The following is a 57,671-nucleotide window of genomic DNA, read 5'->3' on the forward strand; positions in this document are numbered from 1 at the left end:
GCAGTTGCAGCGAGTGCGTGGGCTATGTCGGCGTATGCGGCCGCTCCGAACCCCATCGATTTGAAGGTCCAACTCGCCGGTAAGGTCCCGCCGCCGGATGTCTTTGAAGTAAAGCCCAAGGGCAACTGGGATGGCAAGAACGTAAAGATGACCGTGCCAGACGGTTGGGGTGGCCAGGTGACGGGTATCGTCGCGGAATTCCAGTGGGATGTGAAAAGTTCCTATGGACCGGTCCATATTGAACTTCGGTCTCCGTTGCAGGGCAAAGATGTGTCGGCAAAAAACCGTGGGGTGCTCGTGCACGAAAGTGGTGATGATTTTGTCGAGCTTGACGGCAATTCCACCAAAGCGACGGGGGGGTGGATCGGTTGGGGTAGGTTGAATAGCGGCAACCGAGTGGAAGCCGTGAAGGCCGATTCGGCCGCAAAAGGCGACTGGGTCGGTGTCCGATTGAGCCTGAATGCTCCGAACGGCGTCCCGCGCAGCGGTACCTACACTGGCACGATGACTGCGGTCTTCGAGACCGGGGTCGAGGATTAAGATTGTGCTTTCGCCCGTGCATGTGTGGTGCTCCGCGCCAGTGCACGACGACGGATTCGTCCCTATAAGTCGGGGCGAGTCCGTCTTTTCGCAGGCGCGGGTTCAATGGCCATTGTGTGCCGACATGACGCAGGCCCGTCCAAAAAACCGGCGCCGCTTTTCATTATTTAATAATCTCCAGATTTAACAACCCACTTCAGCGTGCTCTGGCCTTCCAAATCAGATTTCTCTGATTCGTTTCGGTCATTCAATTTCTCATAATTGCCTCAGTCGACACCGACCACATCCCGTCGGCGTTGCGCTTTCTGGCCGTCCACACCGATAAATTGCCGCGCGTCCGCTGCGGTGGTTTTGCTCGCGTGGCTCTGGAGCGCGTTTCGCCCGTACGGTGCGTCCGGTTCCGATTGTCCCGCGCATCCACCGGGTTATCCATTTAACCGAATTTAAAGAATGTTGGAGCAGCTATGCCGAAAATGAGCAAGATCAGCTTCGCTATTTTTCTTGCCATTGGCGCGCTGTGCCAACAGGCCGCGTTCGCGCGTGCGGAGGTTGCCGGCTCGGGGGCGGACCTGTTCGAGCAGGCGGAGCAGCTTCCGGCGGATTTTCTCGAGCAACTGTTCGATTCGCCGCTGATCGTGCGCATTGATTTCGATGGCCATTCGGCAGGCGAGGGCACGATCACGTTGAGTCGCGATGGAAAGGTCCAGTTGGTGGCGCTCTCTGATGAGCAGCACGGCGGCATCGACCAGGGCGATCGCGCGCTGATCGAAAAATTCCTCCGTGAGCCGCGTGCGCTCGGCGCCTGCGAGACCAACTGCGACGGCGTGCTCGCGCTTCACTACAACCTCCAGGACTCCGTTTTATCGATCGTGACGCGCCGCGCGGAACAGGATGGTGAGCAGAAGAAATATCATCCGCTGCCGGCCAGTGGAAGCACCGGCCTGATTACGTACAACTACCTGAATCTGACGGGTGGCCAGGGCCGTGAAATCGGTGGACGGTATGCGTTCGACGCCATCGGCAGCGTGGGAAACTGGTCGATCACGAGCGGATTGCAGGCGACGCAGAACCGCGGCATGCGGCGAGCCAGCGAGATTGAATACTCGGTGCCCCGGCTGTACGCGCAGCGCGAGTTCGAGGGCAAATTTGCCCGCGCGGGCTTCTTTACGCCGGACCTGGCAACGGGTATTCGGCCTCCGCGCATGCCAGGTGGTGGGGCGGCGACGACGCTTGGGGTGATGTTCGGCACGTCCGAAGCACGCGAGGTTGAAGGGGCGCGCCCGAGCCTCTATCCCGTTTATGTGACCGCGAATCGCCAGGGCATGGTGGAAATCTACCGCAATGGCGCATTGATCCACAGCCAATCGGTGCAACCGGGGCTGCAGGTGGTCGATACGCGCCCGCTGCCCAGCGGCATTTATGAAGTGGAGATCCGGCTTGTCGAGGATGGTCAGGTTGCCTCCACGCAGAATGAGCTCATCTACAAGCCCGCAGCGTGGAGCGATCCGACACAACGGTGGAAGTACGCATTTTTTGCAGGACAGGAACGCAACCTGATCGGCGAGGATCGCTCGCACGCGTTCACCGCGGGTGGCGCGATCAACTACCTAGCCCATCCGCGGGTCGTGCTCGGTGCGTCGGCGCAGCATGTGGCCGACGCCAACGTATTCGGCGCGTCGCTTGACTGGCAGTTTACCGACCGTGCGCGAACCTACTGGAATGTGTACCACTCGTCGAAGCACGGAGTGGGCGGCGATGTGCAGATCCTGATGCCGTACCGGGACGGGAGCGTATCGCTGAGCCACAGCCAGCGCTGGCAACGCAACGACCGGCGCCAACGGAATGCGCGCGCGAGCGTGCGCAGCGGCAAGGTGCATGACTCGGCGATCACGTGGAGCCATCGCTTCACGCCGCAAACGAGCATCATGTCGCGCGCTTCATACGCCAGCGGCGCGACGAGCGGCCTCGGTGTCGACTTGTCGGTTTCGCATCGACATAGCCTGTTCGGCAACGATCTCACCTGGCGTTTGTCCGGCTTCGATCGTCCCACCGGGACGTTGGCGAGAACCCGCAACCGAGGCGTCGATCTTGGCTTGAGTATTGCGCTCGGCAAGGAAAAGCGCAGTTACAACGTGAACCTCGGAACGCGAAGCGGCTCGGATGGCCAGCGTGATCAGTATGCGTCGCTGGGCGTACGGCAGGAGCTGGACACTGGCTTCTTCAAGTCGGTTGGAGCAAACGGAACCGTCGACCGGTACGGCTTGAGCATGGGTGCCACCACGCAGTTCGAACATTCGGTGGCGCGCGGCGATGCGTTCCTCCAGCGCTCGTCCAAGGAAGGTGGCATTGCCGGCGGGATGAACCTGTTCAGTACCGTTGGCACGAACGGCAAGTCCGCTGCCGTATCCGGCAAAAGCAATGCCTTCAACGGCGAGTCCGCGGTGATTGTGGACCTGGCATCCGATTTCGAGGGCGTGAAGGTGCGTGCGCAGGACACCGCGGGGGGCAGCATTGAGCTGCGCCCGGGTCGCAATCTGGTTCCCGTGTCGGCTTATCGCGCAGGTCGACTCCAGTATTTCTTCGATCGATCGCAGGCACCGGCGGCGACGCTGCAGCCGAGCACGACTCATTACCACCTGAACAAGGGCGGCGTCGGGTACGAGAAGGTGCACGTCATGAAGACGATGACGGTGATCGGCCGACTGGTCGACCATGCAGGCAACCCGGTGCGGGCCGCTCATCTGTCCAGCCCCGCGGGCCGGTCGGTCACCGAGGCCGACGGATTTTTCGCGCTCGAGGTGAGTCATGCGAAGCCGGTCGTCAAGGTCGAGAAAGGGGGCAAGCCGCTCTGCACGCTTCACCTGAAGCCGCAGGACCATCAAATGGAAGGTGACTCTCTGATTGTTGGGGAGCTGCAATGTGAACAGGAGCAGACCAATGCCGATTCAGCGGAGAACCATGATGAACAGGGGTAATCAGAAGGGTAGCGCCAACCGCGGCGTGGGCGCATCAACCGCCCGAGCGCTCATCGTGCTCATGCGATGCCTGGCCGGTTCGGCTTTGGTGCTAGCCGGCGCAACCGTCGCGCGTGCCGCCGATGTGTCGATCGAGGCTGAATATCTGCCCGGTGCGCAGACCCAAGGCGAAAACGGCTTTCGCAATATCACGAGGCCGGCAGGCTTTTGTGCGGCCGATCCGGGTGGCTGTGCAGGCGTGACGACTGTCGATCTGCCGGTGGGCGATGTGAGTTACGGTGCGCTCGATAGCGGTGCGACTGGGCAGGATGGCGTCTATCTTCGGGCGCCGGCCAATCCGATTCGTGTCGAACTCAGGGACGAACGCACGAACCGGGTCACTGCGGTCACGTTCCGGGTCGTGGGCATGTTCGGGCAATACACGCTCCGGCCCGATGTGTACCAGCTGACCGGTACGCCGGCAGGAAGCGCCGAAACGGCGCATGCGGCCCTTTGGAATGGAGGTGGCTGGCTACAGCCGCCGGCAGGATGTACGGCGCTCTCCGTCCAGCCTATGGCCACGGCAAATGCCTACCGGTTCGGCTGGCGTTTGCCCCGCGACGGTGGGGGCTGTTTCAAGACCCCTCGCCAGCCGCTTCCCGCGGGCGCAGTCGTCCTCGATGGAAGTTCACTTGCCGTGGCCTACGAACTCGTCGCGCCGGATCCCGTATCGCTGCCCAATGGCACTTACCAAGGGGTGCACACCTTCACGGTTGGGCCAGGCAAGGATTTCGACTTCGGCGCGCACGCTCACGTGGCGCGATCGAGCGTTGATGTCGCGTTCGTGTTGAAGGTGCGCCACAAATTCATGATCACGGACTCGGGCGCCGGTAACGATGTCAAGCTCGCCCCTGCTCAGGGCTGGTTGAACTGGATAGCGGAAGGCAAGCCCTCTACCAGGATCGAGCGTGACGTCGCGTACGGGCTGTCCACGGGCGAGCCGTTGCGGGTGAGCCTGCGGTGCGAGGACGGTGAAGACGCAGCCGGCCGCTGCGTCATGCGCAACACCCATGGCTCGGTCGTACCGGTCGATCTTGCGTTGACGGTGGCCGGTGCGACCACTGACCGTCAAGCGCCGTTTAGTCGGATTCCACTGACCACGCGGGCGCCCGCCGCGCTCGATGTCGACCGGTATCTGGACAACGCCGTGGCAACCGCCCATGTTGCCATTGACGGTCAGGGAGTCTCGGAGATGGGCCGGCATCCGGGGACGACCTATACGGGAAGGGCCTCCGTTGTATTTGATGCGATCGCCGAGTGACGCGGCGGACGCGGCCGCGGCCGGCGCTTTCAGATTATTCCGATATTCGCCGCAACCTGGCGTGCGGAAAATGGAATCTCTGACATGCAGCCGGTCCACGCAAGCGCTGCATATTTTTGAACTGGCACACATGCAATGAGCGAAAGACGGGCCCCGGCAGCATCGGGCGAGATCGCATTCAGTGCCGATAAAAGGAGTGTCGAATGAAAGTCAATCTCGCGAAGTGTATGTTTGCTGGCCTACTGGCCATGTGCTCTCTTTCGGCCCACGCGGGCGCGCCGTCGATCAACATTGGCCCCATGTTCGAGTACATGGGCGGAACGCAGTCGTCGATCCTCAAGCGGATCCGGAACAAGGGGGATGCGACTGCATTCGTACGGGTCGAGGTGAGCGAGGTGGTGTTCAAGGATGACGGCAAGCAGGAAGAGGTGCCGCTCGACCCCGCGCTGTTGACCCAACGAGACGGTCAAGGGCTGATCGCGAGCCCCTCTCGCCTGATCGTGCCGGCCGAGGGTGCCCAATCGGTGCGTCTGCTGTATCGCGGCAAGCGCGACGCGGAGCGCTACTATCGCGTGCGCTTTGTACCGGTGGTGCCGAAGTCGAAAGACGACTTTGTGCTGAGCAACGATGAAATCGAGCAATACAAGGAATCGCTGTCCGCAGGCATCAACGTCCTGACCGGATACGGGGCCATGGTGATCGTGCGTCCGGGCGACGAGCGCTATCAGACGGAGTTCAAGGTGGCCGCTGGCAAGAGCATCGTCGAGAACAACGGAAGTTCGATGGTGACGCTCGAGGCCTATCGCGTGTGCAAGGAGAAGAACGGTGCATGCGGTGAACCGACGGCGTACTACATCCGCCCAGGGAAAACGAAGGAGCTGCCGTGCGAAGCCGGCTCGCGGTGCGAGTTCGAACTGCGCGAAGGCGAAAAGCGAACGAGGATGCATGTCGAGGCCGGGCAAGCCGCGTCAGCGTCGTGAAGATGATCTGCCTCCGCTGACGTATCCCACCGCAAAGTTGGTGGCACGGTTGCAGTGACCTGGGCCTGCCGGCCAACTTGCGAGCGGTTTCTCCGAGCGGTAGGTCAGTTGGTCGGCAACCGTCGCGCGCTCCAAGAAGAGCGGTCCGGCTGGCCTCTATGAGTACTCCTTCGGCGGCAAGGACGTCGGCACTGAGCCTGTCGAGGTTGTGACGAAGGACCAGGCGGCGAGCGGCAAGCCGATCGAGCGGATGATCACGCCCGGGGAGGCGAGCGACAAAATCAAGGCCGCCCCGGTGACGGGTGAGTACACGGGCACGGTGCCCCTGGTGCTTGAGACTGAAGTCGAGTAAGGAGTAGTCGGTGAAAAAGCTTGCTTTGGCAATCGCTGCGAGTGCATGTGCAATGTCGGCGTATGCGGGAAAACCGGAGGCGGTCGATTTAAAGGTACGGCTCGCAGGGAAGGTGCCGCCCCAGGGTGTCTTTGAAGTAACGCCAATCGGTTGGGCAAGTGGCCACGAGGCCAAGTTTGACAACATTCAGGTTGGGTGGCGTGGCACTGAGAAGACCGAAACAATGACATTAAAGATAAAAAGTAGTTATGGCGCTATTCATGTGAAGTTGACATTGACTTCAGGTGGGGAGTCAATGACGACGGGTAACTGGTATCTCCTGGGTGAAGATCGAATCTCGAAGATCGGTGTGCTGCGGCGGGTGTTAACCCCCGAGAAGGGGTTTCTGGAACCGATAGATGAGGAGAAAGTGGAGGTCGCAAGTAAAGACGTTGCGGCAAAAGGCGGTGAAATAGAATTGGTTCTGGGAATCTATTCTAACAAGGATATCCCCATGAAAAGAGGCATGACATATACAGGCGTTGTGTCTGCGGTCTTTGAGACGGCCCTCGATGAGTAAGGGGCTTGTATTTGCTATTGGCCGGAGTGGCTCCTGACGGTAGTCCACGTAGTGGTACCTACACTGGCACGATGACGCGGTTTTCGATACAGGGTTCTAGGCTTAAGGTAGTGCTTTCGCACGTGCGTGGTGGATCGTCCCCGCACGCGCACGGAGACGATTCGCCTCTGGAAATAGGGGCGAACCTTTCCTTGCGAAAGGCGCTGGTTCAAATGGCCATTGCGCGCCGACATTGCATTGAGTTGAATGGTCCAAAGAATTTACTGCAAGTCTCAATTATTCAGCATGATGAAAAAGCTCGTTTTGGCAATTTCTGCCGGCGCATGCGCAATGTTGGCGTATGCGGAAAATCCGAAGTCGATCGATTTAAACGTCCAGCTCGCCGGTGAAGTGCCGTCGCAGGATGTCTTTGAGGTCGCATCGATCGACTGGAAGTCTGGCGACGAAATTAAACTCGTTCCTCCCGAGGGCTGGGATTGGAAATATAATACTGCCATGGGAACTATCAAGTGGAAAGTGAAAAGTTCCCATGGGAGTGTTCGCATGACCTTGCGGGCTGGACATCCCGTTCCAAATGGTTATGGAATAATGCCCGATATTACGGATCCAAAGGGGGAGGCTATGAGCTACTTTCTACGTTTCGAAGGTCTTAATAATGCTCCAAGCGTGGACATCCCCCTTGAGGTTGCGACGGCCGAAGAGGCCGCGACAGGCAAAGAATTGACCGGCTTGTGGATGGCGGGTATGTACGGTGGGAATGCGAAGGATAAGCGTCCTGGCCATTCCTATGCTTCAACCGCGACTGCAGTTTTTGAGACGAATTTCTAGATTAAGCATCGTGCCCCCTGCTGCTGTAGGCGTAAGGTGTGGGCACATCGCGGCCATACTTGGCCACGAGGTGGTACAGGTCGAAAGCGATTTCCGTCTGCGGACACTGTTTCATGACGGTCCTTATCGGCTGATCGGACCTACCCTCGCCGTGGTGTAGCGATGACCTTTATAGGGCTCGAACTCGTCCGTCGCCAGATACCGTATCGTGGACCAGTCGGGCTCGCTCACCCCGCCCGCAGCGCATCTTGTCGGTGCCAAGGTCGTAGACGGCCGCCACCGCCTGTACCCTGGCCGCTTGCAGCAGCGGCGGAGCGCTCTGCCGGTCGTTGGTGATCGAAGCGCCTACTCAACGGTCCGCATCCACAACCCCGGCAACCTCGCCGCGTATTCCAACGCAGTCGCGTCGCGCTATCGCGATGCAGAACACACGTATACTCTTTGGACGCTTTGGCTGCGTGTCAGGGCTTTGACCTCGACGAGTTATCGGTCTGATGCGGCGAGGTCAGCTTGACTAATTCGCGCGCGGTCCAGGTTTCGACGGAGGTCAACGAATGCTTCGTGGGGCGGCAATATGTGAGCAAGATGTCCGAGTCGACGCTCAATCTGACGAGCTTCCGACTGGTGTCCGCATACAGTGGCACCTTCCGGAGCGTCATGCCGAACCACACGGAAAAACTCGATCGCTGAGTCGGGCATCGGTGAAAGACATGCCGCCATGCATTAATGGAATGCACTGGATTCCGGTTGTTTGAGCGACTTCCATGAAAAGTTGGGGCCAAATCATATGACTGAAACCGACTCACGGCCATTGTGCATTGCAAAAATCCATGCGCGAGGCGAGACGTCGAGAAAGCCGGATTGGCGCATGCCGTCACATGGCGGTACGCTCTCGCTCCGTGCTCTATCATGGGAAACATGAATCGCGGTATCTGCATGCTGGACCTTCGTGGAGACATGTTCGAATATTTCCACCTGATCGGTATCTGACTAGAAATTTGTTTGAGAATGACAGACGAACCGAAGGCCGATCCTTCGGGTTGTAACCAAGCATCGGAAGGATAGACCGCTGTTTTTGGGGAAAATATTAATGAATGTATCCACTGATAGTGGCAACGCTCGAGGCGGAATCAATGTCGTCGTGGCCGATGACCATCCGGTGGTTTCTGCCGGCGTTGCCTCGATCCTGGCGGCCGAGATGGATATCAATGTGGTCGGTGTGGCATCGACAATTTCGGAGTTGCTACTGTTGTTGCAACAGCAGCCTTGCCATGTCCTGATCTGCGATTATTCATTCAGTGGCGATCAGGAGCCCGACGGAGTTGCACTGTTCAAGCGGTTGAGGCGTAGCCATCCGAACGTTGCGATTATTGTGCTGACTGCACATCAGGATATCGCGCTGCTCGTCTCTCGCGTCATGAATGCGGGCGTTGCAGGCTTCCTGAGAAAATCAAGCCAGGATTTCGCGCGCCTGGCTGCAATCGTGCGCCGCGTGCATGCCGGGCAAACGTTCGTTGATCCGGCCGTGGCTGTCGACCTGCTCGAGGCCGGACATGCGGCGCAGACTTCGATCGAATCGCTCAGCGAGCGCGAGCTCGAAATATTTCGAATGCTTGGGCGCGGGATGTCGGTTACGGAAATCGCGATGCATACGAATCGCAGCATCAAGACGATCAGCCACCAGAAAATGAGGGCCATGCACAAGCTGGGGGCAAGGTCCGAAGCTGACCTCTATCGCATCTACACGGAACATTTCGGCTCATGAGCCAGTCTCGCGGCAACGCAGAGGGAGCTTCGGATGGGGCCGACGACGGAATCGTAACGGCAACCCCAGCTTACGTGCCGCTCAGGTTGACGTTCTCAAAGCGCCTGCTGATTGTTTCGACCATAACGTTGACGTGCCTTATCCTGGTATGCGCCGGGGGCGTGACCGAACTCCTGATATCTCATCAGCACGAGGAATTTGCGCAGCAATTTTCCGCGCAGAGAGAGGCATTGAAGGAGGAGGTCGACAGGCGCGAGGCCCGCATTCGCCAGTTGGTCGTGACGTACCAGATTGCAAAGGAGTACCTGGAGTCAGGTGACTCGCAAGCGCGGAAGGTTCTGTTGCCCCGACAGAACCAGTTGGCTCAGACAGTGCCCGGATCTGCGGCGACCCGCGCATTCTCGGTCGTGTCGACACTCACTTCACCCTTGGACGCGGCTCGCCAGACAAACTTGATCGATCTGGCAAGATATGCGTCGACATTTTCGCTTTCCCATCAGGACAACTCGCCAGCGCTATCGGAAGGGTTTATCTATACGCCCGATAAGCGATTTCTGGCAACGCTTCCGCCGCTCGCACCGGACCAGATTGCCCGGCTGAACACTGAAAAGGCCGCCGAAGACTTCATCGGGAAACGCATGGAGGCTATCGAAGAGGAGATGCAGCGCGATGCCCGGAACGGAGTACGGGGCAAGGTTGTGTGGGTGACCGGGTCCAAGGATCCGCTCAACGACATGACGACCACGTATTTTGCGACATCCGTCTACGAGGGTGAGCAACGCAAGGCAACGATCGCATTGTCAATTCCGTGTAATCGATTCAATCAGTATTTTCTGCACAACGAAGGCGATCCGCATTTTTTTGTTGTCTCGTGCGCGGTGCAGCGACTATTGGGTATCGACGAAACGAATCCGCAAGAGGCGCATTGGGCGGAAATCATATCGAGAAATCCGTGGGTATACCAGGCGGCGAACGGACGGCCCCAACGCATCTGGCGGGAGGGCAGCTTCTTCGTTATTCAGCGTGTGCCAGGCCCGCAGTGGGTCGCGGTATATGCATATACCTGGAGCGACCTTCTGGGGGCAATCACCCAGCAACTGCTGCTTGTTGTACTCGCGACGCTGAGTGGATGTGGTCTGGTCATCGGAGGCGCGTTCTGGATGAATCGCGAGGTGATTCGGCCGTCCAGCGAGCGGCTGCATAGCCTTTTGGAGGGCGAGGCGTTCAGTCGGTCCATCATCCAGGTCGCGCCAGTGAGCTTGACCGTCGTGGCCAGGAGGAGCGGTGCCATCCTGCTGCAGAACGCGGAAGCGCAAAGCCTTCAGATGGCCTTTGCCAGCCAAGGGGAAAAGGACGCCAGCCCCGACAACGTACTTGCACGTGCCGGCGCACTGGTCAGGTTTCATGCGGGAAGTGCCGAGCGCACCGGCGTGGTAAGCCGGTTTGAGATGGAGCCTGATCTCGAGGTTGCCTACGCGCAGGCCAAGTATCGCGGAGACGACGTTTTCGTGATTGGGATGGTCGATTTGGCGAAGCGAAAGGAAATCGAACGGCGGCTGCGAGAGTCCCGAGCGCGTGCTCAGGCCGAAAGTCACGAGAAGGGAATGTTTTTGGCGACGATGAGCCATGAAATCAGGACACCGTTGCACGGGGCATTAGGGAATCTTGAGTTGCTTTCGCGGATGGGATTGACCGAGGAGCAGCGCTCGCGCTTATTGATCGCGCAGGACTCGTTTGGCTCACTCCTTTCGCTGATCAACGGCGTGCTCGATCTGTCCAGGATTGAGGCAGGCGAGTTCCTGCTACAGGAACAGCCACAACATATTGATCAACTCGTCGAGCAGGCAAGCCGGACGTTTGCGGTGGACGCGCAGAAAAACGGCGTGCGGCTTCTCTGTCTGATCGATCCGGCGCTACGGGGCACGTGGATTTGCGACGGGTACCGGTTCACGCAAATAGTCACCAATCTCATTGGCAACGCCGTCAAGTTTACATCTCACGGGGCGATCACGGTTTCACTCGGCTCGACCGAGGGCGGCCAGGTGCGGCTTCGCGTTGCTGACTCCGGTAGGGGTATTCCCGAGGACGAGATTGAAAAGGTTTTCATGCCTTACGTCCAAGGCTCGGCCGGGCCGAAAAGTTCGCGAGCGGGTACCGGGCTCGGCCTGTCTCTTTGCCAGAAAATCGCCGAACGAATGGGTGGCAATATCACCGTCGAGAGCGAGGTTGGCGTCGGATCGATTTTCACCGTCGTGCTGCCACTTCGTCACGATTCGGCGGCGCGAATCAACGGCAATGCCGGCCAAGGCATCCATTTCGTCGTGAATTGCGATATTCCCAGTTGGCGTGGGCAACTGGCGGCCCAGCTCAGCGCGTGGTATCCGGCCGCTCGCGTTACGAGTGGTCAGGAGGACGGACGGGAGGAAGCGCCTGCTTCCACGGTTTTCATCGACGCGCGCGACTGGCTCGAACATGACGGTTCTCCCGAAACGACTGGCGCTTACCGTCGCATTACGATCGGCCTGGACGGGCCGCTTGTCCCGATCTCCGCAGGCCATGCCGTCGTCATTAGCGCCTACAGTGGCCAGTTGCTTCTCGACGCGATCGAAATGGTCCTTTCTGGAGCGGACGATGATGGCCGCGCGGGTAGCACTGACAGTTCCGGCGAGATCACAGGCGGTGCGTGGAGTGAGGCCAGCGTTCTGGTGGTTGAGGACGACCGAGTCAGTGCGCAGTTGATGTGCGATCAATTGCGAATGCTCGGGATCGGACATGTGGACGTCGTCGGTAGCGCGGAGGATGGCATTCGACGTTGCCAGTCCCGGATCTACGATCTCGTCGTCACCGATTCCAATTTGCCGGGCAAGGGCGGAGCGGAGCTGTTGTCCGACTTGCGAGCAGCGGGGATATCGTGGCCGGTCGTTTTGTGTACTGCCGATGCGACACTCGCGGGAGTGGCAAACACCCCGTTCGACGCGCTCATCACAAAACCGTCGACTTTGAGCGACCTTTCTCTCGTGCTGCAAAACGTGCTCGGGCCTGGCGACGTTCAGCAACTGCCACGGGCTACACCGGGTGTCAGCCGGCTTCTGTCGTTGTTCATCGAATCGTGGATTTCCGACAAAGAAGCACTCCGGTTGATGGTGCAGGCGGGTCACGTATCCGAGGTGCTGGAACGATTGCACCGGATCCAGGGCGCCCTGATGATTCTCGATAGGGGCGAACTGGTAAGTCACTTGGAAGAGTGGTCCGCGAAGATAGCGGAATCCAAATGTGTCGAGGAAGCAGATCGCCAATCGTTTGTCGATGCGGTGGAGTCTTGGCTGGCGCTGCATGTTACAGCCCAAAAGTATTCCTGAAAGGTGACGCCAACGGTCGAGATACACGCTCAACAGCCTTCAAGGGTCCCACGCCGGTGGAGTTGGCCCTGTAATACCGGACACGGCATTACGCTAAGGTTACCGAATCCATCGAACGCCGGGACTCGCGAGGCGAGCGGTATTTCAGCGCGCTATGGGGATGCTTCTCGTGGCGATGCTCGAACGCGATGGCCAAGTTGCGTGTAGCAGTCGCTGCGTCCGGCTTCGGCATGACGGCGACGTAGTTGCGTTTCGTCGTCTTCACGAAGCGCTCGGCCATTCCATCCCATTGCTTTGTGGGCTGGACACCAGTGCGGTCAATGGCTTCAGGCCGATGGCCACTGCGAACCGGCGCGTGTCGTCGGCCATGTAGCTTGCCGTTGTCGCTCAGCCACTCGATTTCGGATGGCTTATACAGTTCGTCGCCGAACCGATTTTCCACGGCAGCGAGCACCACGTCTCGCACGATGTCGCCGCTATGGCTTGCCGTCGTGGCTGCCCAACTCATCGCCTCACGATCACATCAATCCAGTGCGAACGTTACGCACAGCGGCTCGCCGTTGTCGCCGCCGAATTCGAAGCCGCCCGAGCACCATCGGTGATTGCTGCGCGCGACGGCCACCTTGCCGTCTGAAAAATTAGATATGCCTGATCCACGGTTCCAAAAGTGGATCGTGAAGGTGCGCGTTATTTTCACCTGCCGATAAGCGTCCCCGATATAAATTCGATTTTTTAATAAATCGACTCGCCTTTAGGTGGTCCCCCAGCGATCGAATAGGAAATGGCCTATGTTTTCGTCGAAAAATAGGACATCGAGCGACTTTTTTGCGTCGCTTCCTATATTTCATCGCACTGGGTGGGGCCGATAATTCGATGGACTTGGAGTCGGATCGTCATTGTGTCCATGAGCGTAAAGCAATGGGCGCGAGCATGAAGCACGGCGGGTCTCATGGCCATTACCCGAATCGATGTGGCGCGGGATTTCGGTCGGCTGTTCGTTCGATAACAATGGTCCTCCACTGATGGATGGACGCTATTTTGTGTAGAGATAGAGAGCGTTTTATGAATAAGTCGTACAAGGTGGTTTGGAATGCATCCAGCGGCACATGGACCGCGGCTTCTGAAATTGCGAAATCTCGTGCCGGCGGAAAATCGTCGAAAAAATCGCTGATGAAGCTCAAGCGGATTCATGGTGTTTCTGCTGGGGAGATGATCTATCGTCCAATTCTGGATGCGGCCGAAAGTGTGCGCATGACAGCGCGTGAAAATACCGTTGGGCTGCGCAAGGCACCTGTCGTGTTGGCACTCTCTATCGGCGCCGGAATGGTCGGGTCTGCCGTCGCTGAAACGCACATCGGGGCAGCCGATGGTGGGAGTGCTTACTGTGTTTCGGGTGATAGTGCGGAATTGGGGAAGTGCGGTTCGAGCAGCGATGCAATGGTCCATTCCGAGGATGGCGTACGCCAGCTCTCTGTATATAGCAGCAGGGCAAGCGGAGGCGATCAAGCTGACGCTGGCGCTGTAAAGAACATGGCATTGTCGTCAGATAGCGTTTCAACGCCGGAGATCGGGGTGCTTGCAGCGAGTGCCGCGGATGCGGGGGCGACGAAATTTGAACAGGTGAATGTCGGGAGTGTTTCAGGTATTCCCGCCGCCGATATGCTGAGCATAAATGGAAATCGGTCGGCTCTTAATTATGGCGATAACGGGATCGCTATTGGTTCTAACGCAGCTATCTATCACTCGGCTAGTGCTTCTGCACCTAACGGCGAAGGCGCGATTGCCATTGGTGCCAATTCGAATGCCGAAGCAGGAGCTGGGAGATTGGCGATTGGTTACGGTGCCTTGGTAACCTCGGCCGACACGGACGGCGGTGTAGCGATCGGTTCCCATGCGAAGGTCGATAGCGCCCGGAGCAGTGTGGCACTCGGTAAAAACTCGGTGGCGAATCGCGCCAATACCGTCTCGGTGGGGAATACCGGCAGCGAGCGGCAGATCGTAAACGTTGCGGCGGGTACGCAAGGCACTGACGCCGGGAACATTACGCAGCTTAACGGCGTAGCTATGGCGCTGGGCGGCGGTGCGGGCATCGGCGCCGACGGCAGCGTGACGGCACCGACGTACACGCTGGACAGCGGCAAGACCATTGCGAAAAACGTTGGCGACGCGTTGTCGAACCTCGACGGCCGCGTGACGACGAACGCGACGAACGTCGAGAAACTTCAAGGCAACTTTGCTGATACTGGCCTGCTGGACGCGAAAACGGGCAAAGTCACTGCGGCGGTGACATCGGGCCAGATGAATGCCGCGATTGCGAAGGCTAGTAGTGACCGGCTTGATGCTGGTCGGGTCACGATCGGGAAGGATGCGTACGCAACCAGTAACAATGTCGCGGTAGGCGAGGGCGCGAAGGCGGATACTGGGGGAGCGGGAGCGGGCGTGATTGCTATTGGCGCTAACGCAGCAGCCGGTCGGCCGGGGTATTCGGGGGCTATTGCGATTGGCGACGGCGCACGCGCGGTCGATGGCTCGCAAGGCGGCTGGATGCGTGCAGTAGCAGTCGGAGCAGGCGCGCAGGCGCAAGGGGTCTCTGTTGCCATTGGACCCGATGCTCAGTCCAGCCCTGGTAATGGGGTCGCGTTAGGGGACCAAGCCAGTGTAGGCGCGAATGCCACGTGGGCAGTGGCGCTTGGCACTGGCTCGGCAGCCGATCGAGCCGATACGGTTTCGGTGGGGAACGCCAAATCCCAGCGTCAGATCGTGAACGTTGCAGCGGGTACGCAGGACACCGACGTCGTGAACGTGACGCAGTTGAAGGGCGTAGCGACGGCGCTGGGTGGTGGTGCGGGCATCGGCGCCGATGGCAGCGTGACGGCACCGACGTATCACGTCGGCGACAAGACCTACGGTAATGTGGGTGACGCGATCACGGCGGCGGCGGAAACCGGCGGCGGTACGAATCCGAACGAGGTTGCATACGACGATGCGACGAAGAGCACGATCACGCTGGCCGGCGAGCAAGGCACGACGCTGAAGAACGTTGCAGCGGGCGCGGTGAATGCGACGAGCATGGAAGCGATGAACGGTTCGCAGCTGTACGGCGCGTCGCAGAGCGTGGCGGGTGCGCTGGGTGGCGGTTCGACGGTGGACGCAGTAGGCAAGCTGACAGCACCGGCGTACACGCTGGATGGCGGCAAGACCACCGCGCACAACGTTGGTGACGCGGTGTCGAACCTGGACGGCCGTGTGACGACGAACGCGACGAACGTCGAGGAACTGCAAGACAATCTTGCCGAATCCGGTCTGTGGGACAAGGACAAGAACCACGTAATCGCGGCGGTGACGTACGACCGCAAGGCAGATGGCACGGCGGATCGCGGCTCGGTGACGCTTGGCGGTGCGGGCGCAGCAGCGCCGGTGGCGTTGAAGAACGTTGCAGTCGGTACGGTTGACACTGACGCAGCGAACGTGAGCCAGTTGAAAGGCGTTACTACGGCGCTGGGTGGCGGTGCAGGCATCGGCGCCAATGGCAGCGTGACGGCGCCGAAGTACCACGTTGGTGACAAGACCTACGGTAACGTGGGCGACGCGATCACGGCGGCGGCGGAAACCGGCGGCGGTGGCGGTACGGATCCGAACGCGGTTGCATACGACGATGCGGCGAAGAGCACGGTCACGTTGGCTGGCGAGCAAGGCACGACGCTGAAGAACGTCGCGGCCGGCGCGGTGAACGCGACGAGCCTGGAAGCGATGAATGGTTCGCAGCTGTACGGCACGTCGCAAAGCGTGGCGAGTGTGCTGGGCGGCGGTTCGACGGCGGACGCAGCCGGGAAGCTGACGGCACCGGCCTACACGCTGGACGGCGGCAAGACGACCGCGCAAAACGTTGGCGACGCGGTGTCGAACCTGGACGGCCGTGTGACGACGAACGCGACGACCGTCGAGAAACTGCAAGGCGATATAGCCGAATCCGGTCTGATGGACAAGGACACGGGCAAGGCGATTGCAGCGCTGACGTATGACCGCAAGGAAGACGGCACGGCGGATCGCGGCTCGGTGACGCTTGGCGGTGCGGGCGCGGCAGCGCCGGTGGCGTTGAAGAACGTTGCAGTCGGTACGACTGACACCGATGCAGTAAACGTGAGCCAGTTGAAAGGCGTTACCACGGTACTGGGCGGTGGCGCAGGCATCGGCGCCGATGGCAGCGTGACGGCACCGAAATACCACGTCGGTGACAAGACCTACGGCAACGTCGGTGACGCGATCACGGCCGCGGCGGAAACCGGCGGCGGTGGCGGTACGAATCCGAACGCTGTCTCATATGACGACAAGACCAAAGGCGCGATTACGCTGGCTGGCGAGAAAGGCACGACGTTGAAGAACGTCACAGCCGGCGTGGACGCGACCGACGCAGTGAACGTCGGCCAATTGTCGGATGCAACGAAGTCGATCCGCGATTCGCTCTCGGACGGCAGCCTGTCGATGCGCTACATCAAGGTCAAGGCAACGGGGCAAGCCGCAAACGCGATGGGAACCAATACCGTCGCGATCGGCGCGGGCGCAAACGCGACCGGAAATGGCTCGCTGGCCTTGGGTACGGGTTCGCGCGCGAACGGGCTCAACTCGGTCGCGATCGGTCTCAATTCGGTTGCTACGGAGGCGAACCAGGTATCGGTTGGCGACGTCGGTCGCGAACGTCGCATTTCGAATGTAGCCGACGGTACGGAAGATACCGACGCAGTCAACGTGAATCAATTGACCGAAGCGATCGAAAAGATGTCCGACCGGACCGACAAGCTGTCGTCGGAGCTCAGGTCGCGGCATGGCTCGCTGACGGCTAACGTCCTTGCAGCCAAGACAGACTTGGCATCGGCCGACCCATCGAAATTCTTGCAAGTTGCCGGTGCGGGAGCGGACGGTAGTCAGGAGAATACCGCGAACATCGTCGGCGGCGATCCGGCGAGCGACACTGCCGCCGCGATCGGTGTAGGTTCCATTGCCTCGGGCGCGAATGCGGTCGCCCTCGGCGTGCGTAGCTACGCGTACTCGGATGGCGCAGTGGCCATCGGTAACATGGCCCAAACGGGTGCCGGCCAAGCCAATTCGGTGGCCATCGGGTCAAATGTGACGACCAACGGGGAAAGCGCGCTTGCCGTGGGTTCGCAGGCGCGGGCGAACGGTGACAACGCGATCGCACTCGGCAATAACGGCGTGGCGGCAATCGGCGCGAATTCCATTGCGCTCGGTAACAAGGCCAGCTCCGCAGCAGGTGCGACCAATGGCATTGCGCTGGGCGCGTCCGCGAGTGTTGCACGCAACGTGGCCGACTCGATGGCGCTGGGCGCAAATGCCAGCGTCGAAAAAGGCGCGAATAGTGCGGTCGCACTGGGTACCGGTTCCAAGGCGACGCGCGCCAATACCGTTTCGGTGGGTAATGCCGGAAGCGAGCGCCAGATGGTGAACGTCGCGGCGGGTACGCAAGGCACCGACGCGGTGAACGTGACGCAGCTGAGCGGCGTGACAACGGCGCTGGGTGGCGGTGCGGGCATTGGCGCCGATGGCAGCGTGACGGCGCCGAAGTACCACGTCGGCGACAAAACCTACGGTAACGTCGGTGACGCAATTACGGCTGCGGCGGCAAGCGGCGGTGGTGGCGGTACGAATCCGAACGCAGTTGCATACGACGATGCGACGAAGAGCACGATCACGCTGGCTGGCGAGCAAGGCACGACGCTGAAGAACGTTGCTGCCGGCGCCGTGAATGCGACGAGCATGGAAGCGATGAACGGTTCGCAGCTGTACGGCACGTCGCAAAGCGTGGCGAGTGTGCTGGGCGGCGGTTCGACGGTGGACGCAGCAGGCAAGCTGACGGCGCCGGCGTATACGCTGGACGGCGGCAAGACCACCACGCACAACGTTGGCGACGCATTCTCGAACCTGGACGGCCGCGTGACGACGAACGCGACGAACGTCGAGAAACTGCAAGGCGATATTGCCGAGTCCGGTTTGATCGACAAGGACACGGGCAAGGCGATCGCGGCGCTGACGTACGACCGCAAGGCAGACGGCACGACGGATCGCGGTTCGTTGACGCTTGGCGGTGCGGGCGCAGTAGCGCCGGTGGCGTTGAAGAACGTTGCAGGCGGGATTTCGGATACCGACGCAGTGAACGTAGGCCAGATGAAGGGCATCACCACGGCATTGGGTGGTGATGCGGGTATCGGCGCCGACGGCAGCGTGAAGGCACCGACGTATCACATCGGTGACAAGACCTACGCTAACGTGGGTGACGCGCTTGCAGCCGCGGCAGCAAGCGGTGGCGGTGGTACGGATTCGAATGCGGTTGTGTACGACGATGCAGCCAAGAGCGCAGTCACGCTGTCTGGCGAGAAAGGTACGACGCTGAAGAAAGTTGCAGCGGGCGCGGTGAGTGCGGATAGCACGGAAGCGGTGAACGGTTCGCAGCTGTATGGCGCCGCGCAAAGTGTGGCGAGCGCGCTGGGTGGTGGGTCGAAGGTAGACGAAACCGGTAAGGTGATGGCACCGACGTATAAGCTGGACGGCGACAAGACCAGTGCGAATAACGTTGGCGAAGCCGTGTCGAATCTCGACGGCCGTGTGACGACGAACGCGACGAACGTCGAGAAACTGCAAGGCGATTTTGCTGAGTCGGGTCTGGTGGACAAGAACACGCGCAAGGTGCTTGCGGCGGTGACGTACGACCGTAACGACGGCACGGCGCATGGCAACTCGGTGACGCTGGGCGGCGCGGACGCGGCAGCGCCGGTTGCGTTGAAGAACGTTGCAGATGGCGCGGTGGCCAAAACGAGCACGGATGCGCTGAACGGCTCGCAGCTGTACGGCGCGTCGCAGAGTGTGGCGAGTGCGCTGGGCGGTGATTCGATTGTGGACGCAGGCGGTACGGTGAGGGCGCCGACGTACACGCTGGACGGCGGCAGGACCACGGCGAAAAACGTTGGCGAAGCGGTGTCGAACCTGGACGGCCGTGTGACGACGAACGCGACGAACGTCGGGAAACTGCAAGACAATCTTGCCGAATCTGGTCTGTTCGACAAGGACAAGAACCAGGCAATTGCGGCGCTGACGTACGACCGCAAGGAAGACGGCACGGTGGATCGCGGTTCGGTAACGCTTGGCGGTGCGGGCGCAGCAGCGCCGGTGGCGTTGAAGAACGTCGCAATGGGCATCGGCGACACCGATGCGGCGAACGTGCGTCAGGTGAAAGACATTACCACGGCGCTGGGCGGTGACGCGGGCATCGGCGCCGATGGCAGCGTGACGGCACCGAAGTATCGCATCGGCGACAAAACCTACGGCAACGTTGGCGACGCGCTCGCAGCCGCGGCAGCGAGCGGAGGCGGCGGTACGGATTCGAACGCGGTCTTGTACGACGATGCAGCCAAGACCGCGGTCACGCTGTCCGGCGAGAAAGGCACGACGTTGAAGAACGTTGCCGCCGGCGCGGTGAACGCGACGAGCATGGAAGCGATGAACGGTTCGCAGCTGTACGGTACGTCGCAAAGTGTGGCGAGTGCGCTGGGCGGTGGTTCGACGGTGGACGCGGCCGGCAAGGTGACGGCGCCTGCGATCCGTGTCGGCAGCAAGACCTACGGTAACGTCAGTGACGCGATTGCGGCCGCGGCAGCCAGCGGCGGCGGTGGTGGTAAAGGCTCGAGCTTCGTCACGATCGATGGTATGGGTTCGGACGGTAGTCGGTTCAATACCGCGAGCATCGCGACGGGCGATCCGGAGAGTACGACAGCCGCCGCGATCGGCGTGGACGCTCATGCGGCCGGGGCGAACGCGATTGCGCTCGGCCTGAACACCGGGGCGCTGTCGAACGAATCGGTTGCGATCGGCAATATGGCGCAGACGGGCTCGGATCAAGCGTACTCGGTGGCCATCGGTTCATGGGTGACGACCAATGGCGCGGGAGCGCTGGCGATCGGCTCGAACGCGAAGGCAAACGGCGAGAACGCGGTTGCGCTCGGCAATAGCGGCATCAAGGCAATCGGTGAAAGCTCGATCGCGATCGGCAATGCAGCGGAAGCCGCGGTAGGCGCGACCAATGGCATTGCAATGGGTACGAGTGCGAGCGTTGCACCGAACCTGACTAATGCGATGGCGCTGGGTGCCAATACGAGCGTGGAAGGCGCGGCGAATGGTGCCGTGGCGCTGGGCGCAGGCGCCAAGGCGACGCGCGCCAATACCGTTTCGGTGGGTAATGCCGGAAGCGAGCGCCAGATCGTGAACGTCGCGGCGGGTACGCAAGGCACCGACGCGGTGAACGTGACGCAGCTCAGTGGCGTAACGACGGCGCTGGGTGGCGGTGCGGGCATTGGCGCCGATGGCAGCGTGACGGCACCGAAGTACCACGTCGGCGACAAGACCTACGGTAACGTGGGTGATGCGATTACGGCCGCGGTTGAGATTGGTAGCAGCAAGGATCCGAACGCGGTTGCATATGACGATGCGGCGAAGAGTACAGTCACGCTGGCTGGCGAGAAAGGCACGACGCTGAAGAACGTTGCGGCCGGCGCGGTGAATGCGACGAGCATGGAAGCGGTGAACGGCTCGCAGCTGTACGGCGCGTCGCAGAGCGTGGCAAGCGCACTGGGGGGCGGTTCGGCGGTGGACGCAGCAGGCAAGCTGACAGCACCGTCGTATACGCTGGACGGCGGCAAGACGACTGTGCACAACGTTGGCGACGCGGTGTCGAACCTGGACGGCCGTGTGACGACGAATGCGACGGACGTCGAGAAGCTGCAGGACGACATTGCCGAGTCCGGTCTGGTGGACGAGGACACGGGCAAGGTGATCGCGGCGGTGACGTACGACCGTAAGGAGGACGGCACTGCAGATCGTGGCTCGGTGACGCTTGGCGGTGCGGGTGCAAAGGACCCGGTGGCGTTGAAAAACGTCGCAGCCGGTGCGGTAAACGCGACGAGCACGGAAGCGGTGAATGGCTCGCAGTTGTACGGCGCGTCGCAGAGCGTGGCAAGCGCACTGGGTGGCGGTTCGACGGTGGACGCAGCAGGCAAGCTGACGGCACCGGCGTATACGCTGGACGGCGGCAAGACGACCGCGAACAACGTTGGCGACGCGGTGTCGAACCTGGACGGCCGAGTGACGACGAACGCGACGAACGTCGAGAAGCTGCAAGACGATATTGCGGAGTCCGGTCTGATCGACAAGGACACGGGCAAGGTGATCGCGGCGGTGACGTACGACCACAAGGAAGACGGCACGGCGGATCGCGGCTCGGTGACGCTCGGCGGCGCGGGCGCAGCAGCGCCGGTGGCGTTGAAGAACGTCGCGGCTGGCGCGGTGAATGCGACGAGCACGGAAGCGGTGAACGGCTCGCAGTTGTACGGCACGTCGCAGAGCGTGGCAAGCGCGCTGGGTGGTGGTTCGACGGTGGACGCGGCGGGCAAGGTGACGACACCGAAGTACCACGTTGGCGACAAGACGTACGGTAACGTGGGTGACGCGATCGTCGCCGCAGCCGAAATGGGTAGCGGTACGGATCCGAACGCGGTTGCATACGACGATGAAGCCAAGCGTGCGGTCACGCTGGCTGGCGAGCAAGGCACGACGCTGAAGAACGTTGCAGCGGGCACCGTGAATGCAACGAGCATGGAAGCGGTGAACGGCTCGCAGCTGTACGGCGCGTCGCAGAGCGTGGCAAGCGCGCTGGGCGGCGGTTCGACGGTAGACGCAGCAGGCAAGCTGACGGCACCGGCGTACACGCTGGACGGCGGCAAGACGACGGCGAAAAACGTTGGTGACGCAGTGTCGAACCTGGACGGCCGTGTGACGACGAATGCGACGAACGTTGAGAAGCTGCGAGACGATATTGCCGAATCCGGCCTGGTGGACAAGGACACGGGCAAGGTGATCGCGGCGGTGACGTACGACCGCAAGGAAGACGGCACGGCGGACCGCGGCTCGGTGACGTTGGGCGGTGCGGGCGCAGCAGCGCCGGTGGCGTTGAAGAACGTCGCAGCAGGCGTGGATGATAGCGACGCGGTGAACGTCGGCCAGTTGAACACCGGGTTGTCCGATATGAAGCGCGAACTGGCTGAAGGCAACATCGATCTGAAGTACATCAAGGTCCGGGCCAGCGACGCACCCGCGACCGCTACTGGCGCTCAGTCTGTCGCGATCGGTTCAAAGGCCTTGGCAGGCGGTTCGAATACATTGGCGCTGGGTGCCGGTGCGCGTGCGCTCGCGAGCGGATCGGTTGCGCTGGGTTCCAACTCCGTTGCGAACGAGGCGATGACGGTGTCCGTCGGTGATGACGGGACCGAACGCAAGATCGTCCACGTGAGAGCGGGGGACGTCACAGCCAGGAGTACGGATGCGATCAATGGATCGCAGTTGTTCGAGGCGCTGGGCAAACTGAAATCCCGTGTCGCAGCTGAGCAGTCGCACCTGTTGTCTCGGGTCAATGCGCTTGCGGATTCGGACGAGTCGAATTCCCTGGTCGCGGTCGACGGTATGGGGGGGACGAACTCGGCGAGTATCAGCGGGGGCGATCCGGAGAGCACGACGGCCGCCGCGATCGGCGTAGAGGCTCATGCGGCAGGGGCAAACGCGATCGCGCTCGGGCTGAACACTGGGGCGCTGTCGGACGAATCGGTTGCGATCGGCAATATGGCGCAAACAGGCGCGGACCAATCGTACTCGGTGGCCATCGGTTCGAAGGTGACGACCAATGGCGCGGGAGCGCTGGCGATCGGTTCGAACGCGAAGGCGAACGGCGAGAACGCGGTCGCGGTCGGCAATAACGGCATCAAGGCGATCGGTGAAAGCTCGATCGCGATTGGCAATGCCGCTGAAGCCGCAGTGGGCGCGACCAATGGCATTGCGCTGGGCGCGGGTGCGAGCGTTGCGCCGAACGTGACCAATGCGATGGCGCTGGGTGCCAATACGAGCGTGGAAGGCACGGCGAACGGTGCCGTGGCGCTGGGCGCAGGCGCCACGGCGACGCGTGCGAATACCATTTCGGTGGGTAGCGCCGGAAGCGAGCGCCAGATCGTGAACGTTGCGGCGGGTACACAAGGCACCGACGCGGTGAACGTGGCGCAGCTCAGTGACGTAACGACCGCGCTGGGCGGCGGTGCGGGCATCGGCGCCGATGGCAGCGTGACGGCACCGAAGTATCACGTCGGCGACAAGACCTACGGTAACGTCGGCGACGCGATCGCGGCTGCAGCGGCAAGTGGCGGCAGTGGCGGTATGGATCCGAACGCGGTTGCGTACGACGATGCAGCGAAGAGCACGGTCACGCTGGCTGGCGAGAAAGGCACGACGCTGAAGAACGTTGCGGCCGGCGCGGTGAATGCGACGAGCACGGAAGCGGTGAACGGCTCGCAACTGTATGGTGCGTCGCAGAGCATGGCCACAGCGCTCGGCGGCGGCTCGCAGGCAGGCGCCGACGGCACGATCTCCGCGCCCAGCTACTCGCTCGCGGGCGGCACGACGACGGTGAACAGTGTCGGTGCGGCGATCGGCAATCTCGACGGGCGGGTGACGGCCAACACGGGCGACATCTCGACCCTGAAGGATACGATCGCGAACAGCGGTCTGATCGATCCGGAAACCGGGCACGCGGTTGCAGCGGTGCGCTACGATCGCAACGAAGACGGTTCGGCGAATCGTGCATCGGTCACGCTCGGGGATGCCGGTACAGCGGTTGGCCTGCACAACGTGGCGGCCGGAGCGGTAAGCGCGACGAGCACCGATGCGGTGAACGGCTCGCAAATGCACGGCATGGCCACAAGCGTCGCGAATGCGATCGGAGGCGACACGACTGTCGATGAAAACGGGCACGTTGCCGTCAATTCGATCGAAGTGGGCGGTCACAAGTACGCGACCGTCTCACAGGCGGTGCAGGCGGCTGCGGCGTATGGCGCCACCGATTCGCTGGCGGTGCGCTACGACGTCGACTCGCACGGCAAGCCGAACTACGGTTCGGTGACGCTCGGCGGGCCCGCGGCGGCGCCGGTGATGCTGACCAACGTTGCCGACGGCAAGAGCCAGTACGACGCAGTGAACTACGGCCAGTTGTCGTCGCTGAAGAGCGACTTCGAAAATCGCCTCGGCACGATGGACGATCGCGTCAGCAAGATCGAAACTACAGGCGGCTCGGGCGGTGAATCGCGCCGTACGGTCGGCAACGACCTGATCAGCGGTTCGGGCGAAGCGGGCCAGGCGGTGATGGCGGCCCAATCCGGCAACGGCAGCAACAACGTTGCGATGGGTTCGGGCTCGACGATTAACGACGATGTTGGCAACGCCACGGTAGTCGGCGCGAACGCGACGGTGCGCGCCGCGGGCGGCACGGCGATTGGTGCGGGTGCTGATGCACACGCAGCTAATAGCACGGCGATCGGCCAGGACTCGTCGGCTCGCGGCGAGAACAGTACGGTGATCGGTCAGGGTGCGAAGGCCCGGGGCGACAACAGCGTTGCGATTGGTGCGGGCTCCGTCGCGAACGAGGACAACACGGTCTCGTTCGGTGACGGCTCTGACCAGGGCAAGCGCCGGATCGTCAATATCGCGGATGGCGTGAATGCGTCGGATGCGGCGACCAAGGGCCAGCTCGACCGGGCGGTTGGCGGGCTGCAAGGTCAGATCAACGGCGTATCGCGTAATGCCTATTCGGGCATCGCGGCGGCAACCGCGTTGACGATGATCCCGGGTGTCGATCCTGGCAAGACGCTGTCGTTCGGTATCGGCAGTGCGAGCTACAAGGGCTATCAGGCGGTCGCGTTCGGCGGGGAGGCCCGCATCAACAAGAACCTGAAGATGAAGGCCGGTGTGGGCTTGTCGAGCGGTGGCAACACCGTTGGCCTGGGGGCATCGTATCAGTGGTAACTGCCTGACTGGCGGAGCGGGGCAACCCGCTCCCGTATTTCCGGACCCGCCTCGCGCGGGTCTTTTTTATGGTGCGCCCGGCATGTGAGGTCGGACGGAATTCGTAGAGGTCAACTGGTGCTTGAGCTTGTTGTTATGCCGCTCCAATTCCTTGAGGTGCTGCGCTTCGGGGGCCGTCCTCCCGGCGAACTTCGTTTTTCAGTTGCGGTAGGTCGCTTCGGAGATCCCGTACTTGCGGCACAGCTCTGCCGGCTTCAGGTCAGTCTCGACTCCGTTCAAGATGCCGATGATTTTTTCTTCAGTGAACCGCGTCCGCGCGAATGGAGAGGCAACCCTTGATTTTGCAACTGGAATAATCTAATTAAGGTGATTTGGCAGTGAGGTGTTGTGGGTTGTCACAGGAGACTTGATCGATTTTAGAACGTTAAAGAAAATTCAGGTTTTCCAAATATAACTAAAACTATGATGGTTCTGTTGCTGGTTTTTCTTGCGATTGTCGGTGCGGCTTTTGTCGCTCTTGGCGTGAACGGGGTAAGGCGTTCGCGAAAATATAGGCCGCAATCGGAAAGTGGTTCGAGGGCCGAGCGTCAAAGTCTTGCGAAGGGAGTTGAGCCGCTCGCGCCGGGGCGTGCGCAGTTCGAGAGCGAGTTGCTTGTGGAGCGTGGACGAGTGGCCGGAACGGCAGTGCCTGACGTCGGAAGTCATCCTGACTGCACGGATAAGCGCACCGCGAGGCGCGGTCCAATGATAAAAGGCGAGCCGAAATCTTTGCTCGTGGGCGCAGCTCCTCATGGACATCGGGCACTTACCGCTGCGCAAGAGTCAGAGTTTTATGATCGATTGTGCACTGCATTGCCGGAGGCGGACATTTTCAAGCAAGTTGCTTTGAAAGAGCTCGTTGATGATGAGCATAATGATAAATTGAATATCAAATCATATAATAAAAAGGTTTTCGATTTCGTGGTTCGTGGAAGCGATGGTGGCTTATTGTATGCTGTTGAGTTGGATGATAGGTCGTGTGCGTGGCAATATACCCGCCGAGATGATTTGTTGAAAGATGACGTTGCACGGGCCATTGGATTGCGCGTGATGCGGTATTGGAGCGTCAAGACTGATTTGACCGTGCTGAGGCGAGATTTTGAGTCGTGCGCGGCTCGCTCATTTGGACGGCGGAATTAACCGGTTATTTCATGGCAACTTGGGGCGTGGTTGATCCCTACAGGTGCGATCGACATCGACTGCTGACAGATATGCCGAGACACGTCATTCAATGATGCAATTCAATGTGGCAGAAGGGGTGCTGGCTTCCAGCCTGCAGGTGCTTCCGACATTCGACCTAATCGGGATCGTTGTTGCGCTTGTACTGGGCGGAATGGCCAAGGGCATCACCGGCATCGGCGTGCCGCTGATCGCGATGCCGATCGTCAGCCAGTTCATGCCGATTCGGGATGCAGTATTGCTGCTGTCCATGCCGATCATTCTCGGCAACATTCCGCAGGCGCTCGAAGGTGGCCAGGTGCTTGCGACGGCGCGGAAGATCGCTGCGCCGATCGCGGGGACGGTGTTAGGTAATATCGCCGGCGTGGCGATCCTGCTTTCGCTGAACTCGGGTCACGCACAGGCAGCCTCTGGCGCAGTACTGATTGTGGTCGCGACACTGATGCTCGCGGCACCGAAGTTCAATTTGGCACCCGCGTGGCGCCAACCTGTTGGTTTCGCGCTCGGCTTCGGTGCGGCAGTGACGGAGAGCATTGCATCGGTTCCCGGCCCGTTGCTCGCCACTTACCTGATTTCGTCCGGCGCGAGCGGCCGGGCGTTTACGAAGCAGATCGCGATCATCCTCGTGGTTTCGGTCGTCACGCTGCTCACTACGTTCAGCGGCGCGGCGCAGGCGAGCGGTGCGGATCTCGCGATCTCGGCGGCCGCCACGCTGCCAGCGATTGCCGGCATGTGGCTGGTTCGTCCGCTGCGGGACAAGATGTCCCCTGAAATTTTCAGGAAGGTCGTCCTGCTGTTCGTGCTCGTCGCAGCGGCGCAAATGATCTGGAAATCCGGCGTGTTTCGACATGGCGGATCACTCGCCACGGGTGCGTGCCTTGTTAAGCCGTGTGATGAGTTGTTCGACTTTGGTGCAAAAGACCGCCAATGCCGCCTCGTGACCCGAGAGGTCACCCAGCCGAAGTTGGCCGGCCAGTTTTTCCCCGTAATCCCCCAAAGCACATGAGCCGAACAATTTGCTTGCGCCAGCTATCCGATGGATGCGGTCGGCGACGGCTACCGCGTTTTTGTCGGCTACTGCTGCCTGAAGGAAAGCAATATCCTTCAAGGTCTCTGTCACGAACCCTTGAATCAATATCGGCGGGTATGCGCCTTCTTCGGGCGAGAGATGCTGGGCCAGACTGCTCGTCGAGTCTGTCCGGGTCGAGCAAGGCGAAATTCCGATCCAATGCGCGAGTTTGTCACGCAGCACGGCCAAGGTTGTCGGTTTGACGAGCAGGCCGTCCATGCCGGCTTCCGCGCATCGGATTGCTTCATCGGGCAACGCGCTTGCAGTCAAGGCAACAATGGGGGTATCCCGTGATCGATGTTCCCGGGAACGGATGCGTTTCGTCAATTCATAGCCGTCCATCTCCGGCATCGCGCAATCGGTGAGTATCAATGCGAAGTCGGAATCGTCCAGTACTCGGAGTGCGTCCATGCCGTTGGATACCGCAACAGCGGTATAACCGAGTCGTTCAAGTTGCGCCTTGATGACCAGGCGATTGACCGGATGGTCGTCGACGACAAGAACTTGAAATCCCGACGTTTGATATTCAACGTGCATGCGCCGGATATCGGTCTCGGCGGATTGAGTTGCACCGACGACATGTAGACAAAGTGCTTCGACCGCAGAGTACATCAACGGATTGTGGCTGAGCCGACACGTGCCGTCAGCCGAGATCTCATAGCCCGTTGGAATCGGGTCGGCCGTTAGTCCGATAGCTGGCTTGTCGTTATCGATTGCCTCGAGTCGACTTTCGTCGACAAAGTGTATGTCCGCCTGTGCGGCGGCTCCCGCGAGGATGATGCCTAGCGGCGTCAGGAATTCGCGTAACGCTGCGGCTAGCGCTGGGTCGGACGACGCGATATGTGCATGTTTTCCCGCTAGCGGCGTGGAACGAGTCTGCAGCTGTACGTCCAGGTCCAGTTCAACCGTGACTCGAGTGCCGAAACCCGGCGTGCTCTCGATGTGAATGGATCCATGCATCAGCTCGACCAAGCGTTTGCAAATGGCCAAACCCAATCCAGTGCCGCCGAAGCGACGTACGATCGAAGTGTCGGCCTGCGTGAAGGGCGCGAACAGGCATTGCAGTTGCGCGGGCGCGATGCCGATGCCCGTGTCATGTACCGTGAAGTGCACACGTTGGCACGCTTCCCGTTGGTCGAAGACTGAGATGCTGATGCCGACCTCGCCGTTTTGCGTGAACTTGATCGCGTTGCTTATCAGATTAATGAGAATCTGGCGAAGGCGCAGACCGTCGACGTTCAATTCGGCGGCAAGTTGGTTACTGACGGAATTGCGAACGATAAGGCCCTTATCGTGAGCCAACGTCGAGGCCATGGCGCTGACGCCGTCCACGAGCGCCCGTAGATCAGTCGGTTCCGTCACGATCTCCAAGTGTCCGGCATCTATCTTCGAGAAATCGAGAACGTCGTCGAGAATCTGCATCAACGTCATCGCAGATTCCCCGATCATGTGAAGCATCCGTTGCTGCTTTGTGCTCAACGATTCGTGGCGCAACAGTTCCAACATCCCTATGATCCCGTTCATCGGCGTGCGGATCTCGTGGCTCATGGTGGCGAGAAATCGCGACTTCGACGCTGCCGCAATTTCAGCCGCTTCTTTCGCACGGGCGAGTTCTTCCCCCTGCGCCTTCGCGTGAGTGACGTCCGACCAGACTCCGCTCCAGAATATCGTGCCGTCTGGCTCCATTTGCGGCGTCGCTTCGGTGTGGATCCATCGCTCGAGGCCATGTGACACACATCGAAAATCGATGGAGATCGGCGTCATGGTAAGCGCCGAGTACTTGACGGCGGATTTAATGAGAGGCCTGTCATCGGGGTGAATTCGCGAGAGCGCCGTAAGCGCATCGGCTTCCATCGTCAGCGCATCCAGATCCCACATGGCACGCGTATTACCACCTACATAGGGAAACCTTAGTGCACCATCCGGTGTACGGCGAAGTTCGAAGACGACCACTGGAAGATGAGACGTCACGCGTCTTAAACGTTGATCCAGAGCACGCGCACGTTGTTCTGCGTCGCGAATGGTCGTCACATCGACCAACGTCACCAGAAGGCCACCTGGCTTTCCGCTTGGCAATTGAAACGGATGCATCCAGTACAACCAGGACCGCAACTTATGGTCGCCGTCCATCAGGTTGACCTCGGCATGATGGGCTCGATTTTGATCTTGGACTTGCTCGCTCATCGTGTGGATCTGCATACTCCATGCGGGCTCCACCGGTAAAGCTTCCAGCGTTGTTCGACCAATCAAGTCCTCACGCTTCACCGAGAATGCAGTTTCATAGGCATGGTTGAGCGCGATATATCGGTTTGCACTATCTTTAGCGACCAGCGGATACGGTAGTGACTCCATTAGCGCTTCACGAAAGCTAAGCTGGTCTGCCAGCTCACGCTCGACCGCCAGCCGCTGACGGACCTCGTGACGAAGCCGGATGTACGCGATGATAATGATCGCCAATATGACCGCAGCGCCTAGTAACGTAAGCTCGAAGGTCCTCCATGGCAGTCCGACTGAATAGCGAGGCCAAAGCCAACGGCTTCGAATCCGTTGCTGCTCCATTTTTGGCATCGCGGCGATCGCGTTATTAATTATAGGTACCAGTCTCTCATAGCGGCGGTTTATTGAAATGGTCAACCGACTCTCGATATTGGCAGGTGATGCAATCTTGAGAGCACCCGGGAAATAGCTCCTGATGTTGAAATCGACGATCGCTGCGTTTCCGAGATACGCGTCGGCACGCCCCTCCGCTACCTCTTGCATCGCGTGATAGGCGTTCGCGGCCACGGCAATATCAGCGTCTGGCAGTTGGCGCAATACTTGAGCGGGAAGCTCGCTTGGATCCGAAATAACGATTCGACGGCCAGCGAGATCGACGATGCCTTGCGGCAGCGCGTGGGGACGGGTAACGATGACGTCGGGAAGGGTAATAAACGGAGTGCTGTAGAGCAAGTCGTCGCCGTGCCCCGTCGGTGCATTGACAGGCGCGGCGGCATCCACTTGACCTGATTGCGCCAGGGACAAGGTTTCTGCCCACGACTTCGTTTTCACCAGTGCGAAGCGGATGCCAAGGGATTTCGAGATATATGCCAGATAGTCGGCGACGATGCCACTCGGGCGACCATTGGCATCAATGTAGGCGATCGGTGCCCAGTCAGGGTCAATGCCAAGTTTGATCGGAGGCAGCGAAGCCAGCCAGCGTCGCTCGTCTGCCGTGAGTGCCAAACCGTGGGCCTCGTCAGGAATCTGCGGCGGCGACACCGGGTTTGTCGGCGAAGGTAGCGTCAACCGAAGCGCTGATGCTTCGATATTTTCAACCGTTGCCGAATCGATCAGACTCATAGTCAGGACGACTATGGCAATGATACTGCTCGACCGGGCACTTATCCAAAAGGTATTCTTCAAAATAACGGATTATGTGGAGTACGTTGTAACGCGCGCCGTATAGAGCATTTCAACTCGCCGTGTACCTCATCGCTTTGGGGCATGGATCCTGAGCCGGGAAAACCGTGACGTCCAATAGCGCTCGCAGTGAGGAGGGTAGTGTCAACCGTTGAGCCCGAGATTGGCGACGTACTCGTAGAGTTCCGCATCGCTTTTGAGGCCAAGCTTGCGCTTTGCCGATATCTTGGCCCAGCTGACCGTTTTGATTGTCCGATGGAGAACCTGGCTGACTTCAGCCGGTGATTTACCGCTGCCGAGAAGGCGTAACACTTCGAGCTCTCGAGGAGTCAAATTAGCAGCACGCCGGCTTTCTGTTTCGGTCAGCCCAAGCTTCGATAGTTCGAGCTGCAGCTTGGCACTGATGTAGACTGCCCCTCTCAGGGCGGCACGGACGGCGGCGAACAGTTCGTTCCTTTCCGCTCCTTTCTCGACGATACCCAGCACACCCTCGTTCAACATCGCGCGTAACAGCCCGGCATTTGCCATGTTTGTGAGCACGATGACCGGTAAGGCCACGTGTTCTCGTCGAATGATCGAAAGCATAGGCAATCCGTCGACACGTCCGGTGTTAGGCATCGAGAAATCCGTAATCACGACATCGCACGCGACGCGGGCCAAGATCGACATCAACTCCCTGGAGTCGCGCGCTTCTCCCACGACCTCGAGGCCATTCTGCTCGATCAGAACGCGGCAGCCGAGCAGCATGATCGGATGGTCGTCTGCGAGTACAACGCGGCATGCCATTCCAGACTCCCCCCTAATTTGTATCGGCCGAGTTTGCCAAATGATATGGGGCCGATGTGCGCCAACCAAAAAGCCAGATTACGCCTGTGCGATTCTCGTAAATATCAGAATTGTCTGATTTCGAAAGTGCGCGTATCAATTTATATTGTTTTTTGATCGCGCCATGCCACGCCGGTACTCCTCTTCAAAGGTGGTGGATTTGTACCGGCGGCGAGTGATCTGAGCGACCTGCCGGGGTCCTGGATTACCCGCTGTCGAAACGCAAGCGTGGTTGCCGTCAGGAAAACCGTAACCGCTCACGCTTTAGGCTTGGTCCTGATATTGGGTTGACGTACATCTGAAAGGTCTTCATTCCGGGCGTACCCGCCTCGTGATGTGGGCGCCCCAAAGCCGTGATGGCAATTCCTATGGGAGAAAAGCAATGCCAGTTGTCACCTTGAAGCTGCTGAAAGGCGCGTTTTCGCAAGAGAAGACGCAGCAGATGATGGATGGTGTTACCGACGCGATTGCGGCAATAGCGGGAGAGTATATTCGTCCGCACACCGTCGTCATTGTGGACGAAGTGTCGGACGGTCTTTACTCGTCGGGAGGCCACAAGGTGACGTTGAAGACGATCGACATGCTACGCATGAGAGGCGCCAAATCGTCGAACTAGGGACCTATCCGTGATTTCGTGGGCGGGCATATCATGAGGTGTAAAAGTCATGGATATGCCGCCAATGAAGAAGAAACAGACGGTGGCGTCCAAGGCAGCGGCCCGTGGGCCGCTGCCTGAATTGCCCAAGCCACTGCTGAACCAGTTGGTCAAGGGGCCGATGACGCCTGCCGAGGTGCCGGACCTGATGCTGGCGTTCAACAAGACAGTCATCGAGCGCGCGATGGGCGCCGAGATGAATCTGCATCTGGGCACCACCGGGGCCAGTCCAAGCCGCCTCGGCAGGCCAGCGAGCGCAACGGCGCCAGCGGCAAAACGGTCATCACCGATCGCGGCCCGGTTCGGGGCGACGTCCCCCGCGATCGCGACGGCAGCTTCGAGCCGATCCTGATTCCCAAGCATGAGCGCCGCTTCACCGGCTGTGACGAACGCATCATCGCGTCGAACAGGGGCGCGTTCTGCACAAGTATTCCAGATCAATCGCGATCCCATTGGGCAAGCATAGCGACTGCCGTGCTTGCGGCGGAGCCGACATCGATGGTGATTCTCCAGGCACCGGCCACGACTCCGTAGGTGCTGCTGCCGGGAGCGTCCAGCTCGCGATGGCTGCCACCATCGTGCTTACTACACTGCTGCGGATGCAAGTCCGGGGCGGATCGGAATCGGCCGACGCCGGACTGCGCTGATTCGTCCTTGGCTGATTTACGGCGGTCGGAACCCACAGCGATACTCGGCACTTCATTCAAATTGACGGCGGGGCGACGCGCCACGTGTCGGCAGAATCGTCGCTCACATACGGATATGCAGGACATTACCGGTCGTTTCGCGCTCCCGCTTACGCCCCCTTTTTCGGATGTGCCGCCGCCGTACGGTCGGTGCCGTAGCATGTGTGAGAAAAGGGGCGGCCCAGGGCCACGCGTGTTCGACTTGTGCTCCCACGGAATCTCGCGTGAGCAAGCAAAAGCGTCCGCGGCGGATTTCGGATCTGGCAACGCTGCATGGCTGCGTCAGCGTCCTGCGTCCCGTTCGTTGCGGCGAACGCTTGCCGTTGGCCTTGCGTTCGCGGCGTCGTGCTGCCTTGCGACACATATGCTCGAAAACGGGCCGGCACATCCGTCTCCAGACACCGTTTACCGGGGCTCCATCTCCGGTGTGTCGACGCGGCAATCGGTACCAGCGCGAGTATCGGCCGCTGATGACGTAGAGGTGGAGGTGGCGCTGGGGCCGTATTCGCGTGCCATGTCACCGCATGAGGCATCGCATCGTGACCCGGTGCGCAACGCTGCCGCCCCGACGGCAGTGACGAAGTCTCACAACCGTGGCGGGCACACCTCGGTGCGAACGATGCGCACGAACGTGCCAGCCAAGGCCGAGCATGGAGTGTCGGTAGAGCGCTTGGCCGAAGGACTTGACATGACCGACGCTGAATTCGCGCACTGGCTGGAAGCGACGCGGGATCATTCCCGCCGTCGAGAGCCCCTCTCCGAACAGGGCGAGTGGTACTTCCACTCCATCAACCACCCGCGCCTGATCCCGTATTGACAGTGGGCGACGCGTTCACGACCCAGCCGAAATCCTCGCGATCCGGAAGCCGTTCCGCCAGTGGGCACCCCATGACGCGTGATCGAATAATGTCATTCGATCGGGCGTGACATGCCATTTGCGCTGAGAACGGCAGGCACGAGCCACGTGCACATACCGGACGGGCTGCGCATGTAGGTTACCAACGCATCTAAGCGCCTTTCTCGCGCCATGGTCTTCGCAATGATGCACGACGAATGTGCTTTTTTCGCGCCGACGATGAGAATTTTCTAGTCCCTTACGGCGATGTCGAGCGTTATTGTTCAGGCATTGGATTTCGCGCGACCGTCGGTGTCACGATCTCCAGCTTGGGATAGCGTACTGTCGCAGTGACTTGATACCTTCTGTCGTGTCGGAGGTGTCGCCACGACAGTTTTTTGATAGCCATGTTTGGAATTTCCATCGATGAGTTTTATTGATCGAGAAAGCTATTCGAGTTCGTTTTCGTCCGGCATGAATGCAGATGATTTTATTTCGGCACGGAAGATAAATATTGTCGTCGCAGACTCCTATCCGATGATAGTGCAGGGCCTGCGTCACATTTTCTCGAGTGTGGAAAGTATGCAAATCGTCGCCGAGGCGCATACGTTGTCCGGCATGGCGTCGATGTTGGGCACTTTCGAATGTGATGTGTTGATTTGCGATTATGCATTTGGCGACGATCCGGAGCCGGACGGGATGCGAATGCTTGAAACCATCCGCAGAAACCATCCGAACGTGAAGATTATCCTGTTGGCCGAGTTGAGGGATGGACTGTCCGTCCAGCGCGTGATGAAAAAGGGCGTATCGGCATTCGTTGTGAAATCGAGTGACGATTCACTTTCCTTGCCGAAAATCGTCGATAAAGTCATGCGCGGGAAAAGGTATGTGGATTCGGACATTGCGGGAGATATGCTGTGCGATTCGGGTCGAGGTGGTGACAGGCAGGCGCGAACCAATTTATTGTCACCGCGCGAGCTTGATGTGGTACGGCTTCTGTCGAGCGGAATGGCAGTCGGGGAAATCGCGGAAAAGCTCAGTCGAAGTCGGAAAACGATCAGTACGCAAAAGGCAAACGCAATGAAGAAGTTCGGCGTGAAGACTAATGTCGATCTGGTAGACGCCGTGCGGGATATGCTTTGGCGAGGCTAGCTGATTTTTTTGACGCGGTTCGACCATTTTCTGACAATGGTTCTTTTCAATGAAAGGGCCGCCCGCGCCACCGTTGAATTACGTTTTCGAGCTCGACGTGATTGAAGATCGCAGGAAATTCCCGCTCTTATGCCCCGCTTTTGTAATGATAGCCGTATTACTTTCCTCATGCGGTGGCGATTCTGGGGTAGGGAGCATCGGGTGGAAGGAAAACCACGGCAACGAGATCGTCGTCAAGATGCGCCGATCGTCCGGCGGGACGCAGCGCTACGGCACCGTGATGGCACGGGACATGTACAACGATGTAGTTGACGGAACGCGATGGGCGACGGTGCCGGTTACTCGCGCGCTGGAAAATCGACGTCCTGAAAAGGCAGTCAACCTGAGCGTCGCGTCGGTCGACGCCTGCAGTTGGACATTTCAGGACGCTATCGACGATCTCATGGGGCAAGGCGTGACGGTTGTCGCTGCCGCCAGCAATGATGTCGTTAGCGAGATCGATGCATCGCCGGGTCGTCGGGATATGATTTCAGTGGCGAAAAGCGACCAGGCCGGTCGTCGCGTGCTCGGCGGCAATACGCATTCACGTGTGACGCTGAGCTCACCGGGGACGAACATCGGGACTCTCTCCCATACCGGTACGCGAGTACCAGCCGATGCGTCCCACGGCGATATGCATGGCACTAGTCTCGCGGCACCCCAGGTGTCGGGCGTGGTATCGCTGATGTTGACGACCAACCCTTGGTTGACCCCCCCTGAGGTCGCGAGCATTTTGAAGCGCACGGCACGTTTTGCGTCAATTGCGCCGGAGACACGATCGCGCAGGGTGATTTCGCCGAGAGGTGGCATACACGATGCAGCAGGCTGCTGTATCGACTGCTGCCGCCGAGCGGAATAGCCCGACCCGCTAATGAAAGGGCCGACTTTCATTTTAGAGGTGGCGCTCGCCACAATCCGATTTTTCGCGCCGGGTGGCCACACTATTCACGCTGTGCGGCCATCAACGTGCTGAGTCTGGCGGTCAACTGCTCGACTTGTGCGAAAAACGCCGCCAGTGCTGCCTCCTGGCCCGTCACGCCATCCTCTCGAAGTCGCTCGGATAATCGCTCGCCGGCATCAGCCAGGACATCCGAGCCGAATAATTTGCTGGCACCGGCGATGCGGTGGATATGCTCGGCCGCCGCCACTGCGTTGCCGCTTTGTATTGCGGCCTGAAGGAAGGCCATATCCTTCGCGGTCTCGGCCAGAAATCCCCGGATCAGCTTGGGCAAGTGCGTGCGTTCTTCAGGCGAGACGGGCGGGGAAAGCCAGCGCATGGCGTCCGTCTGTATCTGGCAAGGCGCCGTCGGCACCCAACGCGCGAGCTGCTCGCGCAGTACCGCCAGCGTGGTGGGTTTGACGAGCAGGCCGTCCATGCCGGCTTCGGCGCACCGAATCGCTTCGTCGGGCAATGCGTTGGCCGTCAACGCAAGAATGGGGATGCGCCGCGATCGGGGCTCCCGGGAGCGGATACGTCTCGCCAGGTCGTAACCATCCATGTCCGGCATCGCGCAATCGCTGAGCACCAGCGCGATACCGGAATCGTCCAGCGCGTGCAGTGCGTCCGTGCCGTTGGAGACCGCAATGGCGGTATAGCCGAGTCGAGCGAGTTGCGCCTCGATGACGAGCCGATTGATCGGATGGTCGTCCACGACGAGGATTCGAATACCCGACGACGGATATTCAACAGATGGAAGACGGGTATCGGTCCCTGCGAAGCGAGGTGCGGCAGTGGCATGAAGGCACAATGCTTCGACCGCGGCGCATGTCAACGGATTGTGGCTGAGCCGACACGTGCCGTCGGGCGAGATCTCGTAGCCCGTCGGGATGGGGTCGTCGGTCAGGCCGATAACGAGCCTGTCGTCCCGGATTTCGAAGAGCCGGCATTCGTCCACAAAGCGTATGTCTGCCCGCGACGTATCGCCGGTCACGACGACGCCGAGCGGCATCAGGACTTCACGCAGCGCGGCCGCGAGCGCTATGTCGGATAAGTCGATAGTGGCCTGCTTGCCTGCGACCGGCGTAGACCGAGCCACAAGATGGACGTTCAGGTCGAATTCGACGATGACGTGCGTACCGACACGCGGCGTGCTGTCAATGCGAATGGAGCCCTGCATCAGTTCGACCAGTCGTTTGCAGATGGCCAGCCCCAGACCGGTGCCGCCGAAGCGGCGCGAGATCGACGTGTCGGCCTGTGTGAAAGGCGCGAACAGACATTGCAGTTGCGCCGGGGTGATGCCGATGCCTGTGTCGTGTACCGTGAAGCGAACGCGCTGGCACGCATTGCGGTAGTCGATAATCTCGACGCGTACGCCGACCTCGCCGCTTTCCGTGAACTTGATTGCGTTGCTCATCAGGTTGAATAGAATCTGGCGAAGACGCAGGCCGTCTATCTCGAGTTCAGCGGCGAGTCGGTGGCTGACGAAATTGCGCACGACGAGGCCCTTGTCGTGGGCGAGCGTGGCGGCTACCGCACTGACGCCGTCCAGGAGCGCGCGCAGGTCGGTCGGTTCGTTCACGATTTCCAACTGTCCTGCATCGATCTTCGAGAAGTCCAGAACGTCGTCGAGAATCTGCATCAACGTCATCGCGGATTCCCCGATCATGTGAAGCATGCGCTGCTGCCTGATGCTCAACGACTCGTGTCGCAACAGCTCGAGCATCCCTATGATCCCGTTCATCGGTGTGCGTATCTCGTGGCTCATGGTGGCGAGAAATCTCGCTTTTGATGCCGCGGCCAATTCGGCCACTTCTTTCGCACGGGCCAGTTCCCTGGCTTGCGCCTTGATGTGAGTGACATCCGACCACACGCCACTCCAGAATATCGTCCCGTCATGCTCGGTTTGGGGTGTCGCTTCCGTGTGAATCCAGCGCTCGCATCCCTGGGAACGGCAGCGAAAATCGATGGAAACCCGCTGCATGGTCCGTGCGGAATGCCTGACAGCCGATTTGATGAGAGGTCGGTCATCGGGATGCACCCGTGAAAGCGCCGTCAGCGCATCGTCTTCCATCGTTTGCGCATCCAGATCCCACATGGCGCGGGTATTGCCTCCGACATAAGGAAAACGGAGCACGCCATCCGGAGTGCGACGCAATTCGAAGACGACTGCCGGAAGATGGGCGGTCACGCGCCTCAATCGTTGATCCAGCGCGCGTGCACGCTGTTCTGCATCACGAATCGTGGTGACATCCACCAACGTGACGAGCAGCCCGCCCGGCTTCCCACTCGGCAATTGAAAGGGATGCATCCAGTACAGCCAGGACCGCTGCTTCTGGTCGCGATCCATCAGATTGACCTCGGCGTGATGAGGTTGTTGCTGATCCTGAACTCGTTCGCTCATCGCGTGGATGCTCCGATTCCATTGGGGATCCAGCGGCGACGCGTCGAGCGTCGTTTTACCGATCAGCTCGTCGCGCTTCACCGAGAATGCAGTTTCATAAGCGTGATTGAGCGCGATATATCGGTTCGCGCTATCTTTCGCGACCAATGGGTATGGAAGGGATTCCATCAGCGCTTCGCGGAAGCTGAGCTGATCGGCCAGTTCACGCTCAACTGCCAATCGCCGGCGAACCTCGCGGCGCAGCCGGACGTATGCAGTGGTAATGGTTGCCAATACGATCGCGGTGCCGAGCAACACAAGCTCGAACGTTTTCCATGGCAGGCCTGCCGAATATCGAGGCCACAGCCATCGGCTTCGAATGCGTTGTTGTTCCCTCTTGGGGATAGCTGCAAGCGCACAGTTGATCAGGGGAATCAGTCGTTCGTAGCGGCGGTTGACTGCAATACTCAGCCGGCTGTCGAGATCGGCCGGCGACGCGATCTTGAGAATGCCAGGGAAATAGTTCCGGATGTTGAAATCGACGATCGCCGCGTTTCCGACATAGGCATCGGCACGTCCTTCTGCCACCGCGCTCATCGCTTGATGAGCGCTCGCGGCCATGACGATTTCCGCGTCGGGCATCTGTTGCCGTACCGTGGCGGGAAGCTCGCTGGGATCCGAGACCGCTATCCGGCGGCCGGCTAGATCGACGATTCCTTGCGGCGACACGTGAGGTCGAGTCACGACCACGTCCGGGAGCGTGATGAACGGGACGCTATAGAGCAAGACCCCGTCGCGGGCGACCGGCGTATTGACCGGTATGGCAGCATCCAGTTCACCCGACTGCGCGCGAGACAAGGTTTCCGCCCACGAATTCGTTTTCACGACAGCAAAGCGAATGCCTAGCGATGCCGATATATGGCCCAGATAGTCCGCAGCAATGCCGCTCGGGCGATCGTTTGCGTCAAGGTAGGCAATGGGCGCCCATTCCGGGTCCACGCCCAGTTTGATCGGGGGAAGCGAGGCCAGCCAGCTACGGTCTTCCGGCGTAAGCGTCAAGCGCTCGACCGTGCGATGAGTTTGTATCGGCACCGTCGGTTCCTTCGGCCAGGGCACCGCCGACCGAAGCGTCGATTCTCCGACATTTGCAACCGTTACGGACTCGATCGGGCACGTGCTCAGGACCGCGACGACGACAGCCACGCTCAACCGCAAGCTGACCCACAAGCTGTTCTTCAAAATTGACTTACCGTGCGATTGGATGGCGATGCTGCCGCCGATGCGGCACGCACATTTCAGTTGATGGGGGCGCGAATCGAATCGTTCCGGTGGGCATGACGCCTGAACCGGGGCCGTCTGCCACGTCCGACCGCCGTCGCGGCCGGGCAAGCGGCATCAGCCAATGAGTCCGAGATTGACGACATACTCGTACAGTTCGGCATCGCTTTTGAGGCCGAGCTTGCGCTTTGCCGATGTCTTGGCCCAGCTGACGGTCTTGATGGTCCGATGTAGTATCTGGCCGACTTCCGTCGGCGATTTGCCGCTGGCAAGAAGGCGCAGCACCTCCAACTCGCGGGGCGTCAAATTCGCGGCCCGCTGGCTTTCCATCTCGGTCAGTCCGAGTTTCGTCAATTCGCGCTGCAGTCTGGCACTGATGTAGATCGCGCCTCGCAGCGCAGTGCGAACGGCAGCGAACAGTTCACTTTTTTCCGCTCCCTTTTCCACGATGCCCAGTACGCCTTCGTTCAACATTGCACGCAACAAACCGGCATTCGCCATATTTGTGAGCACGATGACGGGTAAGGCGCCGTGATCCCGTCGAAGGGTCGACAGCATTGCGAGTCCATCGGCGCGTCCGGTGTTGGGCATCGAGAAATCCGTGATGACGATATCGCAGGCGACGTGGGCCAGGATTGACATCAACTCGCTCGAGTCGCGCGCCTCTCCCACGACCTCCATGCCATTCTGCTCAATCAGAAGACGGCAACCGAGCAACATGATGGGATGGTCGTCTGCGAGCACAACGCGCCAAGCCATTTCAGAATCTCCCAAATTAATTTCGGCAAATTTTAGCAAGTGATAGACCGCTTATGCTCATCAAAGAATAAAACCAGAATGCGCCTACGCGCTTGGATTGAAAATAAGCATTGGCTGATATGTAAAATGGACGCTTTGCCTTATAGTCTTATCGGGATTTATCGGGTTTGTATTTGCCTTCTACTAGTAAATTTTTTGGGCGATTTTTTGGTGAGTATGGCGGTAATTAGAATGCTAATCGTTACAGCTCTTTTTTGGGGTGTTTCGGTACCGGGCGACGTTGCAAATGGCATCGAGGATGAAGCCGAGTAGATTCGAGAAGTCGGATGCAAGGAGGAGGAATGAGAAGCGCTTGGGTGGACGGTAAGGCAGTGATTGTGGAGGTGGGTTCCAGTGATTACCGACATATCGAGTCGGCGGCGCGGAAGCTCGGGTATACAGTGCAGGAATTTCTGCTGCTGAGTGCGTCTCTGATTGCTTCTGTCGTGCATGGACAGGGGGCCGCCCAGGATTGAAGCGGTGCGGCGTAATCGGACGGGTCCGGTATCGTGCGGACCACACGGGAGTGGCGTCGCAGCATGGATTCCGCATCGGATGACATGGCACGTCTTCACGTTACGGACGGTGTCGGATATCCTGGCCAGCCCCTTTCGGAAATCACGAGCCACCCGCCAAGCCCGGTGACAGCACCAGGGATCATGACAGCACCAAGGCGAACACCATGCCGAGCTTGGGGGGCAAAGCCCCCAAGTCAGTTACAAAACTTCCGAAGATTGATCGCTGCGTTTATAGGAAAAAGAGGCTTCCTTGCCTTTCGATGTTGGAAGAGTGATCGCAACCACCGGAACTACAATTCCATATTCCTGATAGAAGGTTTTTTGATCGATTTTGGCATTGATTAGGGCCTGATTGTCGCCGGCTATGTAGAAAAACGAATGAATCGGAAGTTTTTTGCCATTGTTTTGCTTCCATGTAGCCACGCGCAACTCGTTTTGGATATCCCACCATGGCGAAAGCATCTTTTGCCTCGCCAGAATGCTTTGATAAAAATGATCTGCGGTGCCTGAGTGTCCTTTGGTGACATCCCAGCCGCATTGATCGCTGTATTTTATCTTTAGCGAATCAAAATGTTTTATCCATTTTTGAGCATCTGTGATTCCCTGCTCGATGCAGGGACGGCTCTCGGTAGGGTAATTGGCGGACGCGCCGCAACCATTCCCAGGGCGCTGGTCGGTGCCTCCATCCATTGAATAAGCACAGAGAACCATGATGCTGTCTTTGCCTTGAAGCGTGCTATATCCGGGGTATAGTATGAATCCATTCTTATAACCAAAAACAAGCTTTGAAAAATTACTGTCGGCTCTGATCCACGAGAAAGAGACGCCGCCACTCGCTTGTGAGGCCGGGCTTGGGTTCCATGGCCGGAATGCGGGACTTTCCACGGTGGCGCGCAACATTACTCCGCTACACAGGAAAGCTGGTCGATACTGGTCGCCGCAGCTTTTGGGAGTTTTGTAATACCAATCGTATAGCTGGCTGATCGCAATAGGTCCGACGTAGTCGATAACTTTTGCTTCTGCCTGGGTGGCGGTGTTTTGTGCGAATGCAGTTTGGCTGAGAAAAAAGATTGCTATTGAAGATAATAAAAGTTTGAATAAATGATTCATGGTGATGCTGTTGGTGGAAATTGGCTGGCGGCACCCTTGTTGCGATTTTTAATCGCCATATTTCTGTTCGATAAATTCCTCCATATCGTTCGGGTGTTTTAGGAGTTGTCGTGTCGACGCTCACCCTGCGGCGCTGACGGCAAACCACGGGGCGCGCGTTGCACAACGCTTGGAAAGAGAGATCGGCGTGCATGCCCGTGAGCATTGATCTTCCACGATGCCTCGGTTGCCAACCACCGAAACACCGACATTCGGTGCTCCAAGGATGCTATGCATCTAATCCGTCATTACGCGGCGCGGAGGGGGCAACGCCAACTGGATATATGTAACCGCCCGACCGGGACGATAAGCGTGTTCGTTTCGAAACGCTGCTAGATAATTCTGGAACTAGAGAAATTTCCGAAATTACAACAGCGCGCCGACTATGTATTGAGGCTGCTCTCCAGATGCCGGTATTCTGCTGCCAACGCAACCGATTTTAAAAATCTTGCGAATTGTTTTGATGGTTTTCGGTTTGTGTTGTAACTATTGGAATTGATTAGTATGCGACGTAAATTTGTTTCAGGCACGGTGTTGCACGTGGGGGCGCGCGAGCTGTATAAGGTTTCCGTCTTTCTCGCGACGGTCGCTGGCGGCGGGTGTGGTGTCCTGTTTTCTTCTGCCGCGTATGCGCATAATCCATACATTGGATATGAAACCCCGGTGGCCAGCAATTGTATAAATAGCGGCGTGCTATTTGAAAATTGCGCTAGATGGGATAATTCAAATTATAGGGGTGTGCGTGGGGCTCATTTTTCCCAGATGGCGGGCCGGTATTTTTCTTATCTTACCTCTGGAAATGGGGCCGACACATATTTGTGGTCGGGAGTATGGGCGGGAAGCAGATCGGCCGGGCTGTTTTATGGTGACGACCCGTTCAAGGCGAATCGGATAATCGTCGATGCCGAAGGCGCGACCATTGCCGGCAGCCGGCTTGTGTTGTCGTCCAGAGCGGGAATCAGCGTATCGGGTTCTAGAATCTCCAACGTCAAGAACGGCGCGCACGCCGGTGATGCAGTCAACGTCAACCAGCTTTCGAGGGTGGCAAACGTGCTTGGCGTGAATATCGACACCAACGGCCACGTAACGACGCCGACATATCGAGTGGGCAGCAAATCTTTCGACAACGTCGCGGATGCGATTGCGGCAGCCGTCGATAGCGGTACGGATCCGAATGCGGTCGTTTATGACGATTCCGCCAAGCGCTCGATCACGCTTGGCGTGAAGGGCACGACACTGAAGAACGTGGCGGCCGGCACGGTCAGTGCGACGAGTATGGAAGCGATAAACGGTTCGCAATTGCACCGTGCGTCACAGAGTGTCGCGACGGCACTGGGGGGCGGTTCGACGGTGGACGCGAGAGGTAACGTGATGGCGCCGAAGTATCGCGTCGGTGACAAAACCTACGGTAACGTCGGCGACGCGATCGCGGCAGCCGCGGACAGTGGCGGCGGTATCGATCCGAACGCGGTGGCGTACGACGATGCCGCGGGCAGCACGATAACGCTGCGTGGCGAGCATGGCACGACATTGAAGAACGTCGCGGCAGGCAGTGCGGATACCGATGCGGTCAATGTGGGGCAATTGACTGCTGCGACGCAGCCGATACGGGATGAGCTGGCTGACGTCAGCCTTGCGATGAAGGCCATCCAGATCAAGCCGCAAGGTGTAGACGCGATTGCGACGGGAACGAATGCCGTTGCGGTTGGCGCCGGTGCAAATGCGATAGCGAACGGCTCGATCGCTTTGGGTGCGGGTTCGCGCGTGACCGGAGTCAATTCGGTTGCGATCGGTATCAACTCGGTCGCACTGGAAGCAAACCAAGTGTCGGTGGGCGACGTGGGGCGCGAGCGCCGCATTTCGAACCTTGCGGCGGGTACGAAAGGTACCGACGCGGTCAACTTGAATCAGCTGACTGATGCGATCGGAAAGGTGTCGAGCCGTACCGACAAGCTCTCGTCCGATCTGGCATCGCGGCGCAGCTTGCTGGCTGCCAATCCCTCTGCCATCGACGAGCAACGTTTGTCGAATTTCGTGCTGATCGACGGCCAGGGCGCTGACGGTAGTCTGCCGAACGCGGCGAGTATCGCCGATGGCGATCCGGTGAGTACGACCTCGGCTGCAATCGGTGTCGGGTCAGTTGCGTCGGGCGCAGACACGATTGCCATTGGCATGCGTACCATCGCGAACTCGGACAACTCCGTGGCGATCGGCAATATGGCGCAAACCGGTGCCGAGCAGCCGTACTCGGTGGCGATCGGCTCGCATGTGACGACGAATGGTGCCAGCGCCCTTGCAATCGGTTCGCAGGCGAGGGCGAACGGCGAGAACGCGATCGCTATCGGCAATAACGATGTGCACGCGATCGGCGAAAGTTCGATTGCGATCGGCAATGGCGCCGAGGCCGTGGTGGGCGCGACGAATGGCATTGCGCTGGGCACGGGGGCGAGCGTTGCCCGGAACGTGACCGACGCGATGGCGCTCGGCGCGAAAGCCTTCGTGGAAAAAGGGGCGAACGGCGCTGTGGCACTGGGGGCGGGTTCCCAGGCGAGTCGAGCCAATACCGTTTCAGTGGGCAATGCCGGAAGCGAGCGCCAGATCGTGAACGTTGCGGCGGGTACGCAGGGTACCGACGCGGTGAACGTGGCGCAGTTGCACGGCGCGGCTACGAGTCTTGCGAACGCGATCGGCGGCGACACGACGGTCGATGGAAGCGGCCACGTGGCCATTCATTCGATTGAAGTGCACGGTCACCAGTACGGGACGGTATCGGAGGCGGTGCAGGCGGCTGCGGCGTATGGCGCCACGGATTCGCTGGCGCTGCGCTACGATCTCGACTCGCACGGCAATCCGAACTATGGCTCGGTGACGCTGGGCGGTCCGTCGGCAGCGCCGGTGATGCTGACCAACGTTGCCGACGGCAAGAGCCGATACGACGCGGTGAACTATGGCCAGTTGTCGTCGCTGCAAAGCGACTTCGAAAACCGAATGGGCGCGATGGACGATCGCGTCAGCAAGATCGAAACCGATGCCGGCGATCCGCGCGGTGATGGTCGGGTCATGACGATGGCCAATCTGCGCCGGGACGTTAGCGACGTCGGGGCCGGCTCAGGCTCCGTTATTGACAGCGATGCCGGCGACACCACGGCAATCGGCGCGAATTCGGCGCAGCAAGCGCTGGGCGCGACAGCGATCGGTGCCGGGGCGGATGCACGTGCAATCAATAGCACGGCGATCGGGCAATCTGCATCCGCTCACGGCGAGAACAGCACCGTGGTCGGACAGGGCGCGACCGCTTGGGGCACTAACAGCGTTGCAATTGGTGCAGGTTCCGTGGCTGACGCGGACAATGCCGTCTCGTTCGGCAACAGCGCCACGGGCATGACGCGTACGCTGACCAACGTGTCGGCCGGTGTCGCACCGACGGACGCCGTCAACGTCCAACAGCTCAACGAATCGATGGGCGGCTTGCGATCGCAGATCGAACACGATCGTGCGGATGCAAATGGAGGCACCGCGTCAGCCGTGGCCATTGCGTCGCTGCCGCAAGCGCCGGCGCCTGGGAAGAGCGTCGTCGCAGTGGGCGGCGGCACGTACGCCGGCCAGTCTGCTCTTGCGGTGGGTTTGTCCACCTACGCTGGGCGCTGGATCATCAAGGCTTCCGGTTCGACGAACACACGAGGAACTGTGGCGGGTGGTGTCGGCGCTGGTTTCGTGTGGTGAGCAACCGGAATGACGCTTTGAGCTGCGTTGCGGGTGGTGCTTAGGACCTACCTCATTGCCAGCGCTGGTCCTGTCGGCAGTACGCGGCAGGACCAGCAGACATCGAGCAACGAGATAGAGGCCACCGACGAGCCGCCGACGTTGGGCAAATATTCTCAGTGACGGCGGCGCCGAACGAGCGTCGGGACTTCAACGATCGATCGCCTGCGAGTACGGACGATATCCGCCGCAACCCCCACAAATTCCACCGCGCGGTTCATGACAGGCCGAGGGCGGTTCCCGTGCGCCGAAGCCGTCGCAAGCGAGAGTCGTGGAAACGCATCATTCACTCCCATAAGCAATGACGCCATCGGGCTGCCCATGTCGTCGGGAAAGTTAACGGCGCCATGGCACCTATTCGACACCGTCTCCGATTATTTGCCATTTCGACATATCCATGTCGCGGAGCGTCCATTCCATTGGCGCCCGGGCGAGATGATGGAGCTCATTCGCTCAATCATATTAAAAGCAAGAGTGCCGATGATGAAAATTCGGCATGTCTCATAAATTTTATCCATTTTAAGAAAAGTGGAAAATGAAACACAAATGGTTTTTTGTCTTGATGATAATAGTGTCTTTCCTCGCTGGAATATCACTCGCCCATGCATACTCGGGCGAAGATGGCTCGGTCGCGCTCGTCGGAGTCGCTGGCAACAAGGTCGCGCAACAGCTCACGGACAATTACAATAATCTGGCTCCAGATTGCGGTAGTGCTACAAACCCGGCGTTTCGCTGTTCCGGAGTAATGCTTCGCGGGACCATGCATTCGTCTCAGTACCACTCATGGAACCCGAGTCCTGCTTCCGTTTCGAGTGGAGGCGTCTCATTCTCCTATCTGAGAAAAGATTCGAAGTTCAGCAAGCTGGCTTACGGGTACGGTAACGGATTAATTTTCGTTCCTTATAGGTATAATATAAAGCCGAATGTCGTCGAGCCTGAGGTTCTGTGCTCATTCCCAATCGACGCCAACACTGAAAATCGAGTGGGCAACGGATGCGGTGCGGATAACTCATTTCCGACTGATAGCGGTCCATGTCAGGCACGAGGCATTTCAACTGCTTCGGAATGGTTTTCACACTATCGCAGCACAAGTGGCAATAAGCACGCCCACCAATGTGGCTTTGACGTACATCATGGCGCCCCAGCGACCGCCGCTATTTTCAAAACCAGCATTGAGGCAATGGCATTGATTGGCGAAGAATCCATGCACGAGCAAAATGAGCTGCGTTTAGCTACATGGGAGCAAGATATCCCTGAGAAGCTGCCAATCATGGCATTTTTCTATCTTGCAGGTCACGCAAATGGACTTAAGGGGGCCCAAGGCGACCAAGTGGATTACCAGCAAGCCTCAAAGCGCATCGTACCCATCATCCGGATAACACTTCCGTCATCGCGGTCAGACGAGGCTACGTTCGTCTATGACAAAAATGATCAGATGGTTGTGCCTCCGCAAATTGCGAATCCGCGGGTTGATCCGATTCTGCTGGTTCCACCGATCCCTCCCGCGTGATATTGAACCGCTCTGGGTTTGTCAGGGGCCGCTGATTCTGGCGTCCACTTCGGGGACCATGCGATGGCCCGCCTTGGAGCCTTTCCAGCGCAACTGGCGAGTCAGCAACTGCGCCTTTGCGAACGGAACTCCATGTATGGTCTATCGATTCGTCAATGACTGACCCTGCCTCGTTTTCACGTACAGCATGTCATGGAGCAGCGCGTAGGGTTTCGTATTCGACGGGAGTGCAGTAGCCGATGGACGTGTGCATGCGCTGTCGATTGTAATAGCCCTCGATCCAGTCGACGATGTCTAGGCACGCCTGCGCGCGGGTCCCGAGCGCGTTTGGTAAATGCGCTCGACCTTCAGGGCTTTAACGAAGTTCTCCATCGGCGCGTTGTCCCACGCGTTGGCACGCCGGCTCATCGAGACCGTCATGCCGAACGCGGCGGCCAGATTGCGATACCCCCAACTGGCATATCGACACTGCAGAGGAACTGACACCGGTCTTCGTGACACTACAGTCGGCGACGACTTTATCTCGTCGCACGCAAAGATACGATTTCGCGACAGTTTTCCGATTCCACTCCGGTGTCGACTGGCGAAGCGATATCGCCACTTCGCAAATGGTGACAACGTCGCTTTGTTCTGCGGCTGTGCCCAGACGCTTCGCGCATTCCTCGATCCCTGCATCACCAGTGTGACAATTGCGTGTCATTGGCGAATTTGTTTTTTTCGCTTGATTGGATCCCTATCACACTGGCTAGAATGCTGCCTGTTTCTGACAAATACGAAACAGTTAGTACACTTTTTGTCAGACTATAGCTAAAAAACAAGGGATCTGGACATGCGAGACAAGGCAGCATCGACGATGCTATCCGAGGAAATCGTCCCACTCGGCGACATCGAGAATCTTGCACGACGCCATTTCGTGATGGGGCTCGGTGCAACGCTTCTGACCGGATGCGGCGGTGACGGAGGTAACGCGGTTGCGGACGGCGAGCGGACATCGGCAAACAACGGCCAAGCGTCCGGCGTGGCCCGGACTTCGGACGGTATCGACGCAGGCGCGACGTCGGCAGGCACTGCCCAAACCCGCGCCTTCGTACATCCTGGCTTGCTGCATACCGAGGCGGATTTCGAACGCATGCGCACTAAGGTCGGCGCGCACGCTTCCCCGTGGATCGACAGCTGGAACCTGCTCGTCGCCAACGGTCACACGCGCCTGACGAACAAGCCGAACCCGCAGGTCGGCATCTATCGCGGCAATGATCCGACGCATGGTCAGAACTACGGCGCCCTCTACCACGACATCGCTGCGGCCTATGGCGACGCGCTGCGCTGGAAGGTCTCGGACGACAAGCGCTATGCCGACAAAGCCGTGGAGTATCTGGACCAATGGGCCTCGACACTGACGACGCTCGGCGGCAGCGACGTGGCGCTCGCCGCCGGCATCTACGGCTACGAGTTCGCCAACGCAGCCGAAATCATGCGCGGCTACAGTGGTTGGAGTCCGGCCGGATTCGCCGCGTTTCAGGCAATGATGCGCAATGTCTTCTACCCGGTCAGCCATGCTTTCCTGACCCGTATCGACACCGCGATGGACACGCACTACTGGGCCAACTGGGGCCTGGCCAACATTGCGTGCGTCCTGGCCATTGGCGTGCTGTGCGACGATGCCGAGCTCGTCAACGAGGCCATCACTCATTTCAAGGCCGGCGGCAGTAACGGCTGTATCCGGCAAGCCGTGTATTACATGCACCCCGGCAACCTCGGGCAGTGGCAGGAAGCCGGCCGGGACCAGGGCCACAGTGTGCTCGGCATTGCCTTGACGGGCGCCATTTGCGAGATGGCGTGGAATCAGGGCATCGACCTGTACGGCTACGACAACAACCGCTTTCTGGCGGGCGCCGAATACGTGGCCAAGGCCAACCTGACGCAGGCGGACGGCACGTTCTATACGGTGCCTTTCGTCACGTACCAGAACAGCGCCGACGTCATCCAGACGCAGTTCGCCGCCGGCGGGCAAGGCAACGCGCTGGGGCGGCCCTGCTGGGCACTGGTGGCCAACCATTACGTCAACCGCAAAGGCCTGGCGGCGCCTTACACCCAGCGCGCTGCCGAGCTTGTGGCGCCGGAAGGTGGCGGCGGCAACTATGGCCCCAACAGTGGCGGCTTCGACCAGCTCGGCTACGGCACGCTCACCTGCACGCGCGACCCCGGCACCCCTGCCGCAACGCCGACCGGCCTGACTGGGTACGCCAGCGCGGGCAAGGTGGTGCTGTCGTGGTGGGGCAGCAGCAACGCCATTAGCTACAACGTCAAGCGCGCCACCATGGCCGGCGGACCGTACACCACCATCCGAACCGGTATCACCGATCTGCTGACCTACACCGATCTGCCAGCCGGTGCCGGCACGTATTTTTATGTCGTGACAGCGCAAACGATTGCGGGCGAATCGGCACGCTCCAACGAAGTGAAAGTGGTCACGACGCAGCAGCTGCTTGCGCATCTCCCGTTCGATGAAGGTGGCGGCATCACGGCCACCGATCGTTCGGGCAGCGGGCGCAATGGCACGCTCAACGGCGCAACGTGGGCAGCGGGGCGCAACGGCAACGCGGTCTCGCTCAACGGCGCGGGCGCGTATGTGGCGTTGCCCGCCGATCTGCTGGCCGACGTGTCGGACTTCACCATCGCCAGCTGGGTGTTCTGGAACGGCTCGCAAACGTGGGCACGCCTGTTCGACTTCGGCACGGGCTTCCACCGCTACATGATGTTTACGCCGCGCGGGCAGTCGCGCAACGGGTGGGCCGGCATGCGCTTTGCCATGACGGCCAACGGCCCCGGTGACGGCCCGCCGGAACAGATCATCGACGCCCCCACCGAGTTGCCGAGCAAGCGATGGGTGCATGTGGCCGTCACGCTGTCGGGTTCGACCGGCACGATCTATGTGGACGGCACGCCCGTCGGCACCAACACGGCGATGTTCCAGGCGCCGTTCCGTTTGGGCAGTACCGCGCAGAACTGGCTGGGCAAATCGCAATACAGTGCCGACGCCACGTTCAACGGCCTGATCGACGATTTCCGCGTCTATCGCGGCGCGCTCGGCGCTGCGCAGATCGCGTCGCTCATGGCGAACTGACTGCGCAGCGCAACGCCCGATGGCGGGCCTTCCGATGGACCTCTTCCTTTAAGGATTTCTCCGATGACCGTGTTTTCTCAACGATGGATTGCCGCCGCGGCGATGGCGTGTACGTTATGGGGTTGTGGCGACGGATCCGACGGCACGACAGGCGCGTCCAGTTTGCGTGCCAATGTGGTCGCCAATCGCAGCCAGATCGGCGGAAGCGGCAGCAACCTGCCGGCGGCCAGCTGGACCAGCGTCAAGTGGGGCGGGGGCGGCTATGTCACCGGCCTGATCTATCATCCGGCCAACGCGAGCCTGCTGTACGCACGCACCGACGTCGGCGGCGCGTACCGCTGGAACGCGACCAGCTCGACGTGGACGCCGATTACCGACGGCGTTGGTTTCGGCGCAGGCGAGGGCGACTTCCACGGCGTCGAAAGCCTCGCGCTCGACCCGAACAACGACCAGCTCGTCTACATGATGACCGGCGTTACCGTGACGCAGGGTCACAACGGCCGCATCTACATCTCGAGCGATCGCGGCAACACCTGGACGCACTACGACCTGCCGTTCCCGGTCGGCGGCAACGACAACGGCCGCGCCACCGGCGAGCGCCTGCAGGTGGACCCGAACAATCCGTCGACGCTGTTCTACGGCTCGCGCACGGCCGGCCTGTGGAAGAGTGCCGATTCGGGCCGCACCTGGGCACAGGTCGCGGGGCTGTCCTCCACCACGATCAGCGGCGGCAATTCTCCGATCGGCGTCGAACAGGTGATCTTCGATACGTCGGGCAAGGGGAGCGGCCAGCCGACCTGGATCATGTGGGCCACCGTCGCGCCGGACTACGCGAACGCGGCGGGCCTGACGTCGACCCTGTACAAGTCGACCAACGGCGGCTTTTCGTGGACGCCGGTGCCGGTCCCGGCGGCGGTGTCCGGCTACTACATCCCGCACGTCGTGCGCACGTCCGACGGCACCTTTTACATGGTGTTCAACGCGGGCGTCGGCCAGGGCATCGGCGGACCGAGCCGTCTCTACAAGTTCGGCGGCAGCAACGACAGCAACTGGACGCTGCTCAACAGCTCCAGCAGCAACGGCTTTGGCGGCCTGTCCGTCGCCGGTGTGGGCTCGTCCGCGCGCATTGCACTGGGCATGACCGGCTGGAGCGACACCAGCAAGACCATCCAGCTCTCCGACGACGGCGGCAGCACGTGGCGCGAAATCGAGGCCGGCATGCCGCATACCGGCATTGCCGCGGGCGGCTGCGCCGGCTGGGTCGAGGGCGTCACCATCGATCCTGCCAATCGCGATCACATCATGCACGTCCACGGCGGCGGCATCTGCGAAACCATGAACGCGTCGTCACCGACGCCGACCTGGAGCCCCAAGGTCGACAATCTCGAGGAAACCGTGACGCTCGCGCTCGTCACGGCGCCGCCCGGTGCGTCGTACAACTTCATCAACAGCGCCGGCGACATCGGCACGTGGGTCAATACGGACCTCTCGACGAGGCCGACGAAAGGCCCGCTGAACACGTGGAGCAGCGGCAATTCGGCCGATATGGCGTGGTCCGATCCGGCATACATCGCCGCCGCGGGCGTCGACAATGCCAACGGCCATGCCACCAAGGGCTTCTGGTCGGGCGACAGCGGCAATAGCTGGGCGACGTTCGCGTCGCTGCCGAACGGCGCCGCGGCAAGCCAGAGCCACGTGGGCAATCTGGTCGTCCCGTCGCGCAACAACGTGACCTGGGCACCGCCGGACTCGGTGCCGTCGTACACGACCAACAATGGCGCCAGCTGGACGGCGACCAACCTGCCGGCGTTCAGTGCCGCGTGGAATGGCTTCCCCCGTGCCTACCGCCTGGCCGCAGACCGCAAGAATCCGAACAAGGTCTATGCCTACGACTCCGGCGGTGCATCGTGGAGCTGGCAGCGCGGCAAGGTCTACGTCTCGACCGACGGCGGCCACACGTTCACGCTGAGCCAGGGCTCGGTGAACGCGAACCTCGCGTGGAATTCGTGGCGGGATACGTCGATGGCGGTCAATCCGAATGCCGAGGGCGACATCTGGCTGGCCGACGGCACGGCCGTGTACCACTCGGTGGACTCGGGCGCGAGCTGGACGAAGCTCGGCGTCTTTGCATCGGCCAACGGCGCACCGGGTGCCACCGTGATCGCCCTGGGGCGGGCGCCGACCGGTTCGCCATACTCGGCCGCGGTCTATGTGGAAGGCACATTGAACGGCGTCTGGGGCATTTACCATTCCGACGACGGCGGCGCAACGTGGGCGCGCTTCAACGATGACGCGCACCAGTTCGGCGACTCCGGTGTGATGGCCGGCGACTGGAACACATATGGCCGGATTTACGTCAATGGGGCCGCTCGCGGTCTGATCTTCAGCAATTGAGGTTGATCGGTCTGTCGACCGTCCGGTTGTGGTTTGCAACCGGACGGAGAACGTGGGTGCTACGGTGCTGCTCGGGTGACTGCGAGCGCGTGGCAGCTATCGCGCCTCCGCCGCTGGATTGCCGGCGGTCGGTGAGTCCACGATGGGTCGAAAATCCGACATCTGGACCGGTCAGCCTCGCAGCCTTGCTGAATCGCTTCGCAAGGACTCGATCTGGATGTACTCGGACGCTCGAGCATCTGTCGATTAACCGGTGAAAATATGTGACGATACGTTGGACTGTGTCGTGGATGCGGCGGCCGTCGGCTGCGCGGTACGTAACCGGTGTTGCCCGGGCGGCGAGTAACGCGGCACGCAGATCGCGTCCGCTTTTTAGTGTCTATTTAGTGTTCCGGTGGGGACACGCTGAACCGAGTTTGAGGGGCCGGAGCGGAAAGCCGTGCGGGTACTGGCTCACGGCGCGGGCACGATTCAAAGTTAAATGAATCGTGATGATTGGGATGTGCCGTCGAGGTGGGCTGGAACGTGCCGAAGCGCCGGCTGGCTACGGGCCATCGAGCGGGTGAGCCGCCGATGTTGGCCGAGCATCTGTTCGCGGCGCGGTTTTTATTGTCTTTTGAGTGTTCTTCGAGCCGCGTGGCGAATCCGGACTTTGGCTTGCCGGTCGAATCGGACAGGGCGTCCATTCCGAGCTGCCCTTCGACGTGCTGGGCACGAAGGAGGCCTGTGTCGCCTGAGGCAGCTTTTGTCGGTGTGTGCCAGGCAGCGGCAGAAACGTTGCCGAGAGAATGGGATGCGGCGGCACTGCAGGTAGCACGGCAGCTCGCCGATGCATGGCCGACCGAATCGAGGACAGCGCGCCGGGTCATCCCTTCCGTCGTCGTCCGGGCAGAGTTCAACGTGCGGGTGAATCCGGCACGTCCTGACGCGGCGCGAATCGTCGTGGCAGGTCCTCAACCCGTGGTGTGGGACGAACGCCTCCTTGTCCTGCCCCCGTCCGGGCAGTCATGGAGCCTCGATGGCGGCCCGCGCCCGAGTTGTCACGATGGCACGATTGTCGGCTCAAACTCGGATTTCGCACAACGCGTGACCGCCACTGCCGGCGCCGCAGGGGAATTGACACCGACGTTCGCGATACGACGTGCGGTGACGATTTTATTGCGCGGCACGCAGGTCCGTGATGTCGTGACAGTGTTCCGATTCCGCGTCGGTGCCGACCTCTGCTTCGAGGCTGTCAATCAGAACTCATCGACCACCCGATATCGGTTGATCATCTGATACCACTTCCACGGCCCCGACATCATGTATTCGAAGTCGGTGGCGAATTCCCGGACGCCAGTGTCCGGATGATGGCGCAAGCTGCTGCAGAGATCGGCCGTCTGCTGCATCTTTTCGCGGTGCATGTCGCAGGCGCGTTGGATCGCGTGTTCCGCGGATATACCGTATTCGTGAGCCAGCACATCCACGACGTTCCAGCGCAGTTGCCGGGGCGATTGCGCATCGCGCAAGTAGCTCGCGATGTCGTTGTCGATTCCGTACAGAAAATCGCCGAGCAGGTTCAGCTCGCGCAGCGCGGGGCTGCCCCAATGTGCGCTCGAAATCGGTCGGTCGCTGCCCATGTCGATCATCGACGCGAACAGGCTCGACCCGGCCGTGTTGCCGCGGATCACCAGGAAATCTTGCAGCGTGGGCATGGTTCCCTTGACGCGGTAGCCGAGTTCGCACCCGTTGCCGTGCAGCCAGCGCAGGATACCCATGTCGAATCGGTAGAGTTGCTCGCCAGTGGCGATCTTGTGCAGCCGAAGCAGGATGTCCTGCAACGCCACCCAATACGGTTCCTGAACGTCGAGGGCCTGCTGTGGCGCATCGGCGATTTTTTGGAAGCGGGCGAGGTTGGCCGTCGTTTGCGAGAAATTGCCTTGGCTGGCCGGGCCTTCGAAGCCGGACTCGTCGAATTGCAGGATCCATGTGCATAGATGGCCCGCGGGTTCCAGCGTCTCGAACGGCATGCGCGGATAGCACAGCGATGTCAGCAAGCCCGTTTGCGCCGCATGGAACAAGGTCCACTCGCGCTCCGTCCGTACCAACCCGAATTTTTGGACCCAGGCTTCGATACTCGCGTCGAGTCGCGCGCGCATGGGATTGACGTCCTGAAGCAGCGGGCAATAGCGCTCGGGAATCACCAGGGTGTCCGGCACTGGGGTGAGCTGGCGCGGATCATTCATGGGCGGCACTCCGGGATGTCATGCGGGCGGGTTCGATGCGCGGGACGCCGGGCCTGTTCGTCGTCACGCTGTCGACCGTCTCCATTTCCGACGGATAAAACTGCGCCGCCCATTTCCGATATTCGAGGACGGAGCGATCCATGGGCGTGGTGGCAGGGTGGGGCCGGTGAGTCTTGTAGTCCCAGATGCGCTTGTCGCGCATGTTCTGCATGTGAAACCACGGTTCATAGAGTCTGACGACGAGGGTGTTGAGCAGCAGGCAAAGCAGGCGTGGGAGGGCATCGAATGCAGCGATGCGGGCGACATGACTCCATCTGAGCGTCCATTTGGCCGGCCCGATCTGGGTGAAAGCGCCAAGCGTCCGGATTTCCAGTCCGATGCCGGGAAATTCGAGTTCGCCGATCAGATAGCCAATGCCATACCAACTGGCGCGGAAGTTGAACGGCCACCGGTTCTCGTACATCGTCTTCGTGTAGGCAACCATAATGGGGCCATCGATCGTGACCTCCGGCATGACGGGCGCGCGGAAGTGATGAACGTGCGCCATATGGCCCATGTCGGCGCCGTTTTCGGCCGAATCCTGCATATGTCCTGCGATGACCGTACAGCGGTACACGGTGCGGGAGAATTCCATGCTGTCGAAGGCCGGGATCTCCCACATCGGCGGATTGCCGTCGAAGTCGTACCAGACCCACGCCATTCCGCCGGTTTCACGCAAGTACCATCTGCTCAACCGCAGACCCGGCGATGGGGGTTCGTTTTTCGGGCGCAGGCACGCGCCATCGGGCCCGAACGCATAACCGTGAAAGGGGCAGACGAGGTTTTCGCCCTTCACTTTGCCGCCGTGGCCGAGGTGCGCGCCGAAATGCGGGCAATACGAATTGATTGCGTTGAGCACGCCGGATCGAGTCCGGTACAGCACGATTTCACCGTCGGCGAGCGGGAAGGTCCGTACCGTCCCCGACTTGACGTCGTGGCTGTAACACACCGCAAACCAGCCCCTCGGATACGGTTGGACGCTGCGCTTTTCGACCGTGACACAACGATGCTGGATAGGAATGGCCGGACAGTTCATCTCGTCTCTCCCGTTCAGGTTTCGTTCACGCGCTCGAGGCTTCGACGGCTATCGGCGACGGATTCATGGGTCGGGTAGAACTGGGCCGCCCAGCGTCGAAACGCCATGATGGGTCCGTCGCCGGGCACCAGCCTGGCTTCGTGGTTGTAGCGGCGGTGATTCCAGATCTTGATGTCGTTGCCGATCTGGTATCGGAACCACGCCCTTAGCGCCAGCACCAGCGTATCCTGCAGCCCGCATCGCAGCGGGGCCGGCCACCGGTCGAGCGCGTCGACGTGAATGAAATTCAGTACCCGGGCGCGCCATTCGAGCGGTGCGGTCGGGACCGGGCAACTGAGCACCTTCAACTGCACGCGCAGCGTCGGCACGTCGATTTCGCCGATCATGTATCCGAGGCCGCAGTACGTGTTCCGGAAATGCAGCCACTGGCCGGAAGCGTGCGTCGTGATCTCGTACGTCAGTCTGGGGCCGGCGGCGCGAAAGGCGCTGACCTGCGCGTCGGCAAACTGGTGAACGCGCACCAGATGCAACCTGTCGATGCCGTTTTCGGCGATGTCCTGCACGTATCCGGGAATGTCGAACGTGTTCCGGTCCGCGCGGGAGAACGTCCGGAGGTCGAGCTCCGGTATATCCCACGTGGGCGCCCGGCGTTCGGCGTCGTGCCACACGAATACCACGCCGTTGACTTCACGCAGCGGCCATTCGGTCAGTCGGGGGCCGCCGTGCAAGGGCGGGCTGTCTCGATCCGGCTGGCATTGTCCGCCCGGCGCAAAGGAAAGCCCGTGGTATGGGCAGACGAGATGTTCGCCGTCGACCTTGCCGCCATGGCCGAGATGGGCGCCCAGATGCGGACAATACGGGCTGATGGCTTTGGCGGCGCCGGACTGCGTGCGGTAGACGACAAGTTCGCCACCCATGAACGGAACGGCCTGTACGCGGCCCGGTTTGAGATCGCGGCTGAAGCACGCGCCGAACCAGCCGTTCGGGTAGGGCAGCGGGCTGCGCGCATCCACTACGGGGCTGTGTCGGGGCAAGATCGGGTAGGTCGGATTCCGCATGGGACATCTCCGAATGCGACG

Annotated in this window: 29 protein-coding genes and 5 pseudogenes; 22 read left to right on the forward strand and 12 right to left on the reverse strand. The window is 60.2% G+C overall.

Features of this window, described 5'->3' with window-relative positions; all coding sequences use genetic code 11:
* The 7 genes from A9Z05_RS05480 to A9Z05_RS35925 all read left to right on the forward strand — a co-directional run.
* The coding region (locus A9Z05_RS05480) for a hypothetical protein (RefSeq protein ID WP_218077801.1) at window positions 1–540 on the forward strand (540 nt) is incomplete at its 5' end.
* A 473-nt stretch (window positions 541–1,013) separates the two neighbouring features.
* Window positions 1,014–3,515, forward strand: coding sequence for a TcfC E-set like domain-containing protein (locus A9Z05_RS05485; RefSeq protein ID WP_176730152.1), 2,502 nt, complete (start codon window positions 1,014–1,016; stop codon window positions 3,513–3,515).
* Window positions 3,478–4,815, forward strand: coding sequence for a hypothetical protein (locus A9Z05_RS05490; RefSeq protein ID WP_218077802.1), 1,338 nt, complete (start codon window positions 3,478–3,480; stop codon window positions 4,813–4,815). Before A9Z05_RS05485 ends, A9Z05_RS05490 begins: the two co-directional genes overlap by 38 nt.
* Window positions 4,816–5,018: 203 nt before the next feature.
* Window positions 5,019–5,795 (forward strand): molecular chaperone, encoded by a 777-nt coding sequence (locus tag A9Z05_RS05495; protein ID WP_069617216.1) that lies wholly within the window; start codon window positions 5,019–5,021, stop codon window positions 5,793–5,795.
* Between the two features lie 208 nt (window positions 5,796–6,003).
* Entirely contained in the window at window positions 6,004–6,147 is a 144-nt protein-coding gene (locus tag A9Z05_RS34130) for a hypothetical protein (RefSeq protein ID WP_176730153.1), read from the forward strand.
* A gap of 10 nt (window positions 6,148–6,157) precedes the next feature.
* Window positions 6,158–6,706: a hypothetical protein gene (locus A9Z05_RS35920; protein WP_141723364.1), complete on the forward strand. Its 549-nt coding sequence runs from the start codon at window positions 6,158–6,160 to the stop codon at window positions 6,704–6,706.
* Between the two features lie 285 nt (window positions 6,707–6,991).
* Window positions 6,992–7,534: a hypothetical protein gene (locus A9Z05_RS35925; RefSeq protein WP_141723365.1), complete on the forward strand. Its 543-nt coding sequence runs from the start codon at window positions 6,992–6,994 to the stop codon at window positions 7,532–7,534.
* A 43-nt stretch (window positions 7,535–7,577) separates the two neighbouring features.
* Here the strand turns inward: A9Z05_RS35925 and A9Z05_RS37580 are convergent.
* Window positions 7,578–7,856 (reverse strand): annotated as a pseudogene (locus A9Z05_RS37580) (ISL3 family transposase); the annotation flags it as partial.
* A 768-nt stretch (window positions 7,857–8,624) separates the two neighbouring features.
* On the opposite strand from A9Z05_RS37580, the gene A9Z05_RS05505 reads away from it, so the two are divergent.
* Window positions 8,625–9,299: a response regulator transcription factor gene (locus A9Z05_RS05505; RefSeq protein ID WP_069617218.1), complete on the forward strand. Its 675-nt coding sequence runs from the start codon at window positions 8,625–8,627 to the stop codon at window positions 9,297–9,299.
* Complete coding sequence (locus A9Z05_RS05510) at window positions 9,296–12,658, forward strand: ATP-binding protein (protein ID WP_069617219.1); 3,363 nt, start codon at window positions 9,296–9,298, stop codon at window positions 12,656–12,658. Before A9Z05_RS05505 ends, A9Z05_RS05510 begins: the two co-directional genes overlap by 4 nt.
* An 88-nt stretch (window positions 12,659–12,746) precedes the next feature.
* Here the strand turns inward: A9Z05_RS05510 and A9Z05_RS05515 are convergent.
* Window positions 12,747–13,289, reverse strand: a pseudogene (locus A9Z05_RS05515) (DDE-type integrase/transposase/recombinase); the annotation flags it as partial.
* A 431-nt stretch (window positions 13,290–13,720) separates the two neighbouring features.
* Here A9Z05_RS05515 and A9Z05_RS37585 point away from each other — a divergent pair.
* The gene (locus A9Z05_RS37585; RefSeq protein WP_176730154.1) at window positions 13,721–25,561 is read left to right on the forward strand and encodes a YadA-like family protein; all 11,841 of its coding nucleotides are present in this window, start codon (window positions 13,721–13,723) and stop codon (window positions 25,559–25,561) included.
* A gap of 198 nt (window positions 25,562–25,759) precedes the next feature.
* Here A9Z05_RS37585 and A9Z05_RS38340 read toward each other — a convergent pair whose 3' ends face one another.
* Window positions 25,760–25,918 carry a transposase gene (locus A9Z05_RS38340; protein WP_141723368.1) on the reverse strand — a complete coding sequence of 53 codons (159 nt, stop codon included), beginning with the start codon at window positions 25,916–25,918 and terminating at the stop codon, window positions 25,760–25,762.
* Between the two features lie 108 nt (window positions 25,919–26,026).
* Between A9Z05_RS38340 and A9Z05_RS34135 the strand changes: the two genes are divergently transcribed.
* Window positions 26,027–26,740 carry a DUF2726 domain-containing protein gene (locus tag A9Z05_RS34135; protein ID WP_176730155.1) on the forward strand — a complete coding sequence of 238 codons (714 nt, stop codon included), beginning with the start codon at window positions 26,027–26,029 and terminating at the stop codon, window positions 26,738–26,740.
* A 91-nt stretch (window positions 26,741–26,831) separates the two neighbouring features.
* Window positions 26,832–27,785, forward strand: coding sequence for a sulfite exporter TauE/SafE family protein (locus A9Z05_RS34140; protein WP_256121856.1), 954 nt, complete (start codon window positions 26,832–26,834; stop codon window positions 27,783–27,785).
* Window positions 27,786–28,025: 240 nt separating this feature from the next.
* On the opposite strand, the pseudogene A9Z05_RS05525 reads toward A9Z05_RS34140, so the two are convergent.
* Both A9Z05_RS05525 and A9Z05_RS05530 read right to left on the reverse strand, forming a co-directional pair.
* Window positions 28,026–31,187 (reverse strand): annotated as a pseudogene (locus tag A9Z05_RS05525) (ATP-binding protein); the annotation flags it as partial.
* A 204-nt stretch (window positions 31,188–31,391) separates the two neighbouring features.
* A complete protein-coding gene (locus A9Z05_RS05530; protein ID WP_069617222.1) occupies window positions 31,392–32,033 on the reverse strand; it encodes a response regulator transcription factor in 642 nt (213 codons plus the stop codon).
* A gap of 421 nt (window positions 32,034–32,454) precedes the next feature.
* Here A9Z05_RS05530 and A9Z05_RS05535 point away from each other — a divergent pair, with 421 nt between their 5' ends.
* The 5 genes and pseudogenes from A9Z05_RS05535 to A9Z05_RS34145 all read left to right on the forward strand — a co-directional run bounded on the left by A9Z05_RS05535 (window position 32,455) and on the right by A9Z05_RS34145 (window position 36,298).
* A complete protein-coding gene (locus A9Z05_RS05535; RefSeq protein WP_054928478.1) occupies window positions 32,455–32,688 on the forward strand; it encodes a tautomerase family protein in 234 nt (77 codons plus the stop codon).
* A gap of 49 nt (window positions 32,689–32,737) precedes the next feature.
* Window positions 32,738–33,129, forward strand: a pseudogene (locus A9Z05_RS05540) (transposase); the annotation flags it as partial.
* A gap of 972 nt (window positions 33,130–34,101) precedes the next feature.
* Window positions 34,102–34,230 (forward strand): hypothetical protein, encoded by a 129-nt coding sequence (locus A9Z05_RS37590; protein ID WP_256121857.1) that lies wholly within the window; start codon window positions 34,102–34,104, stop codon window positions 34,228–34,230.
* A 444-nt stretch (window positions 34,231–34,674) separates the two neighbouring features.
* Window positions 34,675–35,400: a response regulator transcription factor gene (locus A9Z05_RS05545; protein WP_069617223.1), complete on the forward strand. Its 726-nt coding sequence runs from the start codon at window positions 34,675–34,677 to the stop codon at window positions 35,398–35,400.
* A 49-nt stretch (window positions 35,401–35,449) separates the two neighbouring features.
* On the forward strand, window positions 35,450–36,298 hold the full coding sequence (locus A9Z05_RS34145) for a S8 family serine peptidase (RefSeq protein WP_084044128.1): 849 nt from the start codon (window positions 35,450–35,452) through the stop codon (window positions 36,296–36,298).
* 82 nt (window positions 36,299–36,380) lie between these two features.
* Here A9Z05_RS34145 and A9Z05_RS05550 read toward each other — a convergent pair whose 3' ends face one another.
* From A9Z05_RS05550 to A9Z05_RS35935, 3 genes are all read right to left on the reverse strand, one after another.
* Window positions 36,381–39,998 (reverse strand): ATP-binding protein, encoded by a 3,618-nt coding sequence (locus tag A9Z05_RS05550; RefSeq protein WP_256121858.1) that lies wholly within the window; start codon window positions 39,996–39,998, stop codon window positions 36,381–36,383.
* Between the two features lie 156 nt (window positions 39,999–40,154).
* Complete coding sequence (locus A9Z05_RS05555; protein WP_050014196.1) at window positions 40,155–40,796, reverse strand: response regulator transcription factor; 642 nt, start codon at window positions 40,794–40,796, stop codon at window positions 40,155–40,157.
* A gap of 755 nt (window positions 40,797–41,551) precedes the next feature.
* The gene (locus A9Z05_RS35935) at window positions 41,552–42,463 is read right to left on the reverse strand and encodes an N-acyl homoserine lactonase (protein WP_141723366.1); all 912 of its coding nucleotides are present in this window, start codon (window positions 42,461–42,463) and stop codon (window positions 41,552–41,554) included.
* A gap of 543 nt (window positions 42,464–43,006) precedes the next feature.
* Between A9Z05_RS35935 and A9Z05_RS05560 the strand changes: the two genes are divergently transcribed.
* Entirely contained in the window at window positions 43,007–46,225 is a 3,219-nt protein-coding gene (locus tag A9Z05_RS05560) for a YadA family autotransporter adhesin (protein WP_084044129.1), read from the forward strand.
* Window positions 46,226–46,799: 574 nt separating this feature from the next.
* Window positions 46,800–47,774: an N-acyl homoserine lactonase gene (locus A9Z05_RS34150; RefSeq protein ID WP_084044130.1), complete on the forward strand. Its 975-nt coding sequence runs from the start codon at window positions 46,800–46,802 to the stop codon at window positions 47,772–47,774.
* Between the two features lie 190 nt (window positions 47,775–47,964).
* Here A9Z05_RS34150 and A9Z05_RS37225 read toward each other — a convergent pair.
* Window positions 47,965–48,248: pseudogene (locus A9Z05_RS37225) on the reverse strand (transposase); the annotation flags it as partial.
* Between the two features lie 379 nt (window positions 48,249–48,627).
* On the opposite strand from A9Z05_RS37225, the gene A9Z05_RS05565 reads away from it, so the two are divergent.
* The 3 genes from A9Z05_RS05565 (at window position 48,628) to A9Z05_RS37595 (ending at window position 54,570) form a co-directional block, all read left to right on the forward strand.
* Entirely contained in the window at window positions 48,628–50,898 is a 2,271-nt protein-coding gene (locus tag A9Z05_RS05565; protein ID WP_069617226.1) for a LamG-like jellyroll fold domain-containing protein, read from the forward strand.
* Window positions 50,899–51,060: 162 nt separating this feature from the next.
* Entirely contained in the window at window positions 51,061–53,292 is a 2,232-nt protein-coding gene (locus tag A9Z05_RS05570; RefSeq protein ID WP_256121859.1) for a dockerin, read from the forward strand.
* A gap of 726 nt (window positions 53,293–54,018) precedes the next feature.
* On the forward strand, window positions 54,019–54,570 hold the full coding sequence (locus A9Z05_RS37595) for a hypothetical protein (RefSeq protein WP_256121860.1): 552 nt from the start codon (window positions 54,019–54,021) through the stop codon (window positions 54,568–54,570).
* On the opposite strand, the gene A9Z05_RS05575 is transcribed toward A9Z05_RS37595, so the two are convergent.
* The 3 genes from A9Z05_RS05575 to A9Z05_RS05585 are packed head-to-tail and all read right to left on the reverse strand — an operon-like array spanning window position 54,531 to window position 57,650.
* Window positions 54,531–55,517 carry a terpene synthase family protein gene (locus A9Z05_RS05575; RefSeq protein ID WP_141723367.1) on the reverse strand — a complete coding sequence of 329 codons (987 nt, stop codon included), beginning with the start codon at window positions 55,515–55,517 and terminating at the stop codon, window positions 54,531–54,533. The two genes, A9Z05_RS37595 and A9Z05_RS05575, sit on opposite strands and share 40 nt — an antisense overlap.
* Entirely contained in the window at window positions 55,510–56,592 is a 1,083-nt protein-coding gene (locus A9Z05_RS05580; RefSeq protein ID WP_069617229.1) for a Rieske 2Fe-2S domain-containing protein, read from the reverse strand. The genes A9Z05_RS05575 and A9Z05_RS05580 overlap by 8 nt, the downstream gene beginning before the upstream one ends.
* A 14-nt stretch (window positions 56,593–56,606) precedes the next feature.
* Window positions 56,607–57,650, reverse strand: coding sequence for a Rieske 2Fe-2S domain-containing protein (locus A9Z05_RS05585; protein WP_069617230.1), 1,044 nt, complete (start codon window positions 57,648–57,650; stop codon window positions 56,607–56,609).
* Between the last annotated feature and the right edge of the window lie 21 nt (window positions 57,651–57,671).

The sequence above is a fragment of the Burkholderia sp. A2 genome, from assembly GCF_001729305.1.
Taxonomy (GTDB): domain Bacteria; phylum Pseudomonadota; class Gammaproteobacteria; order Burkholderiales; family Burkholderiaceae; genus Burkholderia; species Burkholderia sola.

Excerpts from the sequence above, each read along its gene's own strand:
- A9Z05_RS05510 (WP_069617219.1), top strand. The coding sequence starts at position 9,296 with ATGAGCCAGTCTCGCGGCAACGCAGAGGGAGCTTCGGATGGGGCCGAC.
- A9Z05_RS35925 (WP_141723365.1), top strand. The coding sequence starts at position 6,992 with ATGATGAAAAAGCTCGTTTTGGCAATTTCTGCCGGCGCATGCGCAATG.
- A9Z05_RS05495 (WP_069617216.1), top strand. The coding sequence starts at position 5,019 with ATGAAAGTCAATCTCGCGAAGTGTATGTTTGCTGGCCTACTGGCCATG.
- A9Z05_RS34145 (WP_084044128.1), top strand. The coding sequence starts at position 35,450 with ATGAAAGGGCCGCCCGCGCCACCGTTGAATTACGTTTTCGAGCTCGAC.
- A9Z05_RS05585 (WP_069617230.1), bottom strand. The coding sequence starts at position 57,650 with ATGCGGAATCCGACCTACCCGATCTTGCCCCGACACAGCCCCGTAGTG.
- A9Z05_RS37585 (WP_176730154.1), top strand. The coding sequence starts at position 13,721 with ATGAATAAGTCGTACAAGGTGGTTTGGAATGCATCCAGCGGCACATGG.
- A9Z05_RS34150 (WP_084044130.1), top strand. The coding sequence starts at position 46,800 with ATGAAACACAAATGGTTTTTTGTCTTGATGATAATAGTGTCTTTCCTC.
- A9Z05_RS05505 (WP_069617218.1), top strand. The coding sequence starts at position 8,625 with ATGAATGTATCCACTGATAGTGGCAACGCTCGAGGCGGAATCAATGTC.
- A9Z05_RS35935 (WP_141723366.1), bottom strand. The coding sequence starts at position 42,463 with ATGAATCATTTATTCAAACTTTTATTATCTTCAATAGCAATCTTTTTT.
- A9Z05_RS05580 (WP_069617229.1), bottom strand. The coding sequence starts at position 56,592 with ATGAACTGTCCGGCCATTCCTATCCAGCATCGTTGTGTCACGGTCGAA.
- A9Z05_RS34135 (WP_176730155.1), top strand. The coding sequence starts at position 26,027 with ATGGTTCTGTTGCTGGTTTTTCTTGCGATTGTCGGTGCGGCTTTTGTC.
- A9Z05_RS05535 (WP_054928478.1), top strand. The coding sequence starts at position 32,455 with ATGCCAGTTGTCACCTTGAAGCTGCTGAAAGGCGCGTTTTCGCAAGAG.
- A9Z05_RS05490 (WP_218077802.1), top strand. The coding sequence starts at position 3,478 with ATGCCGATTCAGCGGAGAACCATGATGAACAGGGGTAATCAGAAGGGT.
- A9Z05_RS05530 (WP_069617222.1), bottom strand. The coding sequence starts at position 32,033 with ATGGCATGCCGCGTTGTACTCGCAGACGACCATCCGATCATGCTGCTC.
- A9Z05_RS05560 (WP_084044129.1), top strand. The coding sequence starts at position 43,007 with ATGCGACGTAAATTTGTTTCAGGCACGGTGTTGCACGTGGGGGCGCGC.
- A9Z05_RS05575 (WP_141723367.1), bottom strand. The coding sequence starts at position 55,517 with ATGAATGATCCGCGCCAGCTCACCCCAGTGCCGGACACCCTGGTGATT.
- A9Z05_RS05485 (WP_176730152.1), top strand. The coding sequence starts at position 1,014 with ATGAGCAAGATCAGCTTCGCTATTTTTCTTGCCATTGGCGCGCTGTGC.
- A9Z05_RS05545 (WP_069617223.1), top strand. The coding sequence starts at position 34,675 with ATGAGTTTTATTGATCGAGAAAGCTATTCGAGTTCGTTTTCGTCCGGC.
- A9Z05_RS34140 (WP_256121856.1), top strand. The coding sequence starts at position 26,832 with ATGATGCAATTCAATGTGGCAGAAGGGGTGCTGGCTTCCAGCCTGCAG.
- A9Z05_RS37590 (WP_256121857.1), top strand. The coding sequence starts at position 34,102 with ATGACCGACGCTGAATTCGCGCACTGGCTGGAAGCGACGCGGGATCAT.
- A9Z05_RS05565 (WP_069617226.1), top strand. The coding sequence starts at position 48,628 with ATGCTATCCGAGGAAATCGTCCCACTCGGCGACATCGAGAATCTTGCA.
- A9Z05_RS05555 (WP_050014196.1), bottom strand. The coding sequence starts at position 40,796 with ATGGCTTGGCGCGTTGTGCTCGCAGACGACCATCCCATCATGTTGCTC.